The sequence below is a fragment of the Klebsiella sp. 1SOBk10mer genome (assembly GCF_046602535.1).
Lineage (GTDB): Bacteria > Pseudomonadota > Gammaproteobacteria > Enterobacterales > Enterobacteriaceae > Klebsiella > Klebsiella quasipneumoniae.
The window spans coordinates 1-57,671 of sequence record NZ_JBKIUP010000014.1 but is presented as its reverse complement, the minus strand read 5'-3'; the positions used below and the strand labels follow the sequence as shown (position 1 = coordinate 57,671).

At 59.8% G+C, this 57,671-nt stretch carries 39 protein-coding genes and 1 pseudogene (1 of these 40 running past the window's edge); 22 read left to right on the top strand and 18 right to left on the bottom strand.

Features of this window, described 5'->3' with window-relative positions:
• The 5 genes in view from bcsA (ACLH1I_RS23490) to ACLH1I_RS23470 are tightly spaced (at most 11 nt apart) and all read left to right on the top strand, a layout consistent with a single transcriptional unit that may run on beyond the window.
• A protein-coding gene (gene bcsA / locus ACLH1I_RS23490) for a UDP-forming cellulose synthase catalytic subunit (RefSeq protein ID WP_004204982.1) crosses the window boundary here: on the top strand, positions 1–669 show its end. 1,443 nt of this gene lie to the left of the window's left edge; the window shows 669 of its 2,112 coding nt (coding positions 1,444–2,112); its start codon lies off the left edge, out of view; its stop codon occupies positions 667–669.
• Positions 666–3,101: a cellulose biosynthesis cyclic di-GMP-binding regulatory protein BcsB gene (gene bcsB / locus ACLH1I_RS23485; protein WP_151629222.1), complete on the top strand. Its 2,436-nt coding sequence runs from the start codon at positions 666–668 to the stop codon at positions 3,099–3,101. Before bcsA (ACLH1I_RS23490) ends, bcsB (ACLH1I_RS23485) begins: the two co-directional genes overlap by 4 nt.
• Positions 3,098–7,150 carry a cellulose biosynthesis protein BcsC gene (locus ACLH1I_RS23480; RefSeq protein WP_043522509.1) on the top strand — a complete coding sequence of 1,351 codons (4,053 nt, stop codon included), beginning with the start codon at positions 3,098–3,100 and terminating at the stop codon, positions 7,148–7,150. Before bcsB (ACLH1I_RS23485) ends, ACLH1I_RS23480 begins: the two co-directional genes overlap by 4 nt.
• Positions 7,150–7,626 (top strand): cellulose biosynthesis protein BcsD, encoded by a 477-nt coding sequence (gene bcsD, locus ACLH1I_RS23475; protein WP_004204979.1) that lies wholly within the window; start codon positions 7,150–7,152, stop codon positions 7,624–7,626. The genes ACLH1I_RS23480 and bcsD overlap by 1 nt, the downstream gene beginning before the upstream one ends.
• A gap of 11 nt (positions 7,627–7,637) precedes the next feature.
• Entirely contained in the window at positions 7,638–8,639 is a 1,002-nt protein-coding gene (locus tag ACLH1I_RS23470) for a glycosyl hydrolase family 8 (RefSeq protein WP_004204978.1), read from the top strand.
• 105 nt (positions 8,640–8,744) lie between these two features.
• Here the strand turns inward: ACLH1I_RS23470 and bcsG are convergent, their stop codons facing one another.
• From bcsG to bcsE, 3 genes are read right to left on the bottom strand one after another with little or no spacing between them, the layout of a single operon-like run.
• Positions 8,745–10,421 carry a cellulose biosynthesis protein BcsG gene (gene bcsG / locus ACLH1I_RS23465; RefSeq protein WP_198080012.1) on the bottom strand — a complete coding sequence of 559 codons (1,677 nt, stop codon included), beginning with the start codon at positions 10,419–10,421 and terminating at the stop codon, positions 8,745–8,747.
• Positions 10,418–10,615, bottom strand: a complete 198-nt coding sequence (bcsF, locus tag ACLH1I_RS23460) for a cellulose biosynthesis protein BcsF (RefSeq protein ID WP_004204976.1) — start codon at positions 10,613–10,615, stop codon at positions 10,418–10,420. The genes bcsG and bcsF overlap by 4 nt, the downstream gene beginning before the upstream one ends.
• On the bottom strand, positions 10,615–12,168 hold the full coding sequence (gene bcsE / locus ACLH1I_RS23455; RefSeq protein ID WP_017900009.1) for a cellulose biosynthesis protein BcsE: 1,554 nt from the start codon (positions 12,166–12,168) through the stop codon (positions 10,615–10,617). Before bcsE ends, bcsF begins: the two co-directional genes overlap by 1 nt.
• A gap of 169 nt (positions 12,169–12,337) precedes the next feature.
• Between bcsE and bcsR the strand changes: the two genes are divergently transcribed.
• The 9 genes from bcsR to ACLH1I_RS23410 all read left to right on the top strand — a co-directional run bounded on the left by bcsR (position 12,338) and on the right by ACLH1I_RS23410 (position 28,238).
• Positions 12,338–12,526, top strand: coding sequence for a cellulose biosynthesis protein BcsR (gene bcsR / locus ACLH1I_RS23450; protein WP_002921513.1), 189 nt, complete (start codon positions 12,338–12,340; stop codon positions 12,524–12,526).
• A gap of 11 nt (positions 12,527–12,537) precedes the next feature.
• Positions 12,538–13,269 carry a cellulose biosynthesis protein BcsQ gene (bcsQ, locus tag ACLH1I_RS23445; protein ID WP_004204974.1) on the top strand — a complete coding sequence of 244 codons (732 nt, stop codon included), beginning with the start codon at positions 12,538–12,540 and terminating at the stop codon, positions 13,267–13,269.
• A complete protein-coding gene (bcsA, locus tag ACLH1I_RS23440) occupies positions 13,266–15,884 on the top strand; it encodes a UDP-forming cellulose synthase catalytic subunit (protein WP_004204973.1) in 2,619 nt (872 codons plus the stop codon). Before bcsQ ends, bcsA (ACLH1I_RS23440) begins: the two co-directional genes overlap by 4 nt.
• Before the next feature lie 10 nt (positions 15,885–15,894).
• Complete coding sequence (bcsB, locus tag ACLH1I_RS23435) at positions 15,895–18,240, top strand: cellulose biosynthesis cyclic di-GMP-binding regulatory protein BcsB (protein ID WP_198080014.1); 2,346 nt, start codon at positions 15,895–15,897, stop codon at positions 18,238–18,240.
• 3 nt (positions 18,241–18,243) lie between these two features.
• On the top strand, positions 18,244–19,353 hold the full coding sequence (bcsZ, locus tag ACLH1I_RS23430) for a cellulose synthase complex periplasmic endoglucanase BcsZ (RefSeq protein ID WP_064178573.1): 1,110 nt from the start codon (positions 18,244–18,246) through the stop codon (positions 19,351–19,353).
• Positions 19,335–22,814: a cellulose synthase complex outer membrane protein BcsC gene (gene bcsC / locus ACLH1I_RS23425; RefSeq protein WP_064183535.1), complete on the top strand. Its 3,480-nt coding sequence runs from the start codon at positions 19,335–19,337 to the stop codon at positions 22,812–22,814. The genes bcsZ and bcsC overlap by 19 nt, the downstream gene beginning before the upstream one ends.
• Before the next feature lie 243 nt (positions 22,815–23,057).
• Positions 23,058–25,064, top strand: coding sequence for a biofilm formation regulator HmsP (gene hmsP / locus ACLH1I_RS23420; protein ID WP_004204968.1), 2,007 nt, complete (start codon positions 23,058–23,060; stop codon positions 25,062–25,064).
• Between the two features lie 156 nt (positions 25,065–25,220).
• Positions 25,221–26,507 carry a dicarboxylate/amino acid:cation symporter gene (locus ACLH1I_RS23415; protein WP_004204966.1) on the top strand — a complete coding sequence of 429 codons (1,287 nt, stop codon included), beginning with the start codon at positions 25,221–25,223 and terminating at the stop codon, positions 26,505–26,507.
• 219 nt (positions 26,508–26,726) lie between these two features.
• The gene (locus ACLH1I_RS23410) at positions 26,727–28,238 is read left to right on the top strand and encodes a M16 family metallopeptidase (protein ID WP_004204964.1); all 1,512 of its coding nucleotides are present in this window, start codon (positions 26,727–26,729) and stop codon (positions 28,236–28,238) included.
• A gap of 54 nt (positions 28,239–28,292) precedes the next feature.
• Here the strand turns inward: ACLH1I_RS23410 and ACLH1I_RS23405 are convergent, their stop codons facing one another.
• Positions 28,293–29,222: a sugar kinase gene (locus ACLH1I_RS23405; RefSeq protein WP_004204963.1), complete on the bottom strand. Its 930-nt coding sequence runs from the start codon at positions 29,220–29,222 to the stop codon at positions 28,293–28,295.
• Between the two features lie 194 nt (positions 29,223–29,416).
• Between ACLH1I_RS23405 and ACLH1I_RS23400 the strand changes: the two genes are divergently transcribed.
• Positions 29,417–31,468 (top strand): AsmA family protein, encoded by a 2,052-nt coding sequence (locus tag ACLH1I_RS23400; RefSeq protein WP_151629226.1) that lies wholly within the window; start codon positions 29,417–29,419, stop codon positions 31,466–31,468.
• Between the two features lie 37 nt (positions 31,469–31,505).
• Here ACLH1I_RS23400 and ACLH1I_RS23395 read toward each other — a convergent pair whose 3' ends face one another.
• The 3 genes from ACLH1I_RS23395 to ACLH1I_RS23385 all read right to left on the bottom strand — a co-directional run bounded on the left by ACLH1I_RS23395 (position 31,506) and on the right by ACLH1I_RS23385 (position 35,137).
• Complete coding sequence (locus ACLH1I_RS23395) at positions 31,506–32,828, bottom strand: MFS transporter (protein WP_017900001.1); 1,323 nt, start codon at positions 32,826–32,828, stop codon at positions 31,506–31,508.
• 271 nt (positions 32,829–33,099) lie between these two features.
• The gene (gene yhjD, locus ACLH1I_RS23390; RefSeq protein ID WP_004204960.1) at positions 33,100–34,131 is read right to left on the bottom strand and encodes an inner membrane protein YhjD; all 1,032 of its coding nucleotides are present in this window, start codon (positions 34,129–34,131) and stop codon (positions 33,100–33,102) included.
• A gap of 106 nt (positions 34,132–34,237) precedes the next feature.
• Complete coding sequence (locus tag ACLH1I_RS23385) at positions 34,238–35,137, bottom strand: LysR family transcriptional regulator (protein ID WP_004204959.1); 900 nt, start codon at positions 35,135–35,137, stop codon at positions 34,238–34,240.
• 119 nt (positions 35,138–35,256) lie between these two features.
• Between ACLH1I_RS23385 and ACLH1I_RS23380 the strand changes: the two genes are divergently transcribed.
• Positions 35,257–36,015, top strand: coding sequence for an SDR family NAD(P)-dependent oxidoreductase (locus ACLH1I_RS23380; RefSeq protein WP_017900000.1), 759 nt, complete (start codon positions 35,257–35,259; stop codon positions 36,013–36,015).
• Positions 36,016–36,049: 34 nt separating this feature from the next.
• Here the strand turns inward: ACLH1I_RS23380 and ACLH1I_RS23375 are convergent, their stop codons facing one another.
• From ACLH1I_RS23375 to ACLH1I_RS23365, 3 genes are all read right to left on the bottom strand, one after another.
• Positions 36,050–36,583 carry a GNAT family N-acetyltransferase gene (locus tag ACLH1I_RS23375; RefSeq protein ID WP_017899999.1) on the bottom strand — a complete coding sequence of 178 codons (534 nt, stop codon included), beginning with the start codon at positions 36,581–36,583 and terminating at the stop codon, positions 36,050–36,052.
• A gap of 66 nt (positions 36,584–36,649) precedes the next feature.
• Positions 36,650–38,302: an alpha,alpha-trehalase gene (locus tag ACLH1I_RS23370; protein ID WP_017899998.1), complete on the bottom strand. Its 1,653-nt coding sequence runs from the start codon at positions 38,300–38,302 to the stop codon at positions 36,650–36,652.
• Between the two features lie 239 nt (positions 38,303–38,541).
• A complete protein-coding gene (locus ACLH1I_RS23365; RefSeq protein WP_032456705.1) occupies positions 38,542–39,690 on the bottom strand; it encodes an iron-containing alcohol dehydrogenase in 1,149 nt (382 codons plus the stop codon).
• Between the two features lie 126 nt (positions 39,691–39,816).
• Here ACLH1I_RS23365 and ACLH1I_RS23360 point away from each other — a divergent pair, with 126 nt between their 5' ends.
• Positions 39,817–40,440: a glutathione S-transferase family protein gene (locus ACLH1I_RS23360; protein WP_023319290.1), complete on the top strand. Its 624-nt coding sequence runs from the start codon at positions 39,817–39,819 to the stop codon at positions 40,438–40,440.
• Positions 40,441–40,493: 53 nt separating this feature from the next.
• Here ACLH1I_RS23360 and gorA read toward each other — a convergent pair whose 3' ends face one another.
• Together gorA and ACLH1I_RS23350 are read right to left on the bottom strand one after the other, a co-directional pair.
• Complete coding sequence (gorA, locus tag ACLH1I_RS23355) at positions 40,494–41,846, bottom strand: glutathione-disulfide reductase (RefSeq protein WP_023319289.1); 1,353 nt, start codon at positions 41,844–41,846, stop codon at positions 40,494–40,496.
• A 72-nt stretch (positions 41,847–41,918) separates the two neighbouring features.
• Entirely contained in the window at positions 41,919–42,761 is an 843-nt protein-coding gene (locus ACLH1I_RS23350; protein WP_004204945.1) for a 23S rRNA (adenine(2030)-N(6))-methyltransferase RlmJ, read from the bottom strand.
• A 193-nt stretch (positions 42,762–42,954) separates the two neighbouring features.
• On the opposite strand from ACLH1I_RS23350, the gene ACLH1I_RS23345 reads away from it, so the two are divergent.
• From ACLH1I_RS23345 to rsmJ, 3 genes are all read left to right on the top strand, one after another.
• Positions 42,955–44,226 carry an acid phosphatase gene (locus ACLH1I_RS23345; protein ID WP_198080015.1) on the top strand — a complete coding sequence of 424 codons (1,272 nt, stop codon included), beginning with the start codon at positions 42,955–42,957 and terminating at the stop codon, positions 44,224–44,226.
• A 182-nt stretch (positions 44,227–44,408) separates the two neighbouring features.
• Entirely contained in the window at positions 44,409–46,451 is a 2,043-nt protein-coding gene (prlC, locus tag ACLH1I_RS23340; protein WP_049116793.1) for an oligopeptidase A, read from the top strand.
• A 7-nt stretch (positions 46,452–46,458) separates the two neighbouring features.
• Positions 46,459–47,211 carry a 16S rRNA (guanine(1516)-N(2))-methyltransferase RsmJ gene (gene rsmJ / locus ACLH1I_RS23335; RefSeq protein WP_049116796.1) on the top strand — a complete coding sequence of 251 codons (753 nt, stop codon included), beginning with the start codon at positions 46,459–46,461 and terminating at the stop codon, positions 47,209–47,211.
• 145 nt (positions 47,212–47,356) lie between these two features.
• On the opposite strand, the gene dtpB is transcribed toward rsmJ, so the two are convergent.
• Positions 47,357–48,829, bottom strand: a complete 1,473-nt coding sequence (gene dtpB / locus ACLH1I_RS23330; protein WP_004204941.1) for a dipeptide/tripeptide permease DtpB — start codon at positions 48,827–48,829, stop codon at positions 47,357–47,359.
• Between the two features lie 255 nt (positions 48,830–49,084).
• Complete coding sequence (gene uspA / locus ACLH1I_RS23325; protein ID WP_004145166.1) at positions 49,085–49,522, bottom strand: universal stress protein UspA; 438 nt, start codon at positions 49,520–49,522, stop codon at positions 49,085–49,087.
• 382 nt (positions 49,523–49,904) lie between these two features.
• On the opposite strand from uspA, the gene uspB reads away from it, so the two are divergent.
• Entirely contained in the window at positions 49,905–50,240 is a 336-nt protein-coding gene (gene uspB / locus ACLH1I_RS23320) for a universal stress protein UspB (RefSeq protein WP_002921203.1), read from the top strand.
• Between the two features lie 58 nt (positions 50,241–50,298).
• Here the strand turns inward: uspB and pitA are convergent, their stop codons facing one another.
• Positions 50,299–51,795 (bottom strand): inorganic phosphate transporter PitA, encoded by a 1,497-nt coding sequence (pitA, locus tag ACLH1I_RS23315; RefSeq protein WP_004204940.1) that lies wholly within the window; start codon positions 51,793–51,795, stop codon positions 50,299–50,301.
• Positions 51,796–52,024: 229 nt separating this feature from the next.
• On the opposite strand from pitA, the gene ACLH1I_RS23310 reads away from it, so the two are divergent.
• Positions 52,025–53,218 carry an NAD(P)/FAD-dependent oxidoreductase gene (locus ACLH1I_RS23310; protein WP_151629230.1) on the top strand — a complete coding sequence of 398 codons (1,194 nt, stop codon included), beginning with the start codon at positions 52,025–52,027 and terminating at the stop codon, positions 53,216–53,218.
• Between the two features lie 31 nt (positions 53,219–53,249).
• Here ACLH1I_RS23310 and ACLH1I_RS23305 read toward each other — a convergent pair whose 3' ends face one another.
• From ACLH1I_RS23305 to ACLH1I_RS23295, 3 genes and pseudogenes are all read right to left on the bottom strand, one after another.
• Positions 53,250–55,133 carry a sigma-54-dependent Fis family transcriptional regulator gene (locus tag ACLH1I_RS23305; RefSeq protein WP_048325969.1) on the bottom strand — a complete coding sequence of 628 codons (1,884 nt, stop codon included), beginning with the start codon at positions 55,131–55,133 and terminating at the stop codon, positions 53,250–53,252.
• A gap of 141 nt (positions 55,134–55,274) precedes the next feature.
• Positions 55,275–56,438 (bottom strand): metallo-dependent hydrolase, encoded by a 1,164-nt coding sequence (locus ACLH1I_RS23300; protein ID WP_012540369.1) that lies wholly within the window; start codon positions 56,436–56,438, stop codon positions 55,275–55,277.
• A 12-nt stretch (positions 56,439–56,450) separates the two neighbouring features.
• Positions 56,451–57,560: pseudogene (locus ACLH1I_RS23295) on the bottom strand (DASS family sodium-coupled anion symporter); the annotation flags it as partial.
• Positions 57,561–57,671: the final 111 nt, after the last annotated feature.

The following is a 57,671-nucleotide window of genomic DNA, read 5'->3' as shown; positions in this document are numbered from 1 at the left end:
GTCGGCTACTTCGATTTCACCGTGGTGCGTCCGCACCTGGTGGTGGCCTGTCTGCTGGCGCTGGGGGTGATCGTCGGCATCGTCCGGGCGATTGGCCATGACTACTTTGGCTCGGACCCCAACGTTATCGCTCTGAACGTCGGGTGGGGGATCTACAGCCTGATCTTCCTGCTGGCGGCGATTGCCGTGGCGCGTGAAACGCGGCAGGTGCGGAAAACCATTCGTATCGATGTCGATATCCCGGTAGTGATCCATTACGCCAGCGGCATCGTGTCCCGCAGCCACACCGAGGATCTGTCGATGGGCGGTTGCCGCGTGGTGGCGCCGGATAAGCGCCATCTGGAGGATGATATCGAAGAGGTTGAGCTGATCCTGCAGTCCGGGGCTATCTCCATCCCGGCCCAGTTGGTCACCTCTGACGAGCGCTTCCTGCGCCTCAAGTTTGATGAAGATATTCCGCTTTCGCGCCGCCGTGAGCTGGTGCGCGTGGTGCTGGCCCGCGCGGATGCGTGGATTAATCCGCCGCGCCCGCAGGATAACCCGTTCCGCTCCTTCTTCACCATTTTACGCTGCGTGTTCGAACTGTTCTGGCTGACGTGGAAAACCCGTCGCAGCCAGCGCAATCGGGCAACAGTGGCGAAAACGGCGCAGGAGGATGGCACGTTATGAAGCGATTAACGACGCTGGCGCTGCTGGCAGGGATGCTCTCTGCGCCTGCGCTGCACAGTGAAGAACCGGGCTCCGGCGCCGCCGCGCCGCTGAGCTTTCCGCAGCTCAATGGCGCGGCGGACAGCGAGCCAGGCGACGAACCCCCGGCCGCCTCGCCGGAGGAGAGCGCCTCCCCGACAGCCCCCGCCACCGCCGGCGATGCGGCGGCGACGGCCCCTGCGCCGGATATGCCGGACTTGCCCCCGCCGGTGAGCGGGTCGGCCGCGCCGGAGGTCATTCCTGTCGCTCCGGTCTGGGGAGGCGATCTGAATCTGGCGCAGATGGGGATGCCGGACGGCATTATCCTCAGCGGCGGTCAGCGGCAGGGGGGCGTCAGCTTTACCCTGCCTTCCGATCAGGTGGTGATCCATTCGCAGCTTAGCCTTGCCGTTCGCGTATCGCCGGAAATGGTGAGTCGCAACGCCACCCTGCAGCTGATGCTCAACGGTCAACCGCTCGGCACCCTGCCGCTGGGGGCCGATGGCGAGGATGTCTCCCATTATCAACTGGATATCCCGCCCGCGCTGATGGTTTCCAGTAATAACCTGAGCGTGAAGATCAACGATGGCGATACCCTGCAGTGCCAGCGTGACATTCATGATTCGTCGCGGGTGACGGTGCTGCCCACGTCGCATTTCAGCTGGGAAAGCCAGCAGTTGAACATCAGCGACGATCTGAGCCACTTCCCGCGTCCATTCTTCGACAGCATGCAGATGACGCCGGCGGACATCGCCGTTTCCTATGGAGCGAAGCCGTCGGCCGACGTCTTCAGCGCCGCGGCGCTGGTCTCTTCCTGGCTGGGTATCCAGGCGGACTATCGCGGCATCGCCTTCAGCGCGCTGCGCGACCGCCTGCCGGAACGCCACGGTATCGTGATTGGCCACCCGGGCGAGCAGGTGGGCGGCATGACGTTGCCGGAAACCGATAAGCCACTGCTGCGCATCATCGCCAACCCCGCCAATCCAGCCTACAAGCTGCTGTTGATTGTCGGCAAAAACGATACCGCGCTGCGCATGGCCGCCTGGCGCCTGACCCGCGGCAACTTCGCGCCGCAAACCGCGACGCTGGATGTTGAACCACAGACCATCCCGGTTGGCAAAGCGTACGATGCGCCGCGCTGGATCCCCACCGATCGTCCAGTCAGACTCAGCGAACTGCTGCGTAAGGATCAAAGCCCGACCGTCAGCGGCGTCTGGCACGAACCTTTACGTATCGCCTTCCGCGCCGCGCCGGACCTCTATCTGTGGGATGGCGAGACGATCCCGCTGCAGGTTGGCTACCGCTTCCCGTCGGAGAGTTGGATCAATGAAGACAAGTCCCTGCTGAGCGTCACGCTCAACGGCACCTTCCTCAACAACCTGCCGATGAACAAGCAGGGGCCGCTGGAGAAAGTCTGGCGCTACCTCGGGGGCGATGCGCGCCAGGAGCGCTTTACCATCCCGCTGGCACCCTACCTGATCTATGGCGATAACCAGCTGTCGATGTACTTCAATGTGGTGCCGAAGGACGATGTTCCGTGCTCGGTTCTGCTGAATAACAATATCAAGAGCCGCATCACTGACGACTCATGGATTGATTTGAGCAAAACGCGACACTTCTCGCTGCTGCCAAACCTCTCCTATTTCGTCGGCGCCTCTTTCCCTTTCTCGCGGCTGGCGGACTATTCGCAAACGACGCTCCTGCTGCCGGCGGAACCGTCTGAGACCCAGGTGGCAACCCTGCTGAATCTGGCGGCGCGCTCCGGGAATGCGACCGGCACCGCGCTGGCGAATAACCGCGTCGTGCTTGGGATGCCCACCGGCGGCGGGGATTTGCAGTCGCTGCGCGAACGTGATGTGCTGGCGGTCACCGCTCTCGATCAGCAGGCCTTCAACCAGAGCCTGCTGGCCGACTCACCCTACCGCCCGGTGGATAATGTGCTGAGCGTCCGCGAGCCCGACCTGTGGCAAAAAGCGCAGCGCCGACTCACCGGCGACTGGACCTCCGCCAGCCTCGATGCCGATCGCTACTTCTCATCCAGCAGCGCCTGGCGCGGGTTTATCAGCTATCGTTCGCCGTGGAACCCCGCCCGCCTGGTGGTGGTGGCGATGGCCAGCAATGATGACCAGCTGGCGCGACTGAAAAACGATCTGGACTCACCGCGCATCAATGCCGGGATCCGTGGCGATACCGCGGTGATCACCAGCGATAACGGGGTGCGTAGTTTCCAGGTGAGTACGCCGTTCCCCAGCGGTCAGATGCCGTGGTACATGATGTCGGTCTGGTATGCCAGCCAGCACTCCGGTTTCCTCGCTCTGCTGGGGCTGATTGCCACCTCGATAATGGGACTGGCGCTGACCGCGATGTTTAAACGTCACGCCCGTAAGCGTCTGGGTTCGGGGGATAACCAATGAAAAGAAAGATAACGATAACGATGAAAAGCTCCCGGCGGCTCACCACATTCTGCCTCACCGGCGCCCTGGCTCTCGGCGCTTCTGGCGGCGCGCTGGCGGCGGGTAACGATGCGGCGCTGCAGGCGCTGTTCGCCCAGGCCAACTACTGGCATGAGAAATCCCATGACGAGCTGGCGATGGAGTCCCTGCAGAAGGTGCTCTCGGTGGATGCCAACAACACCCAGGCGCTGTATCTGATGGCGCTCTGGTCGCAGCAGGGCGGCGATATGCAGGCGGCGGCGCAGTGGCGCGCGCGGCTGGCGAAAGCGGCGCCGGACAGCCCGGGACTGCAGGATCTGGACAACGCCAAAAAAATGTCGCAGGTGCCGCAGGGCCAGCTCAGTCTGGCTCGCCAGCAGGCGCGCGGCGGCAATATCCCCGGCGCGCTGGCGACCTGGCGCAGCATGTTCAATGGCAATACGCCGCCTGCCGGGCTGGCGGCGGAATATTACCTGACCATGGCCAGCGACAAATCGCTCTATCCGCAGGCCATTAGCGAACTGCGGCAGTACGTGGCGCAGCATCCCCAGGAGAACGCCCCGCGGGTAGCGTTGGGCAAAGCGTTAACCTGGCGGGAAGATACCCGTCGGGAAGGGATCGCCCTGCTCGAGCCGATGGCCAGCGGCAATAAAGAGGCGGACAGCGGCTTGCGTCAGGCCTTGCTCTGGCTGGGGCCGCAGGCCGGGGATGAGCAGTATTACGACACCTGGATGCAGCGTCATCCGCAGGATAGCGAAGTTCAGAACTACTTTCGTGAACGGCGCAGCGGCCAGGCGCGCGGCCAGGGCTACGCCAATCTCAACAGCGGCAATACCGCTGCCGCGAAGCAGCAGTTTGAAGAGGTATTGCAGACCAACCCGCAGGATGCCGATGCGTTGGCGGGCATGGGCTATATCGCGCAGCGCAGCGGCGACTACCAGGCCGCATCGCAATATCTGAGCCGGGCGGCGGACCTCGGCGGCGACGCCTCGGCGACCCGCCGTCAGCAGGCGGCTGATGCCCTGTTCTACGGCCAGCTGGCGCAGGCTCAGCAGGCCTATAAGCAGGGCAATATCAGCCAGGCGCTGGCGCTCTCCGCGCCGCTTGCGCAGCAGAGCGGGGCGCGGGGCGCCTCGGCGAAGCTGTTTCGCGCCGATGTGCTGCGACATAACAAAGATTTACCCCAGGCCGAGCAAACGCTGCGCTCACTGTTAAACGACGACCCGCAGAATGCGGCGGCGCGGGAAAACCTCTACTACGTGCTGCGCGAGCAGAATAAATCCGCCGAGGCGCAGGCGATGCTGCAGACGCTGCCGCAGAGCCTACAGCAAAAACTGCAGCCGCGAGTGGTGGCCGGCATGCCAGGCGACGCCCTGCGTCGTCAGGCCCAGGCGCAGGTCAGCAGCGGTAACCCAGCCGGCGCAATAGCCACCCTGCGCGAAGGCGTTGCCCGCTATCCAGACGATCCCTGGCTGCGTCTCGATCTGGCCCGACTGCTGCAAAAATCGGGTAACGCCAGCGAGGCCTCTTCGCTGATGTCGGCGGCCTATCGCCCCGGCGCCAGCAATAGCGCGTTGTATGCCGCCGCGCTGTTCGCCAGCGAAAACGGCGCCTGGCAACAGGCGCAGACGCTGCTGGCGCGCATTCCCGGCGGCAGCCAGACCAGCGACATGCGCGATTTACGCCAGCGGGTGAACTACAACCTGCAGCTGGTGACCGCCGAAAACTACCTGGCGCAGGGCAATACCATCGCCGCCAGCAATACCCTGCGGGCGATGGCCTCTACGCCGCCGAAAGCCCCGGCGGACGCCGGCAAGCTGGCGCGGCTGCTGGCCGAGAGCGGCGACCTGACCACCGCGGTATCGCTGGTGCGCAACAATATCAGCGGCGGGGTGTCCGGCAACGCCGGGGATTACGCCGATCAGATCGCCGTCCTGAACCAGGCCGGGCTGACCGGCGAGGCGCAGAACCTGATCAGCAATCCGCAGCTGCAGGCCAGCAGTACGCCGACGCAGCTGGCGAGCATTCGCAATGGCTATGTGATCAACGAGGCCGACCGCCTGCGCGAGCAGGGCAATTATGCCGCGGCGTATGACAAGCTGATCCGCGCCATGCAAAGCGATCCGCAGAATACCGATCTGATGTTCGCCATGGCGCGGCTGTACCAGAGCGGCAAAATGAACAAAGAGGCCGGGGTGGTCTATGACTATCTGATGACGCGCGATACGCCGAACCAGGATGCGCGCGCCGGGGCCATTGACGTGGCGCTGTCGGCGGGGAACAACGATCGCGCGGAACAGCTGGCCGGCGGCTTGCGTCAGGATAACTCCCCGGATCGCCTGCTGCTGCTGGCGAGAGTGGCGGAGGCCCAGGGTCATCATCAGCAGGCGATGACCTACCTGCGCAGCGCTCGCGGCAAACTGCTGGGCATGCAAAGCACCAACAGCAGCGAAACGCCGACCGTCGGCGGGGTGCTGGCGGCGGATAACCCCTTCATCGGCGTGTCGCAAACGTCGGCGCCGACGCGGACGGCCTCCGCCTACGGGCAGTATATGCCGTGGCAGGTTGCCCAGTCGGCCGCCGCGCCCGGCTCCTCGCTGCCGGGGATCCAGCGCACCGATCTGCCGGTGGACACCGCCCAGACGCGGATGCTGCGTCAGGTGGACACCATGATGGAGTCGCTGCAGGAGAAAACCGGCAGCTGGCTGCAGGGGGGAATGGACGTGCGCGGACGCGACGGCGAATCGGGCACCAGCAAGCTGACGGAGCTCAGAACGCCGCTGACCTGGTCCTCCTCGCCGTTTGGCGACTCGCGCTTTGACTTTACCGTCACCCCGGTGTCGTTAAACGCCGGGACCGCCAGCGGCGACGCCTGGCGTCGCTACGGCGCCAACCCGCTGGCCAACGCGGTCTCCAATATGGTGAGTACCGCCACCAGCGAGCAGGCGGCGATCGCCTCGATGACCGAGGCGGAGCGGACGGCCTATTTTGCCAGCAATCCGGGGGCAGAGGCGTTAAGCGGCCTGGGCACCCTGAACGCGGCGGACTTCAATCCGACCACCAGCAGCGGGATGGAAAACCTGGCGAAGCTCGGGAGCTATGATTCGGGGCAGGTGGCCAGCTATCTTTCCTCGTCCAGCCGTAAGCCGAACGTTGACCAGACCAGCGGCTCGACCGATTCGCAGAAGGCCAACGGCGTCGAACTGGCGCTGGCGCTAAGCGGTGACGATTACCGGGTCGATATCGGCAGCACGCCGCTGGGCCAGGATCTGAATACCGTTGTCGGCGGGGTGAAATGGTCGCCCAAGCTGACCAACTATCTGTCGCTGATCCTCACCGGCGAACGCCGCTCGCTCACCGACAGCCTGCTTTCGTATGTCGGTCTGAAGGATGCCTATTCCGGTAAAACCTGGGGGCAGGTGACGAAAAACGGCGGCACCCTGCAGCTGAGTTATGACGACGGTGACGCGGGCTTCTACGTTGGCGGCGGCGGTTACAGCTACCTGGGGCAGAACGTCGCCAGCAACACCAGCATCAACGCCAATGCCGGGGTCTATCTGCGGCCCTATCATGACGAATACCGCCAGCTGCAGGCCGGGTTGAGCATGAGCTATATGGATTACTCCAAAAACCTCAGCTACTTCACCTATGGCCAGGGGGGCTACTTTAGTCCGCAAAACTACGTCAGCGTGTCGCTGCCGGTCAGTCTGACGGAAAAATATGATAACTGGACCATGAAGCTCGGCGGCTCGGTGGGCTACCAGTCTTACAGCCAGGATAAGAGCGCCTATTTCCCGACCAATTCGGAGTGGCAGCAGACCCTGGAGACGGCGGTGAGCAATGGGTTTGCCAAGGAAGCCTACTATTCTGCGACCTCGAAGAGCGGCATCGGCTATACCCTGCGCGCCGGGGCGGATTACAAGGTCAACAAACAGATGACGCTGGGGGGCCAGATTGGCTATGACACCTTCGGGGATTATAACGAAAGCACCGCCGGGCTCTATATTCGCTATATGTTAGGAGATCATTGATGATGACGGAGAACAATAACCCGGTGGTGATGACCTGGTTTCAGCAGCAGCAAACGCCTGCCGGATGGTTCGATCTGTTGATTATTATGGTCGAAGGTATGTTAAATAATGCCGGCGAGCTGGAAAGTCAGCCCTTCCTGCGTCAGATGGGCGCCTCGTTGGCGGAGACCCATCCGTTGCCGGCGTCGGAGACCGTAGGGGAGCTGGAGGCGAATATCAACCGGCTGCTGACCCATTTCCACTGGGGGGTGGTGACCATCGACGTCGGTGAGGATGGCCTGCGCTTGCGCCATCAGGCGTTGCCGGTCAGCCGCGACGATGCGGGGCGCGTGCGCTGGTGCAACGCGTTCTGTGCCATACTCGAGGGGTTATATTCTCGCTGGCTGCAGAGTCAGGGAGGCAGCGCTCACGTAATATTGCAGCGTGAGCGGGTGTTCTCTGTCTCTGACGTTCAGTTTCTTTACTACCATCCATAATGAGTGAATTTATGCCCCTGCGTGCTTTAGTGGCGGTGATAGTGACAACGGCAGTAATGCTGGTGCCCCGGGCGTGGGCGGATACGGCCTGGGAGCGTTATAAGGCCCGTTTTATGATGCCGGACGGCCGTATCATTGATACCGCCAATGGCAATGTGTCGCATACGGAAGGCCAGGGCTTCGCCATGCTCCTGGCGGTGGCGAATAACGATCGCCCGGCGTTCGACAAGCTGTGGCAGTGGACAGACAGCACCCTGCGCGACAAGTCTAACGGGCTGTTTTACTGGCGCTATAACCCGGTGGCGCCGGACCCGATCGCCGATAAAAACAACGCCACCGATGGCGATACCCTGATCGCCTGGGCGCTGCTGCGCGCGCAAAAGCAGTGGCAGGACAAGCGCTACGCCACGGCCTCCGATGCCATCACCGCCTCCCTGCTGAAATATACGGTGGTGACTTTCGCCGGTCGCCAGGTGATGCTCCCGGGCGTGAAGGGGTTTAACCGCAACGACCACCTGAACCTTAACCCCTCCTATTTCATCTTCCCGGCCTGGCGGGCCTTTGCGGAGCGGACGCACCTGACCGCCTGGCGGACATTGCAGAGTGACGGGCAGGCGCTGCTGGGGCAGATGGGCTGGGGGAAATCGCATCTGCCCAGCGACTGGGTGGCGCTGCGGGCGGATGGCAAGATGCTGCCGGCCAAAGAGTGGCCGCCGCGGATGAGTTTCGATGCGATCCGTATCCCGCTGTATATCTCGTGGGTCGATCCGCACAGCGCCTTGCTCGCACCGTGGAAAGCCTGGATGCAGAGTTACCCGCGCCTGCAAACTCCGGCGTGGATCAACGTTAGCACCAACGAGGTCGCCCCGTGGAATATGGCCGGCGGCCTGCTGGCGGTGCGTGATTTAACGCTTGGCGAACCGCTGGAAGCGCCGCAGATTGACGACAAGGATGATTATTACTCCGCCAGCCTCAAGCTGCTGGTCTGGCTGGCGAAACAGGATCAGCGCTAGCGCTGTGATGGCTTTGCAGGTTTCTCAGCCCGTATCCTGCGGGCTGAGAGAAAAGAGCAGGAACGTCTCACGATGTAAGGCCGCCAGAATAGGCGGCCTTGTCGCTTATTGCGGATAAGGCACCCAACTGCCGCCATTCAACTGGACATAAGGCTTGCCCTGATACTGGATAACGATGGCGTTGGCGTTTTCGGACACCGCCGCGCTCTGCGGCAGGTTGGCGACATACTGCTGCCAGTTGACGCTGTCTTCGCTGAACATTTTGCCGTCGAGGGCGCGCACCACCAGCTCCGACACCGCCAGGTAGCTGCTGGGCTGATCGATGATAATTGGCGCGCCTTCATGCGGCGCCTTCATGCCGAAGAATTTCACCGCCGTCGGGACGTTAGTGATCGACGGGCTCGGGATATCCCGCAGGCCAGACACCTGCATCTTATCGCCCTTCAGCGCGCCGCCGTGTTCCGGCACCACCACCACCATCACCTTACGCCCCGATTTTTCCAGTTCGGTGAAGAAGTTATCCAGGTCGTCAAACAGCTTCTGCGCCCGCACTTTGTAGTCCGCGGTTTTGCTTTGTCCCGGGAAGTGATTGCCGTCATGCAGCGGCAGGGTGTTATAGAACGTGGCGCTCCGCGGATTGCTGCTGGCCTCTTCGGTCTTCAGCCAGCGGTTGAGAACCGCGAGATCCTCATACACTGGCGAGCCATCAAATGCCTGCAGGCTGACCGGCAGACCTCTCTGGTCCATCAGCGGGCTCTGCATGCCGCCCAGCGAACGCAGCTCTTTTAGGAAGTCGCCGAACAGGCCGTTGTGGCCGAGCATCAACTGCTGGTTGAAGCCGAGTTTCGCCAGGTTTTCAAACAGGTAGCAATCGGCGCCGGATGGCTGATACAGGTTGGTATGCGACAGCTGGCCGCAGCTGGCGCGCAGCAGACGCACCGCCGCAGGTCCGCTGTAGGAGGTCGCTGAGTTAAAGTTTTTGAAGACGATATCGAAATGCTTCCACAGCGGGTGGTCCATCAGCCCGGCGGCTTCAATATCCGACCAGGAGAGCGAGCAGATATTGATCACCAGCAGGTCAAACGGCTGCGCATCCGCCGGCAGCTGGTCCGGAAACGGTGTCTTGCGCTTCTGCTCGGCGGCATAGAAACCGTTCAGCCAGTTGGTGAGGTTGGCCGAGGTCGGCGGTTCGGTCTGCGGCGGAATATCGCTGCTGGCCGGGCTGGACGCGGCGCCAGCGGCGGCGTTGGTCCCGACGTTGGCCGGCGCGGTGGCGGCGGCAGTGGTGGGCTGACCGGCAGGCCAAATGGTAAAGGCCGGCAGCAGCGGACTGACCGCCTGCCAGACGACCATCGCGGAGACAAACACGGTAACGCGCAGCCACTGGCTGATAAACAGCCACAGCACCAGTAAAACAAAGAAGGCGCCGACCATGCTCCAGTTGATAAAGCGGACAATCAGATCCCAGATATAGCTGGCGCTGAAGCCGGCGATTTGCGATCCCTGGCTAAAAATCGACTCTGGCCCGGGCAGCCAGGTATCGTGCCAGAACAGCGCGAATCCCAGCGGAATGGCGATCCAGTGGCGGATGCGGTGCAGCTTTTCGCGCGGGATCGGCACCAGCAGAAAGGCGAGAAACACCAGGTTAAGCATCGGGTGAAAATTGAGATACCCGGCCCACAGCAGGGCAAACTTGACCAGAAAGTAGAAGTTCCAGCCGCCAAGGCCGCGCCAGTACTGCCAGAGCGGAAGCGGTGCCGCGGTCGTTTTTTTATTTGTCATTTGTTCGCTTTGCCTTGCTTAACCGTTGTTCCCCGGCGTAATACCCCTGCCGGTTTCACGTAACGGGGTTTAAAGAACATCAGTCTTAACGTCGTGCGGATCCGGCGCTGATAGTGGCGCGTCAGGTAGCCCAGCGGAAAAAACAGCAGGGCGCAGAGCACCACCAGTTGCAGAATATCGGCGATAGACATCATCAGGCTTGCTCCTCACGGGTGGTTAACCGGTGTGGTTCGGGGTAGCGTCGCCAGTGGCGTCCATCATGGGTGGCGTTGATGGTCTCGTTTTTACCGACCGTGAGAGGCAGCGGCGTATTCCAGCGCGCCGGCTCGATGCCGCGCATGATCACAATTTCCGAGAGAATCTGTTTGTCTTCAAACCACACCATGCGGTTAGAAAAAATATCGCCGGTCGGCAGCGGGAAAATGTGGTTTAGCGCGGTATCGAGGTCATTGATCCGGCAAAACGACAAGAACAGCACCAGCCGGTTATTGCCGATGGTCATGATGTCGCCCATCCGGTTGGGTTTGCATAACGTCAGCGCCTGCTCAACGCGCAGCCCCGGCGCCGGGCGCAGGGCCACCATCACGCCTTTGCTGTCGGCCGGCAGCAGGGTATTGGTCATCACGTTGTGCACCGCTTCGCAAAAGGCGTCCCATTTCTGATAGCCGCGCAGTTTTAACGGCTGGCTCCAGGTCAGCAGGGTGGCAAAATCTTCCGGGATATGGCGGGAGAACTTTTGGTTCTGAACGCTTTCAATCAGCGTCAGGCAGCGGGAAAGCGACGCGCTGTTAGGGATCACCAGGCTGGCGCCGCTGCTCAGCAGCAGCCGCTCATCAGTCGCGCGCAGGCTGGGGGTTTGTTCGCGGACAATAATTTTCAGCGCCGTGCCGCGCTGACGGCGCAGGGTATGAATATAGCGGCCCAGCTGTTCAATTTGCGTATTTTGGGTAATGGAGAAGAGGATCGTCGCCGCTTGCGCGGTGCGCCCGGCGTTGAAGACCTCGTCGTTGGTGTCAAACAGGGTCCAGTATTCCGACAGCGGCGGGGCACCTTCCAGCACGCGCACATTGCTGAGGATCGCTTTTTCATCGCTGCGCGGCTGCACGCTGGTTTCAGCGTCCTGCGCTAATCGCCAGCCGGCGTCATCATGTTGCACCATCAGCTGCTGCTGGGCGCTGATGCCCTTATCGCTTCCCCACCAGGCAATATCAAAGATATGCCGGTCGCCCTGGTAACGAATACTTGCCAGTCCGGAAAGGGAGCGGTACTCACGTAATAAGGGAGTCAGCTGCCGATCAATATCCTGCGCGGAATTGATCGCTAAGAATGCGCAGCGATGATATTGCGCCCAGCGGCTGGTCTTTTCCACCCAGGCGCATAACTTTTCGTTATTTATATTTTGCCAGGCATTTTCAGCACATAGCAGAATAAATAAATAATTGCCAGGTTCGAGGGAGCAGACCAAGTCGCGATGTATTTCTTCCAGCGCCTCCGGACGATTCGGCAGGGTAAACAGTGCAATATTATCCGGGCCGTGAATGTGTTCTAATGAAATGATATCATTTGGTTTATTCCCCATCACCAGCGCGGCAACCTTGCTGTTTTTCGCCTGCGTGGCCAGCGTCTGATTAAATAGACTGACGGCATCGGCATAACGGTCAACGTTGAGCCACCATACCCCGCCGACCGGCATATGGCACACTTCATCCCATAATGATGAAATACCCAAAGTAAATACACTATCCACGGCATCCCTCGTGCGCCCTGATTCACACTGGATAAGTTTACTAGCGAAACTGACAGAGTAAACCTAACATTGAAATTAAAGGTCATCAGTTTTAGCATGTACACCTGCTTTTTAAGGATGCGCTGTATACGTCCTCTGGTTTAATAATAAATTTCGAACGGACAGAGATATGCCAGCAAAAGATCCTGCGGTACCCACGGACGCCACGCTGGGGTACACCTTTCAAAATGATTTTCTGGCGCTTAGCCGGGCATTTTCCCTGCCGGATATTGATTATCATGATATTTCCAGGCGCGAACAGCTGAACGCGGCGCTGAAGCGCTGGCCGCTGCTGGCAGAGTTTGCAGAGAAAAAATAAGGAAGCCGGAGATGGCTATTCTGGGATTACAGGGCGTGCGAGGGGGGACTGGCGTCACGTCCATTACGGCTGCACTCGCCTGGGCGCTGCAATTGCTCGGTGAAACGGTGCTTGCGATCGACGCCAGCCCGGATAATATGCTGCGTTTTTTCTTCAATACCGACATCCATCATCAGGACGGCTGGGCGCGGGCGCTGCTCGATGGCCGGGACTGGCGCGACGCGGGTCTGCGCTATACGCAGCATATCGATCTGCTGCCGTTTGGCCAGCTCAGCGCGGGCGAAAGAGAAAACGTCGACCAGCTGCAGCCCACCCTGGGGGCGATGACGGAGGCCGTACTGCAGCTGCAGGGGCAGTACCGCTGGCTACTGCTGGATCTGCCGGCGGGCTATTCGCCGTTGACCCGCGAGCTGCTGACGCTCTGCGACCGCTCGCTGGTGGTGGTCCATCCCGACGCCAACAGCCATATCCGTTTGCACCAGCAGCCCTTTCCGGCCAACAGCGATATTCTGATTAACGATCTGCGGGTCGGCAGCCAGCTGCAGGAAGATCTCTACCAGCTGTGGCTCGAGAGCCAGCCGCGCATCCTGCCGGTGACCATTCATCGCGACGAGGCGATGGCCGAGTGCCTGGCGGCGAAGCAGCCCCTTGGGGAGTATCGCCAGGACTCTCTGGCGGCGGAAGAGGTACTGACCCTGGCGAACTGGTGTCTGATCCACTATGCCGGCGGGAGGCCGGCATGATCCGCCTCAGCACGCTGCTGCTGGCCCCGCCGGTGGGGGAACGGCTGCGCGCGCGCTATGACGACTACCGGCAGCATGGCGCCTCATGGCTGTCGGCGTCGCTTGGCTGCCTGTGGGCATCGCTGGTCTGGGCGCTAATGCCGCTGGAGACGCCGCGATGGCAGGCGATTCTGGCGCACCATGACACCTATTTCCCCCATATTAATCCGCATCGGCCACGTCCGCTGGATCCGCTGCGCTACCTGCTGCAATCCCTGTGGTTACTGACAACGCGCGTGCCGGAGCCGGAGAAAAAGGTCAACTGGCGTTCGCTGGCGGCGCTGGAAGGTGTGCACGGTCGCTATACGCAGTGGCTGGAAAAATTGCCTGAGCAGGTCAACGCCCGCACCGGTCATCTGGATAAACAGAAAGAGCTGGCGCACCTCAATCCCAAACTGCGCCGGGCGATCCTTGGGGGGGTGACCTGCTGCTCGCTGGTGCTGGCGCTGATGTGTATTACGCAGCCTTTTAACCCGCTGTCGCAGTTTATCTTCCTGATGCTGCTGTGGGGCGTGGCGCTGCTGGTGCGGCGCATCCCCGGCCGCTTCTCGGCGCTGATGCTGATCGTGCTGTCGCTGACGGTCTCGTGCCGCTATATCTGGTGGCGCTATACCTCGACGCTGAACTGGAACGACCCGGTAAGCCTGGTGTGCGGGATTATTTTGCTGTTCGCTGAGACCTACGCCTGGGTGGTGCTGGTGCTGGGCTACTTCCAGGTGGTCTGGCCGTTGAACCGCCAACCGGTGCCGCTGCCGGAGGATATGGATCTGTGGCCGACGGTGGACATCTTCGTCCCCACCTACAACGAAGATCTCAACGTGGTGAAAAACACCATCTACGCCTCGCAGGGCATCGACTGGCCGAAGGACAAGCTGAACATCTGGATCCTCGACGACGGCGGACGGGAAGCGTTTCGCCAGTTTGCCAAAGATGTCGGGGTGCACTATATCGCCCGTACCAGCCATGAGCACGCCAAAGCCGGCAACATCAACAATGCGCTGAAATACGCCAAAGGGGAGTTCGTCTCGATCTTTGACTGCGACCATGTGCCGACGCGCTCGTTTCTGCAGATGACCATGGGCTGGTTCCTGAAAGAGAAAGAGCTAGCGATGATGCAGACCCCGCACCACTTCTTCTCGCCCGATCCCTTCGAGCGCAACCTTGGTCGTTTTCGCAAAACGCCGAACGAAGGGACGCTATTCTACGGCCTGGTGCAGGACGGGAACGATATGTGGGACGCCACCTTCTTCTGCGGCTCCTGCGCCGTGATTCGCCGTGGCCCGCTGGATGAGATCGGCGGAATCGCCGTCGAAACGGTGACCGAAGATGCCCACACCTCGCTGCGCCTGCACCGGCGGGGTTACACCTCCGCCTATATGCGTATTCCGCAGGCGGCGGGGCTGGCGACGGAGAGTTTATCCGCGCATATCGGCCAGCGCATCCGCTGGGCGCGCGGGATGGTGCAGATATTCCGCCTCGATAATCCGCTGTTTGGCAAAGGCCTGAAGCTGGTACAGCGCGTCTGCTACGCCAACGCCATGCTTCACTTTCTCTCCGGTATTCCGCGCCTCATCTTCCTCACGGCGCCGCTGGCCTTTTTGCTGCTCCATGCCTATATCATTTATGCGCCAGCGCTGATGATCGCGCTATTCGTGTTGCCGCATATGATCCACGCCAGCCTGACCAACTCGAAGATTCAGGGCAAATATCGCCATTCGTTCTGGAGTGAAATCTACGAGACGGTGCTCGCCTGGTATATCGCGCCGCCCACCTTTGTGGCGCTGATTAATCCGCATAAAGGCAAATTCAACGTCACCGCGAAGGGCGGACTGGTGGAAGAGGAGTATGTCGACTGGGTGATCTCCCGGCCCTATATCTACCTTGTGCTGCTCAACCTGGTCGGCGTCGCGGTGGGGATCTGGCGCTTTATGTACGGCCCGGAAAACGAAATTCTCACCGTCTGGGTGAGTATTGTCTGGGTGTTCTACAACCTGATTATTCTTGGCGGCGCGGTGGCGGTCTCGGTCGAAAGCAAGCAGGTCCGCCGGTCGCATCGTGTCGAAATGAGCATGCCGGCGGCAATTGCCCGCGAAGATGGCCATCTGTTCTCCTGCACCGTTCACGACTATTCCGACGGTGGGCTGGGGATCAAAATTCACGGCGACGCTCAGGTGTTGGAGGGGCAGAACGCCAGGCTGCTGCTCAAACGGGGACAGCAGGAGTATGCCTTCCCGGTGCGGGTCGCGCGGGTCAACGGCAGCGAAGTGGGATTGCAGCTGCTGCCGTTGACCAACCAGCAGCATATCGATTTTGTGCAGTGTACGTTTGCCCGCGCCGATACGTGGGCGCTTTGGCAGGATAGCTTCCCGGAAGACAAGCCGATGGAAAGCCTGCTGGATATCCTCAAGCTGGGGTTCCGTGGCTATCGTCACCTGGCGGAGTTTTCGCCGCCGTCGGTGAAGGTGGTTTTCCGCGCGCTCACCTCGCTGGTGGCATGGATAGTGTCGTTTGTACCCCGACGCCCTGAACGCGCCGCGCCGACGCTCTCCGCAGACCCGGCAATGGCTCAACAATGATGATAATGCGATGAAAAGAAAACTTTCCTGGATGTGTGCAGTAGCGGTGGGCATGTGCAGCTGGTATCCGCTGGCCTCTTACGCGGCGCCGGCCACCGTGGTGAATCCGGCCCCTGGCGTTCAGCCGCAGGCGGCCTCCCCGCTCGCGCCGGTGACGACAGGCGAGCCGACGGCAACCCTCGCCGAACCGACCGCTCCGGCGGTGGTCGCCGAGAACGTCCCGCAGCGGGAGGTGAAGCTGACCTTTGCCACCATCGCGCCGCCTCCGGGCAGCATTGTGCTGCGCGGCTCACGGCCTGACGCCTCGGTTGAATTCGGCATGCGTAGCGATGAGCTGGTCGCTAACGCGCTGCTCAATCTGGAATACACCCCGTCGCCCTCGCTGCTGCCCGTGCAGTCGCAGCTGAAAGTCTATCTCAACGATGAGCTGATGGGCGTCCTGCCCGTCACCAAAGAGCAGCTGGGGAAAAAGATCCGCGCGCAGCTGCCGATTGACCCGCTGTATATCACCGACTTCAACCGTATACGGCTGGAGTTTGTCGGCCACTACCGCGATGTCTGCGAAAACCCGGCCAGCAGCACGCTATGGCTGGACGTCGGGCGCGAAAGCTATCTGGATCTCACCTACCAGCCGCTGAAGGTGCATAACGATCTGTCGCACTTCCCGGTACCGTTCTACGATCCGCGCGACAACCGCCCGCTGACGCTGCCGATGATTTTCCCGGGCTCGCCGGCGGTGGCCCAGCAGCAGGCGGCGGCGATTATCGCTTCATGGTTCGGCAGCAAGGCCGGCTGGCGCGGCCAGCAGTTCCCGGTCTATTTCAACGAACTGCCGGATCGTAACGCCATTGTCTTCGCCACCAACGACAAGCGTCCGGATTTCCTGCGCGATCATCCGCCGGTCAACGCGCCGACCATCGAAATGATCGACAACCCGAACGATCCTTACGTCAAGCTGCTGGTTATTTTCGGCCGCGATGATAAAGACCTGCTGCTGGCGGCGAAGGGGATTGCCCAGGGCAATATTCTGTTCCGCGGCAGCAGCGTCACCGTGGACGGCATCAAAACCCTGCAGCCGCGGCAGCCATACGATGCGCCAAACTGGGTGCGCACCGACCGCTCGGTCACCTTTGCTGAGCTGAAAACCTATGAGCAACAGCTGCAGTCCAGCGGGCTGGTGCCGGATGCCATCACCGTGGCGCTTAACCTGCCGCCGGATCTCTATCTGCTGCGGGCCAACGGCATCGATATGGATCTGAAATACCGCTATACCATGCCGCCGGTGAAGGATAGCTCGCGGATGGATATCAGCCTTAACGACCAGTTCCTGCAGTCGTTCAGCCTTAACAGCTCGCAGGATGTGAACAAACTGATCCTGCGCCTGCCGGTGCTGCAGGGGCTGCTGGACGGCAAATCGGAGGTTACCATACCCGCGCTGCGTCTTGGGGCGGTGAACCAGCTGCGCTTTGACTTCCAGTACATGAACCCGATGCCCGGCGGCTCTATCGACAACTGTATTACCTTCCAGCCGGTGCAGAACCATGTGGTGATCGGCGACGATTCGACCATCGACTTCTCGAAGTATTATCACTTTATTGCTCTACCGGACCTGCGCGTCTTCGCCAATGCCGGCTTCCCTTACAGCCGTATGGCGGACCTCGCCGACACCATGGTGGTGGTGCCGAAGGCGCCGACCCAGGGCCAGGTGGCGACGCTGCTGCAGGCGCTGGGCGGCATCGGTTCGCAGACCGGCCTGGCGGCGATTAATCTGCAAATGACTGACGATGGCAACCAGATCAAGAATAAAGATGCGGATCTGCTGCTGATCGGCGCGATCCCCTCGTCCCTCAAGGACGATACCAAAATCAACCTGCTGGTCGAGGCGACCAAAAGCTGGGTGAAAATGCCGATGCGTCATTACGACCTGGCGAGCATTTATCCCGATGATGAGGCCCGCACGCCCAACACCCGCACCGACATCACTTCTTCCGGACCGATGGCGGCGGTGATTGGCTTCCAGTCGCCCTACAACGATCAGCGCAGCGTGGTGGCCCTGCTGGCCGACAGCCCACGCGGTAATGAACTGCTAACCAACGCCCTCAACGACAGTGGTAAGCGGGCGGCGATGTTTGGCTCGGTGGCGGTGATCCGCGAATCCGGCGTCAACAGCCTGCGGGTGGGCGATGTTTACTATGTCGGCCATCTGCCCTGGTTCGAGCGCATCTGGTTCGCGCTCTCTAACCACCCGATACTGCTGGCGATCTTCGCCGCGGTCAGTATCGTGCTGCTGGCGTGGGTGCTGTGGCGCATGCTGCGCATTATCAGCCGCCGCCGCCTTAGCCTGGATGATGAGTAAACGATGATGAAAGTACTTTGCGGCGCGGTGCTCTCCGCGCTGGTGCTGGCGGCGGGCCAGGCGAGCGCCGCCTGCCAGTGGCCCGCCTGGGAGCAGTTTAAGCAAGCCTACGTCAGCCCCGAGGGGCGGGTGATCGACCCCAGCGATGCGCGCAAAATTTCCACTTCCGAAGGACAGAGCTATGGCCTGTTCTTTGCCCTGGCGGCCAACGATCGCGCGGGGTTCGACAAGCTGCTGACCTGGACGCAGAACAACCTGGCGGAGGGCGACCTGCGGCAGCATCTGCCGGGCTGGCTGTGGGGGAAAAAGGACGACGAGCAGTGGACGCTGCTGGACAGCAATTCGGCATCCGACTCAGATCTGTGGATAGCCTGGGCGCTGCTGGAGGCGGGGCGCCTGTGGCAGCAGCCGCAGTACACCGAGACCGGGAAAGCGCTGCTGGCGCGGATTGTCGATGAAGAGACGGTGGCGGTGCCGGGCCTTGGCACGATGCTGCTGCCGGGAAAAGTCGGTTTTGCCGATGACAGCGGCTGGCGGTTTAACCCCAGCTATCTTCCACCGCAGCTGGCCACCTATTTTGTGCGTTTTGGCGCGCCGTGGCCTGCCCTGCGCGATACTAACCTGCGTCTGCTGCTGGAGACCGCACCGAAAGGCTTTGCCCCGGACTGGGTGCGCTATGAGAAAGGGAAAGGCTGGCAGCTGAAAACGGAGAAGCCGCCGATCGGCAGCTATGACGCGATTCGCGTCTACCTGTGGGTGGGCATGCTTCATGACGGCGATAAGCAGAAAGCGCGTCTGCTGGCCCGCTTTGCGCCGATGGCGGCGCAGACCACGGAGCAGGGGGTACCGCCGGAGAAAGTGAATATCGCCACCGGCAAAACCAGCGGCCAGGGGCCGGTGGGCTTTTCCGCGGTGATGCTGCCGTTTTTACAGAACGACGAGGCCCGGTCGGTGCAACGGCAGCGCGTCGCCGATAACTATCCCGGCGCGGATGCCTACTACAGCGCGGTCCTGACGCTGTTTGGCCAGGGTTGGGATCAACACCGTTTTCGTTTCACTGCGGGTGGCGAATTACAACCTGACTGGAACCAGGAATGCGCAAGCTCTCACTAAGTTTACTCACGCTGTCCCTCGGCGTTGCGCTGCTGCCGTTAGCGCAGGCGGCGACGACGCCCGCCCAGGAACATCTGCTGGAGCAGGTGCGCCTCGGCGAGGCCAGCAATCGTGAAGACCTGGTGCGCCAGTCGCTGTACCGTCTGGAGCTGATTGACCCCAACAACCCGGACCTGATTGCCGCGCGGATGCGCTATCTGCTGCGCCAGGGGGATGCCGCCGGGGCGCAAAAAGAGCTGGAGCGACTGACGAAGCTGGCGCCGGACTCCCCGGAGCTGAAGGCGTCGCGCAATGAGATGAAAAGCAACACCGGCGAGGGTCGTCAGGCGCTGCAGCAGGCGCGACTGCTGGGCGTGGCCGGGAAGGTCGATGAAGCCATCGCCGCCTACGAAAAGCTGTTCGGCGGCGTGCCGGATGATGTTGATGCCGCGATTGAATACTGGACGCTGGTGGCGCGCCTGCCGGCCCGTCATAGCGAAGGCGTCAGCCAGCTGAAAAAACTGAACGCCAGCGCGCCGGGCAACGTCAGCCTGCTGACGGCGCTGGCGAAGCAGATGTTTGCCGATAACAAACCGCAGGAAGGGTTCGCCTATCTGGCGGAAATGGCCCGCTCGGCCTCAGGACGCGGTATCGCCGCCGATATGTGGTACAGCGAGGTGAAAAGCATGCCGGTGAGCAAGGCCAGCGTGCAGGCGTTGCAGCAATTCCTGCTGCAGTTTCCTACCGGCTCGGTGGCGGCGAACGCCCGCGTCCTGCTCGACCAGCAGCAGGCGCAGCTGCAGGATCCGACGTTCCGCGCCCGCTCGGAAGGGCTGGCGGCGGTCAAATCCGGAAATACCTCGCAGGCGGTTGCGGATCTGCAGAAAGCCGTTCAGGCCGACAGCCGCGACAGCGATGCGGTGGGCGCCCTCGGCCAGGCCTATTCCCAGCGCGGCGACCGCGCGCGGGCGGTGGCCCAGCTCAATAAAGCGATCGCCATGGATCCCGACAGCCCGAATCGCGGCAAATGGGACAGCCTGCTGCAAACCAACCGCTACTGGCTGCTGATCAAGCAGGGGGATAACGCCCTGAAGGCCGGTCAGCTTGCGCAGGCGCAGAATTATTATGCCCAGGCGCAGCGGGTCGATCGGACCGACAGCTATGCCGTGCTGGGGCTGGGCGACGTCGCGGCGGCGCGCAAAGAGTCGGCGGCGGCGGAGCGCTATTATCAGCAGGCGTTGCGCCTGGATCGCGGCAATAACCTGGCGGTGCGCGGCCTGGCCAACCTCTATCGCGCTGAATCGCCCGAGAAAGCCAGCGCCTGGATCGCCGGCCTTCCTGCTGCCCAGCGGCGCAGTATTGATGATATCGAGCGCAGCCTGACCAACGACCGGCTGGAGAAACAGGCGCAGGCCCTGGAGAGCCAGGGCAACTGGGCGCAGGCGGCGGAAGTCCAGCGTCGGCGCCTGGCGCTCGATCCGGACAGCGTGTGGATCACCTATCGTCTGGCGCGGGATCTGGTCAGCGCCGGCGAACGCCAGCAAGCCGATGCGCTGATGCGGGCGATGGTCAACCGCCGGCCGCAGGATGCTGAACGGATATACGCCTCGGGGCTGTACCTGTCGGGGAACGACCAGGACGATCTGGCGCTGGCGCAAATCGCCACCCTGCCGCGCAGCGCGTGGACGGATAACATCCGTGAACTGGAGGCGCGTCTGCAAAGCGACCGGGTGCTGCGCCAGGCGAACCAATTGCGCGACAGCGGCGAGGAAGCGCAGGCGATCGCCCTCATCAAACAGCAGCCGGCCTCGGTACGCTATGACCTGACGCTGGCCGACTGGGCGCAGCAGCGCGGCGACAACCAGACGGCGATTGCCGACTATCAGCGGGTGCTGCGTCAGGAAGCCGACAACGGCGATGCGCGCCTCGGCCTTGCGGAAGTCTACCTGGCCGAGGGGGATAAACCGGCCGCCCGGGCGCAGGTCATGCAGCTGAAAGGCGCAGAAGCCGAATCCATGAATATGCAGCGGCGGGTCGCCCTGGCGCGAGCTGGCCTTGGCGATACCGCTGACGCCCAACGGATTTTTAACCAGATTGTGCCGCAGGCGAAGGCGCAGCCGCCCTCGATGGAGAGCGCGCTGGTGCTGCGCGATGCCGCGCGCTTTGCCACCCGGAACGGGGAGCCGCAGCAGGCGCTGACCCACTACCGGGAGGCGATGGTGGCCTCCGGCATCACCCCCGCGCAGCCGCAGGATAACGATACCTTTACCCGGCTGACGCGCAACGACAGCCGGGATGACTGGCTGAAGCGCGGGATCCGCAGCGATGCCGCCGACCTTTATCGCCAGCAGGATCTGAACGTCACCCTGGAACATGACTTCTGGGGATCCAGCGGCACCGGCGGCTATTCCGATCTGAAGGCGCATACCACCATGCTGCAGGTGGATGCCCCGCTAGCGGATGGCCGGATGTTCTTCCGCACCGACCTGGTCAATATGGATGCCGGCAGCTTTTCCACTCACAGCGACGGGAGCTACTCGCCCAGCTGGGGCACCTGCGGGGAGATCGCCTGCACCAGCGGCAGTAAAAATCAGACCGACAGCGGGGCCAGCGTGGCGGTCGGCTGGCAGAACGACACCTGGAGCGGGGATATCGGCACCACGCCGATGGGCTTCAATGTCGTCGATGTGGTCGGCGGCCTGAGCTACAGCAGCGACGTCGGGCCGGTGGGGTACACGGTCAACGTCCACCGGCGGCCCATCTCCAGCTCGCTGCTCTCCTTTGGCGGGCAGAAAGACAGCAACAGCCATACCGGCACCACCTGGGGCGGTGTTCGCGCCGACGGCGGCGGTGTGAGCCTCAGCTATGACCGGGGCGAAGCGCACGGGATCTGGTCCTCGCTGGGGGCCGACTCGCTGACCGGTAAAAACGTGGCGGATAACTGGCGCGTGCGCTGGATGACCGGCTACTACTACAAGGTGATTAACGAGAATAATCGTCGCGTTACCGTCGGCCTCAACAATATGATCTGGCACTACGACAAAGATCTCAGCGGCTACACCCTCGGCCAGGGCGGCTATTACAGCCCGCAGGAGTACCTCTCTTTCGCCGTGCCGGTGACCTGGCGTCAGCGCACGGAGAACTGGTCCTGGGAACTCGGCGGGTCGGTGTCATGGTCCCATTCGCGTACCCAAACGCAGGCCCGCTATCCGCTGCTTAACCTGATCCCGTCCGACTATCGGCAGCGCGCCAGCGAACTGACGGAGCAGGGCAGCAGCAGCCAGGGATTCGGTTACACCGCCAGAGCGCTGGTGGAGCGGCGGGTGACCAGCAACTGGTTCGTTGGCGCCGCGGTCGATATTCAGCAGGCGAAGGATTATACCCCGAGCCATGCGCTGCTTTACGTCCGCTACTCGGCGGCAGGCTGGCAGGGGGATCTGGATATGCCGCCCCAGCCGCTGGTGCCTTACGCCGACTGGTAGCAGAATAGGCTGAATTACGTCACAGAGCGCCACTCCACGGCGCGCTTCGCGTATACTCGTGAGGCGTTGCCCACCGTCGGCCGCCGGGGAGGTCTCTCCGGCGTCTGCGTCACCGCGCGGAAATATCCCGTCACTTCATCCCTCGCGGGCGTGGGCGAAGGATTTGAGTATATAATCAGCCTGAAACGACCGGGATTGAAGGATTGATACCGGGTATGCATTCAGTATCAGTGGAGAACACCGTTGCGCGTCAGCCGTTCACTTACAATCAAACAGATGGCGATGGTCGCGAGCGTGTCCATGGCCTTTGTATTGGTTTTTTGCACTATTTTGCTGTTTCACTTTGTGCAACAGAGTCGCTTTACCACGGCCACGCAGTTAGAAAGTATCGCGCGATCCGTTCGCGAACCGCTGTCGGCGGCTATTCTGAAAGCCGATATTCCGGAAGCGGAAGCTATTTTAAGCCGTATCCAGCCTGCTGGCATCGTCAGCCGGGCGGATGTGGTCTTGCCCAACCAGTTCCAGGCGTTACGGATGCGGTTTATCCCCGAGCGGTCGGTGCCGGTGACCATCACCCGGCTGTTTGAGCTGCCGGTGCAGATTTCGCTGCCCATTTATTCGCTGGAGCGGCCGGCCAACCCGCAGCCGCTGGCCTATCTGGTGCTGCAGGCCGATTCCTATCGCATGTATAAATTCGTCATGAGCGCCCTTGCCACGTTAGTGACTGCTTACTTACTTCTGGTGCTGATGTTGACGGTGGCGCTCACCTGGTGCATCAACCGGCTGATGGTTCGCCCTCTGCGGCGTATCGCCCGCGAGCTGAACGATCTCTCCCAGCAGGAGCGTCTTGGGCATCAGCTGACCCTCCCGCGCCTGCACCATGACGACGAGATCGGCATGCTGGTGCGCAGCTATAACCGCAACCAGCAGAGCCTGGTGCGCCAGCATGATGAGCTGTCCATCCAGTCGACCCGCTTCCCGGTCTCCGAGCTGCCGAATAAAGCCTTTTTGCTGGCGATGCTGGAGCAGACGGTGGCCCGCCCGCAGAGCGCCGCGCTGATCGTCGTCGCCTGTGAAACCCTGCAGGACGCCGCCGGCGTGCTCAAGGAGAGCCAGCGCGAAATGCTGCTCCTGACGCTGGTGGAGAAGCTGCGCGCCGCGATCCCGCCGCAGATGGTGCTGGCCCAGGTGAGCGGCTATGACTTCGCCATTCTCGCCGATGGCCTCGCCGAATCCTGGCAGGCGGTGACGTTAAGTAAGCAAGTGCTCACTATTATTAATGAACGTTTGCCGCTGCATGGTCTGCAGCTGCGACCCTACGCCAGCGTCGGGATCGCTATGTTCCACCCCGGCCTCAGCGCCGAACAGTTTTACCGGCGCGCGGTGTCAGCCGCCGTCACCGCAAGACGCAAAGGTAAAAACCAGATTGAGTTCTTCGATCCCGAGCAGATGGAAAAGGCTCAGCGTCGCTTGATGGAAGAGCACGATATAATGACCGCCCTCGACAACCAGCAGTTCGCTATCTGGCTGCAGCCGCAGGTGGCCTGCGCCAGCGGCGAGATCTGCGGCGCCGAGGTGCTGCTGCGTCAGCGGCAGGCGGATGGCAGCTGGTCGCTACCGCCGGCGCTGATTGAGCGCATTGAGTCCTGCGGGCTGATTATCCCGGTCGGCTACTGGGTGATGGAAGAGGCCTGCCGCCAGCTGGCGGCCTGGCAAAGCCAGGGGATTATGCTGCCGCTGTCGGTCAATGTTTCGCTGCTTCAGCTGCTGGAGCACGATCGCGGCGAGGAGATGCTGAAGCTGATCGCCCGCTACCGCATCGCGCCGGGTACCTTAATTCTCGAGGTGACGGAGAGCTGCCGGATGGACGATCCGCAGGACGTGATGGCGCGGTTGCGGCCTCTGCGCGAGGCCGGGGTACGCATTGCGCTGGATGATTTTGGCATGGGTTACGCCGGGTTGCACCAGCTGCAGCAGATGAAGGCCCTGCCGGTGGATATCCTGAAAATCGATAAGGTATTCATCGATATGCTGCCGGAGGATGTCAGCATGGTGCCGGCGATGATCCAGCTCGCGCGCGGCCTGTCGCTACGTATCGTGGCGGAAGGGGTGGAGAACGAGGCCCAGTTCCGCTGGTTGCAAGCCGCCGGCGTCGAGGTGCTCCAGGGCCATCTGTTCGGTTGCGCTTTACCGCAGGAGGCGTTCAGCGCGCGCTATCTCTCCCCGGTCCGGGAGGATGCAAATTTGTAAATGTTTTGTTGACTTGTGCGAGTCAGCTCAAAGATTTTAACAATTGCGTTGCACTTTCGGCGTTAGTTATTTCTGAAATGTTTCCAGGGTGTTATTTTTAAGCCACAGACGTCAAATATCCCTTCTTGCTCTGTGGTTATTCCCAAAGGACACCCTATGAAAACCTCTATCTTTAAAAGCCTCTATGTCCAGGTTCTGACGGCCATAGCGATCGGTATTCTGCTGGGCCATTTTTACCCGGAACTGGGCGCGCAAATGAAACCCTTCGGCGACGCCTTCGTTAAGCTGATTAAAATGGTGATTGCTCCGGTTATCTTCTGTACCGTCGTGACGGGGATCGCCGGGATGGAGAGCATGAAAGCCGTTGGCCGTACCGGGGCGGTAGCGCTACTCTATTTCGAAGTGGTCAGCACCATCGCGCTGATTATCGGTCTGATTATCGTCAACGTGGTGCAGCCGGGGGCCGGGATGAACGTCGACCCGTCGACGCTCGATGCGAAAGCGGTGGCGGTGTACGCTGAGCAGGCGAAAGACCAGGGGGTGGTGGCCTTTTTACTGGATGTGATCCCGGGCAGCGTCATTGGCGCCTTCGCCAGCGGCAACATCCTGCAGGTTCTGCTGTTCGCCGTTCTGTTTGGCTTTGCCCTGCATCGTCTGGGCAGCAAGGGCCAGCTGATTTTCAACGTCATTGAAAGTTTCTCGCAGGTCATCTTCGGCATCATCAATATGATCATGCGCCTGGCGCCGATCGGCGCCTTCGGGGCCATGGCCTTCACCATCGGTAAATATGGCGTCGGCACCCTGGTGCAGCTGGGGCAGCTGATCATCTGCTTCTATATCACCTGTATCCTGTTCGTGGTGCTGGTGCTGGGGAGCATCGCCCGGGCCACCGGCTTCAGCATCTTTAAATTTATCCGCTATATCCGTGAAGAGCTGCTGATCGTGCTGGGGACCTCCTCATCCGAATCGGCGCTGCCGCGCATGCTCGACAAGATGGAGAAGCTCGGCTGTCGTAAGTCGGTGGTGGGCCTGGTGATCCCGACCGGCTATTCGTTTAACCTCGACGGCACCTCTATCTATCTGACGATGGCGGCGGTGTTTATCGCCCAGGCGACCAACAGCCATATGGATATTTTCCATCAAATCACCCTGCTGGTGGTGCTGCTGCTCTCCTCGAAAGGGGCGGCGGGAGTGACCGGCAGCGGCTTCATCGTGCTGGCGGCGACCATCTCGGCGGTTGGGCATTTACCGGTCGCTGGCCTGGCGCTGATCCTCGGTATTGACCGCTTTATGTCCGAAGCCCGCGCTTTGACTAACCTGGTCGGTAACGGCGTCGCCACGGTGGTGGTGGCAAAATGGGTGAAAGAACTCGATGCCAAACAGATGGATGATGTGCTGAATAACCGTGTTCCCGCGAACAAAACGCACGAATTATCCTCTTAAATCCTCCTCTTAGGCCCGTACTCCCTTGCTGGAGTACGGGCTCCTGCGCATAATTAGAGGTCATTTCCGCCCTGCGGGAATGACACGAAATGATTATTTTACGTTGTCATGCGACATTTTCGTCTCCGTGTGGTCTAACCGACGTATTTCACTCTCACTTTTTTCGGCAGCCCGTCAGTGGGATGCTGTTGTAACCAGGAATGTTCATCAGGGGTTCACATGCAGGGCACAACAATTAAACTCTTAACGGGCGGTTTGCTGATGGTAGCGGCGGCCGGTTATGTGCAGGCAGAAGCGCTCCAGCCTGATCCGGCCTGGCAACAAGGGACCTTAGCGAATGGGTTGTCGTGGCAGGTGCTGGCCACGCCGCAGCGTCCCAGCGACCGTATCGAAGTCCGTCTGTCCGTGAATATTGGCTCGCTGAGCGAAAGCACTCAGCAGAGCGGTTTCAGCCGTTTTATTCCCCGTCTGGCGTTGACGCAAAGCGGCAGCCTGCCGACGATGCAGGCGCGCTCGCTGTGGCAGCAGAGTATTGACCCGAAGCGTCCTCTGCCGCCGGCCATCGTCTCCTACGATTACACGATGTTTAATCTCAGCCTGCCGAATAACCGCAACGATCTGCTGAAAGAGGCGCTGAGCTGGCTGGCGGACGCCAGCGGTAAACTGACCATTACGCCTGAATCGATCAATCACGCGCTGCAGGGCAGCGACATGGTGGCGACCTGGCCGCTGGATACCAAAGAGGGCTGGTGGCGCTATCGCCTGAAGGGCTCCACCATGCTGGGCCACGATCCCGCCGCGCCGCTGAAGCAGCCGATCGACGTGGCGCAGCTGAAAGACTTTTATCAAAAATGGTACACCCCTGACGCCATGACGCTGATCGTGGTGGGTAACGTCGACAGCCGCAGCGTCGCTGAGCAAATCAGCAAGACCTTTGGCGATCTGAAGGGTAAACGGGAAACGCCGGCGGCGGTGCCGACCTTATCGCCGCTGCCCACCGTGCCGGTCAGCATCATGACCAGCGCCGTGCGCCAGGACAAACTGTCCATCATGTGGGACGCCCCCTGGCAGCCGATCCGCGACTCCGCAGCGCTGCAGCGCTACTGGCGCGACGACCTCGCCCGCGAAGCGCTGTTCTGGCACGTGCAGCAGAGCCTGAGCAAAAATAACGTCAAGGATATTGGGCTTGGTTTCGACTGCCGGGTGCTCTATCAGCGCGCGCAGTGCGCCATCAACATCGAATCGCCGGGCGAGCGCCTGAATAACAATCTGAGCGTGGTTTCGCGCGAATTGGCGAAAGTGCGCGACAACGGCCTGCCGCAGGAGGAGTTTGACGCGCTTATCGCCCAGAAAAGCCTCGAGCTGCAGAAGCTGTTTGCCACCTATGCGCGCACCGATACCGACATTCTGATGAGCCAGCGCATGCGCTCCCTGCAAAATCAGGTGGTGGATATCGCGCCGGAGCAGTACCAGAAGCTGCGTCAGGAGTTCCTCAACTCCCTGACGGTGGACATGCTGAACCAGTACCTGCGTCAGCAACTCTCTCAGGATATGGCGCTGGTGTTACAGCAGCCGAAAGGCGAACCGGAATACAACATGAAGGAGCTGCAGGCCACGTGGGAAAAACTGATGGCGCCGAGTCCGGCGAGTCCGGCGGCCGCAGCGACCAGCGGCAGCGCCGATACGGTTGACGCCCACAGCGAGGCCAGCGACATCCCGTCGGGGCAGTAACCTGACGCCTCTCCGGCGCGTCAGCGGCGGCCGGAGAGCGCTTACAGGTGAGGATTATTGCGGCATCGCTTCCCGCGGGATGATCGCCCCGCGATACTGGATCACCGTGCTGGCGGTCAGATGTCCGCGTCTGGCGGCGGATTCAGCATCGCCGCCGGTCAGGCGAACGGCCAGATAGCCGGCGCTGAAGGAGTCGCCGGCGGCGGTGGTATCCACCACCTTCTCTTTGGCCAGCTTGACGGCCGGCACTTCCCGCAGCGGTTGCCCGCTAACCGAGACCAGGCAGGCATCCGCTCCGCGCTTCACCACCACCTCTTCCACGCCGGCGGCGTGGGTGCGAGCGATCACCTCGGCGACCGGTTTTTCGCCCCACAGCGCGTCTTCATCGTCGAGGGTCAGAAACGCGATATCGGTGCAGGCGAGCATCTCCTGATAAACCTGCTGCGTCTCCGCCTGGCTGGCCCACAGGCGCGGGCGATAGTTGTTGTCGAAGATCACCTTGCCGCCGTTGGCGCGGCACTCACGCAGCAGCGTGAACAACGTTGCACGACTGACCGGGCTGAGAATGGCGAGGCTGATACCACTCAGATAGAGATAGTCGAAAGTGGCCAGCTCTTCGCAAATCGCCGCTGCGCGATCGCTCTCCAGCCAGAATTTTGCCGCCGCCTCGTTGCGCCAGTAGTAGAAGGTGCGCTCGCCGGCGTCATCGGTTTCAATGTAATACAGCCCCGGCAGGCGGTCGGCCATCCGCTGGATAAGATCGATGTTGACGTTTTCCTGCTGCCAGCTGTCGAGCATCTGCTGGCTGAACGCATCGGTTCCCAGCGCGGTGACGTAGTGGACGCTCAGCGCGCTGGCATCTGTCTGCCGCGCGATATAGACCGAAGTGTTTAAGGTATCGCCGCCAAAGCCGCGGTTAACGGCCCCGTTCTTCTCTGACAGCTCAATCATGCATTCGCCAATGACGGCAATTTTTTTAGACATAGCCAGAACCTGCAATGGAATCGATATAAGCGCTAGTGTGCGCTGCGCTGTTTTGCTGGTCAATCATATTAAAACATCGTTCCATTATTTTTTTGACCTGACGCGCGTAATGTGACGAAAAGCGCATTTCCAGGAGAAACGCCGCTTTTTGACTATATTCAGGACTGACGTGATGCAAAAGGAGCGGAGTAGGGATGAGCAGAACCCGTAAAACGTTGGTAATCATCACAGGAACGATACTGTTGCTGATCGTTCTCTTCTTTATCGTGCTGGCCACCTTTGACTGGAACCGGCTGAAGCCGACGATCAATCAGAAAGTGTCTGCCGAGCTGAACCGCCCGTTCGCCATCCGCGGCGATCTCGGCGTGGTCTGGGAGCGTCAGCCGGAGGAGCGCGGCTGGCGCAGCTGGATCCCGTGGCCCCATGTGCACGCGGAGGATATCGTGCTGGGCAACCCGCCGGCCATTCCCCAGGTGACCATGATCCACCTGCCGCGGGTGGAGGCGACCCTCGCCCCGCTGGCGCTGCTGAGCAAAACGGTGTATCTGCCGTGGATCAAGCTGGAACGGCCCGACGTGCGGCTGATCCGCCTGGCGGAAGACAACAATAACTGGACCTTTCAGCTGGCTGGCGATCGGCGTGCCGCGGGGGACAGCGCCCCCTCCAGCTGGTCTTTCCGCCTCGATAATATTCTTTTCGACCGCGGGACTATCGCTATCGATGACAAGATCACCCGCAGCGATATCACCATCCTCGTCGATCCTCTAGGCAAACCGCTGCCGTTCAGCGAAGTCACCGGCACGAAGTATCGGCAGAGCGCGGCGAAACCAGGCGACTATGTCTTTGGTCTTTCGCTGAAGGGCCGCTACAAGGGGCAGCCGGTCACCGGCAACGGTAAAATCGGCGGCATGCTGGCCCTGCGCAGCGCAAGCACGCCTTTCCCGCTGCAGGGCGACTTCCGCTCCGGCAATACGCGGGTGGCGTTTAGCGGCACGGTCAGCGACCCGCTCAACGTCGGTGGCATTGACCTGCGGCTGAAATTCGCCGGCGATTCGCTGCGCGACCTCTACGACCTGGCCGGCGTGCTGCTGCCGGAGACGCCGTCGTTCTCCACCGACGGCCACTTGCGCGCCGACTTTAAGCAGAAAAACCGCATGCGCTTTGACTATCAGGATTTTAACGGCCGGATCGGCGATAGCGACATTCATGGCTCCCTGACCTATACCACTGGCAAACCGCGACCGAAGCTCAGCGGCGACATGGAGTCGAAGCAGCTGCGGCTGGCGGATCTCGGGCCGTTAATCGGCGTCGACTCCGGCAAAGGGACGAAGAAAAGCGCAGCGCGCCAGGCGGGCGACCGACCGCAGCCGGCGGGTAAAGTGTTGCCGGCGGACCGCTTTGAAACCGATAAATGGCAGGTGATGGATGCCGATGTGCGCTTTAAGGGCCGGAGAATCGAGCACGGCGGCACGCTGCCGATCAGCGATCTGGCGACCCACGTGATCCTGGAGGATGGCGACCTGCGCCTGCAGCCGGTGCGTTTTGGCCTGGCCAACGGGTCGATTGCCGGCAGCGTGCACCTGCAGGGCGATAAAAAGCCGCTGCAGGGTGAGGCTAATCTGCAGGCGCGGCGCCTGAAGCTGAAGGCGCTGATGCCGAACGTCGAGATGATGCAGAAAACCCTCGGCGAGATGAATGGCGACGTTCAGCTGCGCGGCAGCGGCAACTCGGTGGCGGCCCTGCTCGGCAACAGCAACGGCAACCTGAAGCTGCTGATGAACGACGGCCTGATCAGTCGCAACCTGATGGAAATTCTCGGCCTTAACGTTGGCAACTACCTGATCGGCCAGATTTTTGGCGATGAGGAGGTTCGGGTGAACTGCGCGGCGGCCAATATTGACGTGACCAACGGCGTCGCCCGGCCGCAGATTTTTGCCTTCGATACGGAAAACGCGCTGATCAATGTGACCGGGACCGCCAGCTTCGCCTCCGAGCAGCTGGACCTGACCATCGATCCGGAAAGCAAGGGCTTCCGGGTGATCACCCTGCGTTCCCCGCTGTATGTTCGCGGCACCTTTAAATCGCCGCAGGCGGGGGTGAAGGCCGGGCCGCTGATTGTCCGCGGCGCGGTAGCGGCGGCGCTGGCCACCCTGGTGACCCCGGCTGCCGCGCTGCTGGCGCTGGTTTCTCCGGCGGAGGGCGATAGCAACCAGTGCCGGACCATTTTGTCGCAGATGAAAAAGTAGGAGAGCGCCCTGACGCCAGCGGCGTCAGGGCGAAGGATCACAACGACTGGTGGCGGGTCTCGTGGGTCAGCAGCAGGGCGATCAGCGTCAGCGCCGCCATCGCCGCCAGATAGGTGCCGACCGCCGCGAGGCCATAGTTGCCCTGCAGCCAGGCGGCAATGTACGGCGCCACCGAGGCGCCGAGGATCGACGACACGTTATAGGAGAACGATGCCCCGGTGTAGCGCACTTCGGTCGGGAACAGCTCCGGCAGCAGCGCGCCCATCGGGCCAAAGGTCAGTCCCATCAGGCTTAAGCCCAGCAGCAGGAAGGCGAAGACCAGCAGCGGATTGCCGGAGCCCAGCAGCGGTTTAAAGGCGAACAGGGCGAACAAAATAATCATCGTGGTGATGATAATCATGCTCTTACGACGACCAAAGGCATCCGCCAGCAGGCCGGCGATCGGCACCATCACGCCAAAGCCAATCACTGCCATCATCAGCATCCACAGCACTTCGTTACGCGGCAGGCCCAGGCCATTCGGCGCCGCGCCGGTGCTGAAGGTCATCGAGTAGACGGTCATGATGTAGAACAGGGTATAGGTTGCCAGCATGATGAAGGTGCCCAGCACCGTCACGCGAACGTGTTTGGTCAACAGGGTACCCAGCGGGATTTTGACCTGTTTTTTTGCCGCCGCCACTTTGGCGAAGACCGGGGTCTCATGCAGCGAAACGCGAACATAAAGACCGATGATCACCAGCACCGCGGAGAAGATAAACGGCACACGCCAGCCCCATTCCATAAACTGCTGATCGGTTAACAGCCAGGAGAGCAGCAGGAAGGTGCCGTTGGCGAAGAAGAAGCCGATCGGCGCGCCCAGCTGCGGGAAGGAGCCGTACAGGGCGCGCTTGCGCGCCGGGGCGTTTTCCGTAGCCAGCAGCGCCGCGCCGCCCCACTCCCCTCCGAGGCCAAGTCCCTGACCGAAGCGCGCCAGCGCCAGCAGCATCGGCGCGACAATGCCAATGCTTTCATAGCCGGGCAGCAGGCCGATCACCACGGTGGAGATCCCCATGGTTAACAGCGAAGCCACCAGGGTAACCTTGCGGCCGACGCGATCGCCGAAGTGGCCAAACAGCGCGGAGCCGATTGGCCGGGCGACGAAGGCGATGGCGAAGGTGGCCAGCGATTGCAGGGTGGCCGCGGCGGCATCGCCCTGCGGGAAGAAGATATGCGGGAAGACGATGACCGCGGCAGTGGCATAAATGTAGAAGTCGAAAAACTCAATGGCGGTGCCAATGAGCGAGGCGACAACGACTTTATTGCGTGAGTTGACCGGGGCGGTTTCCTGCGTGTTTTCGAGTGTGGTGGCTGTGGCTTGCATAGATCTTTCTTATTTTTGCGCGAACGAAAAGCCATATAGCCACAGCCACAGGGACATTTCAATCTGTAACAAACGAAGAGAATGAGCAAAAAAGCGGCAAAAAGCGGATAATTTTTACGCCAGAAAAAATAGTTCTATGAAATGCTTCACACAATTAAAAGGATAGAGAATAAAACCAGTTTTTCGTTAAATAAAAGTTACGCGCTGGATTTATCTGCTGAAATCAAGCGCGAGGATGAATTTTGCCTCTTTTATTCATCCTCGCAATACGTCAGCGGTGGGTTTTGCCCGGCATCCGTCGGTCGTCTTTATACTCCGCGGTGGCGATCCACGCGGCGCAGAACAGCGTCAGGCGGGCAAAGAAATAGAAAAAGGCCATCAGCCCGAGCACCGATCCGAACGCCGCTCCGGAGGGGGATTTCACCAGCGCCGGCAGCGTCCAGGTCATGACGATTTTGATGATTTCAAAGCCAATCGCCGCGATAAGCGTGCCGCGAAACAGGGCCTTGCGCCGCGGACGATGGCGCGGCAGCCGCCAGAAGATCCAGAAAAAGAGCAGATAGTTGGCAAAAATAGAGATGGCGAGACCGATCAGCCGCCAGGCGGGTTTCAGCCATTCAATATTGTCCAGATACAGCGCGGAGATAATCAACTGCTGGGCGGAACCGGCGACAGAGGTGATCGACAGCGTAATAATCAGCGCCACCAGCAGACCGATCAGCGAGATAAGATCGCGGAAGTATTTTATCCAGATTTTCTCCTCGTCCTGCGGCCGGCGCTCCCAGACGTCGCGTGACTGAGCGCGGATCGCTTCGCGCAGGTTGCCCATCCAGTTAATACCGGAATAGAGCGCCACCAGCAGGCCGACCACACCGACGGCGGTGCGCTGCTGCACCGCGGTGTTGATGGTGTTTTTCAGCGTCGCCGCCAGCGTCGGGTCGCTGACGTTTTGCAGAATTTTGTCGAAAATGTCCTGCAGCAGGGTCGGATGCCAGGCCAGAACGAAGCCGGCGGCGGCAAATGAGACCATCAGGATCGGGATCATCGACAGGAACGAGAAATAGGTGATGGCCGCGCCGAACTGATTTCCCAGCCGGTCGTTGAAGCGCTCTGCGGCGCGTAGCAGGTGGGCGATCACCGGGTTGCGCTGCACTTTAGCCGCCGTTCCGGTGACGGTCTTCAGCGCCTGGCTGGCTTTTTGGCCGACGGCCGTGTCATTGAGGGCGTCGAGGGGGCTTTTGCTTTTCTCCGGCTGCGTGTCCGGTTCCTGTGGTGGGCGTCGATCGTCGTTTTCCGGCGTCATACGTAATTTCTTCCTTTTTTACCGCGAGATTCAGCAAAAAGTATACCTTAAATGCCGTATCCTGCAGGAACGCATCTGCCCGCCCCCCGTTCACCCTCCGCGCGGATCAATCGACGTAATCTTTCATCAGCCCGCCCAGCCACTCCATAAACAGATGCACGCGGCGGGAGAGATTGCGCCGGTGCGGGTAGATAAGCGAGACCGGCAGCGGCTCAGCGCGGTACTGGGGCAGGATCTCGATCAGTTCGCCGGCGCGTAACGCCTCGCGCACGCCGGTGCGCGGCACCTGAATAATTCCCAGCCCGGCGATACAGGCCGCCTGATAGGTTTCCGTGCTGTTGACCGTCAATATGCCGCCGCTTTTTACCCAGCGCACGGCGCCGTCGATCACCACCTCGAAGCCGGAAGGACGGACCCCGAGAGTGCTGGCGTAGTGGATCAGGGCATGATCCGCCAGATCCTCCAGGGATTGCGGGTAGCCAAAACGGGCCAGGTAGTCCGGACTGGCGCAGTTAATTTGCGTCAGCTTGCCCAGCGGGCGGGCGATAAGCCCGGAGTCTTTGAGCGCGCCGACGCGCACCACGCAGTCAAACCCCTCGCGGATCACGTCCACCAGCCGGTCGCTGCTGCTCAGCTCCAGTTCGATGCCCGGATACTGCTGCAAAAAAGTCGGCAGATGCGGGATAACCAGCTTTTTGGCAAAACCGACCGGCATATCCACCCGCAGCCGGCCGCTGATGCTCGCCGGATCGTGCTGGAACATCCCGTCCAGTTCGTCGAGGTTGCTCAGCAGATCCTTCGCCCGCTCGTAGTAGACCATCCCATCCTGGGTGAGCTGAACCCGACGGGTGGTACGGTGCAGGAGCCGCACGCCAAGATGGCTTTCCAGGGCCTGAATCTGCCGCGAGACGCTGCCTTTCGGCAGCGCCAGGGTCTCGGCGGCGCGGGAGAAGCTCTCCAGATCCGCTACGCGAATGAATAACTGCATTGCATGAATTTTATCCATGCCGATGGCCTATTGTTGTTGTGAATGAAACAGTAAAACGTAATGTAGCGTATTTATTGTTTTACTGGCAGTTAATAAGCTAGAACACAATCACAACGCAACCTGAAAGGGGTCTTCTGATGACACAACGTATCGCTTTAGTGACCGGCGGCAGCCGTGGCCTGGGTAAAAACGCCGCGTTGAAGCTGGCGGCGAAGGGAACCGACATTCTTCTGACCTATCACAGCAACCGCCAGGCGGCTCTCGATGTGGTGGCGGAGATTGAGCAAAAAGGGGTCAAGGCGGCAGCATTGGCGCTGAACGTCGGCGATTCCTCAACATTCGACGCCTTTGCCAGCGAGGTGGCGCAGGTGCTGGCGCAGAAGTGGGGACGCACTACCTTTGATTATTTACTGAACAACGCTGGGATCGGCCTCAACGTCCCCTTCGCCGAGACCAGTGAAGCGCAGTTTGACGAGCTGATGAACATCCAGTTCAAAGGGCCGTTTTTTCTGACCCAGCGGCTGCTGCCCCTCCTGCAGGACGGGGGGCGGATCCTTAATGTCTCCAGCGGCCTGGCGCGCTTTGCCCTGCCGGGCTATGCGGCCTACGCCGCGATGAAGGGGGCGATGGAGGTCCTGACCCGCTATCAGGCGAAAGAGCTGGGCGGACGGGGGATATCGGTGAACATCATCGCGCCGGGGGCCATTGAGACCGATTTTGGCGGCGGGGAGGTGCGTGATAACGCCGAGGTGAATCGGCATATCGCCGCCCAGACCGCGCTGGGGCGCGTCGGGCTACCGGATGATATCGGCGACGCCATCGCCGCCCTGCTCAGCGATGAGCTGGCGTGGATGAACGCGCAGCGTGTGGAAGTCTCGGGAGGGATGTTCCTCTGAACCCCGCTGTCATCAGACCGTGAGCGGCGGCGCGCTAGGGCGCATCGCCCTCCGCGCGCAGCCGACCGAACAGCCAGTCGTTGTGCCAGCGTCCGTTGAGCCAGTAGTTCTCCCGCAGCTCCCCCTCCAGCCGGAACCCGGCTTTGAGCAGTAACTGCTTAGACGCCTCGTTGCCGGCGGTGACGGTGGCGGTCAGGCGGCGGACGCCGCCGGTGGTGAAGGCGTAGTCGCACAGCGCGCGCAGCGATTCGTAGCCGTAGCCCCGGCCCTGCGCCGCCGGGGCGAAAAGAAAGCCGACCTCGGCTATGTCGCGCTGATGATGTAGGTAACCGGTGAGGCCGAGCGGGGTATGGGTCAGCCTGTCGCGCACCACCAGGCACAGCCAGTGTGCATCCCCGGGCGTCCACGGCGGCAGCCGCGAATCGAACGCCTCGCGGATGGCCGCCTGCGGCCGGGGGTCGGCCACATAGAGCATGACCTGCGGATCCTGCTGCAGGGAAAGAAAAAACGACCAGTCGTCCAGCTGCAGCGGTGAGCAGCGCAGGCGCGGCGTCAGAAGTTCAGGCATAAGCGTCATTCCGGGCAGGGCGAATCCCCTGAACATAGCAGGAGAAGGCCGCCGGGAACAGCCCGACTAGGTTGGCTCACCGTACAGGCCAATCAGCCGGCGCACCACGCCGTTGGTCCAGCCGAAGCCATCCTGCAGGGGATACTCCCCGCCGCCGCCCTCATGCGGCACGCCGGTGGCGATGTGGTATTTCTCAATCAGCTTGTGGTGCTGCTTGTAGAAGTGGTTGACCGTCTGCAGCCAGCTCCAGGCGATCTCATCTCCCAACGGATCCTGACCGTAGCGTTTAAATCCCTGCACCGCCATCCACTGCAGCGGCGCCCAGCCGTTGGGTTTATCCCACTGCTCGCCGCTTTCGTATTCGGTGGCCATGATCCCTCCGGGGGTGAGCAGGCGGGCCCGCACCGCATCGGCAAGGCGTTCCGCCTGTTCGTGGGTCGCCAGGCCGACGTAAAGGGTGACAATGCTGGCGGCGGAAAACAACGCTAGCTGTTCGCGGCGCCAGTCATAATCGCGAAAACAGCCGTTCTCATCGTCCCACAGGTAGCGGTTAACCGCCGCCCGCCGATCCTGAGCCTTCTGGCGGAAGGCTGCTTCCGTCTCGCGATCGCCCTTCAGCCCGGAGAGGTTGGCGATGGTCGTCTCCAGCTTGAAAAGGAAGGCGTTCAGGTCGATGGGGATAAACTGCGTGGTACGGATACTGGCCAGCCGCGTGATATCCCGCAGCCAGCGGCTGGAGTAGTCCCAGCCGGACGCGGCGCCCGCCCGCAGATCGCGGTAGACTTCATTGGCCGGCCGTCCCGAGTGGCGGGCGGTCTCCACGTCCTCGCGCCACGATTCATCCCGCGGCGTGTCCCGATCGTCCCAGTAGCGATTGAGCAGGGAGCCATCCGGCATGCGCACCACGTGCCGATACGCCTGATGCGGGATCAGCGACTCGGCGCCGTCCATCCAGAAGGCGTGCTCCATCTTCAGATGATCCAGATAGCGCTTCGCGCCGCGCACGCCGTCCTCTTCAAAAAGTTCGACCATCAGGGCGAACACCGGTGGCTGCGAGCGGCTGAGGTAGTAAGTGCGGTTGCCGTTCGGAATGTGACCGTAGGTTTCAATCAGCCAGGCGAAGTTATCGGCCATGCATTTCAGCAGATCTTCCCGGCCGCTCTCCGCCAGCCCCAGCATGGTGAAATAAGAGTCCCAGTAATAGGTTTCGCTAAAGCGGCCGCCGGGGACGATATAGGCCTGCGGCAGCGCCAGCAGCGACGACCAGGGGATATGATCCTGAGGCTCGCGGGTCAGCACCGGCCACAGCTTATCGATGTGCTCTTTCAGCGTCAGGTTAGGGTCGGAGGTGTAAACGTCGGTCTGGCTCTCCGGCAGCCAGAAGTTGTCCTCCACGAACTGCCGTAGATCGAAATCGGGCTGACGTTTGACCTTCCGGTAGTTCCGCAGGATGTCCAGCGGGTCGTGCTTCGGCGCGCAGTCGGGAAACGTTTTGCTGTCGGCAAAAATGCGTGATTTCTGCACGTTGGTAAACAGCTCAAGATAGCGATCCGCCGGGGTGAGGGCGTCAGACGCCGGAAGCCCCTCGATCACCTCAGGCTCCGGTTCAGCGTCAATCATCTCATCCAGCTTTAATTCGTACGGATCGGCTTCGTAGCAGGGATCGATGTCGATCCTTAACTCGTCGTCTTCAACGTGGCGTAATTTCTGGCTGAACATAGCGATACGGACCTCCGGATAGCGTGAGTTCGCGGCCGGGCGTACCCGGCCTTGTCTTTTAAGCGTAGACAGTCGCTTCGGTGAGTGTGAAGCAAACTGTGCGTTAGATCACGCTTTTCCGCCTGCAGGGGACGCCGTGATTTTTAAGTAAAGCCTTGATAAATCATTAATAAGTCCGCGCTTGGGCGAAGATAAAATTCGGAGCATTCATTATGCAACAAAATTTTATCCCGGGGCGCTCACTCCCACGCCGCCTCCAGCATCTCCAGCAGCTGTTCGCTGCTCAGGCTGACCGGATTGGCCTTCATGGATGAGGAGGTGCTGGCGGCCAGCGCCGCCGGCTCCAGCGCGTCGCGCGCCACGCCGAGGTCGCGTAGGGTGCCGAGACCGGCGCGAAGGCTCCATTCCCGCAGACTGTCCCAGACCCGATCCGCCGGAACCTCCAGCCCGTCGGCCAGCCAGCGGCGAACGTCGTTGAAGCGCTGGCGCAGGGCGGGGTCGTTTATCTGCGACTCATTCAGCGCCAGCCCAAACGGCAGCAGGCTGCCGCACAGGGCACCATGCGAGGCGCGGCTCAGGCCGCCCAGCGGGCCGGCGAGGCCATGGATCACCCCCAGCCCGGCGTTCGCCAGCGCCAGTCCGCCGCACAGGCTGACCCAGGCCATCTCGTCGCGGCTGGCCGGGCACTCTTTTTCCATCAGAACCTTCAGCGCGCGGATACCCCGCGGGATCGCCTGTTGACAGAGGGCGTCGGTGAAAGGGGTGGCCCGGCTGCAGAGCCACGGCTCTATCACCTGGGTCAGGGCGTCAAGGCCGGAGCTCAGGGTGATACTCCGCGGCGCGTTGTCGGTTAGCGCCGGGTCGACAATCGCCAGGTCAGGCAGCATCCGGTCGTCGCGCAGGCTCACCTTCCGCTGCTGTTCCGGAACGTTGATCACCGCATTTTTGGTAACCTCCGCGCCCGTCCCGGCGGTGGTGGGGATCGCCACGAACGGCAGGGGACTGGCTTCCAGCTGACGGCCCGTTCCCACCACCTCCAGATAGTCGATCACCGGGCCGGTGGCGGGCGCCAGCGCCGCAATCGCCTTACCGGCGTCAATCACCGCGCCGCCGCCGAGGCTGACCACCGCCCTGATCCCTTTCTCGCGCGCCAGCTGGACGCCCTGCTCAATATCGCTAAGCCAGGGTTCGCGACTTATCGCCAGCGTCGTGACCGCAAGCTGCAGCGCCTCCAGCTGCTGGCGGAGAAACGCCGCCCGCTGCGGGCTGGCACCATGCACCAGCAGAATGGGACCACCCTGCTGCGCCAGCCAGGGGGCGGCGCTCTGGGCCTGACCGCGGCCAAAACGAATATTGGCGGGCATCAAAACGGTAAAAGGGGTCAACATGTCGGGTTCCTTTTCGGCAAACAGGCTGGAATCAACTATACACATTATCCAGCGCTCTGCCTTGTTGCTGGCTGGCAATAGAGTAGAGTGAATGAACTGTCTTTTATGGCTGAGGAATCGCTGACGATGCTAACAATTCTGGGCAAACGCTCTTCAATCAATGTACGGAAAGTGCTGTGGACCTGCGAGGAGATCGGGCTGGCGTACCAGCAGGAGGATTACGGCAGCGGGTTTAAGCCCCTGGACACCCCTGAATTTCAGCGCCTGAATCCTAACAGCCTGGTGCCGGTGCTGCTGGACGATGACTTTGTGCTCTGGGAGTCGAACAGCATCTGCCGCTATCTGGCGCGGAAAGCGGAGCGCTGGGATCTGCTGCCCGCTGAGCCGCAGCCCGCCGCCGAGGTGGAGCACTGGATGGACTGGCAGGCGACCGAGTTCAATAATGCCTGGCGCCATGCCTTTATGGGGCTGGTGCGTAAAGATCCTCGCTTTCAGGATCCGGCGGCGATTAAAGAGAGCATTGCCACCTGGACCCACTGTGTGCGCATTGTCGAGGCGCAGTTGCAGCGTACCGGGGCGTGGATAGCCGGCGAGCGCTTCACCCTGGCCGATATCGTGCTGGGGCTGTCGGTGCATCGCTGGAAGATGACGCCCTTTGCGCATCCGGAAATGCCGGCCGTGGAGCGCTGGTATATGGCGCTCAATCAGCGCCCGGCGTTTATGCGCCATGGCAATAACGGCGTGGCCTGAGCATAAAAAAAGAAGCCCCTCAGGGCTTCTTTTTATCATCCGGCGCTCGCGTGTTAGCGCATGGTGACGAACTCTTCTGCCGCCGTCGGGTGAATAGCGACGGTATTGTCGAAGTCTTTTTTGGTAGCGCCCATCTTCAACGCCACCGCAAAGCCCTGCAGCATCTCATCCATTCCGAAACCGATGCCGTGGATGCCGACAATCTTCTCTTCCGGGCCAACGCACACCAGCTTCATGCGGCACGGCTGGCGGTGCGAGGTGACGGCGGTGTACATCGCGGTGAAGGAGGATTTGTAGACCTTCACCGCGTCGTCGCCATACTGCTCGCGCGCCTGCGGCTCGGTTAAGCCGACGGTGCCGATAGGCGGGTGGCTGAAGACCACGGTCGGAATATTGTTGTAGTCCAGATGCTCTTCCGGCTTGTTGTTAAACAAGCGTTCGGAGAGGCGACGGCCTGCGGCCACGGCCACCGGGGTCAGTTCGACGGCGCCAGTGTTATCGCCCACGGCGTAGATGCCCGGCACGCTGGTGTTCTGGAACTTATCGACGATGATGTAGCCTTTATCGTCGGTTTTCACGCCGGTAGCCGCCAGGTTGAAGTTATCGGTCGCCGGTTCGCGGCCAATCGCCCAGATCAGGCAGTCAACGGTCTGGCTGCGGCCATCTTCCAGCTCGAGGGTCAGGCTACCGTCGGCATGCTTCACCACCGCTTTCGGGATGGCGTTGGTATGCAGCTGCGGACCTTCGGCGTTCATCACTTCCACCAGCGTTTCGACGATCAGCGGATCGAAGCTGCGCAGCGGCGCGTGCTTACGCACGAACAGGTGGGTCTCAGCGCCGAGGCCGTTAATTACCCCCGCCAGTTCAACGGCGATGTAGCCCGCGCCGACCACCGCCACGCGCTTCGGCAGCGCCGGCAGTTCGAAGAAACCGTCGGAATCAATACCGTATTCCACGCCCGGAATGTTCGGGTGGCTCGGACGGCCGCCGGTGGCGATCAGGATATGATCGGCGGTAATGGTCTCGCCGTTCACTTCCACGGTGTGGGCATCGACAAAGCGCGCAAACCCTTTGATCACGTCGACGTTATTCTTACCCAGCACGTTGTCGTAGGAGGTATGAATGCGGTCGATATAGGCGCTGCGGCTGGCGACCAGCTTCTCCCAGTCGAAATGGTTGATGGTGGTATCGAAACCGTAGTCCGGGCCGTAAAGATGAATGGCTTCGCGGATCTGCGCCGCATGCCACATCACTTTTTTCGGCACGCAGCCGACGTTGACGCAGGTGCCGCCCAGCGCTTTGGCTTCAATCAGCGCGCACTTCTGGCCGTACATGGCCGCACGGTTAATCGAGGCGATACCGCCGCTACCGCCGCCGATGGCGAGGTAATCATAATGTTTGCTCATGCCCATATGTCCTTAATCGTTGATTGCCGCGATTGTAGCGCGAGGCGTAAAAGGTTCCACCGATGGTTGCGATTACTCCGGCACGATCCAGCTGACGGTCGTGTGACCGGTACCGGCCGGCACCAGCTTGCTGTGTAGCCACGGCAGCACATTGTTCATCTGCTGCTCCAGCTTCCACGGCGGGTTGATGACGATCATCCCGGAGGCGGTCATGCCGCGCTGGTCGCTGTCCGGACGCACCGCCAGCTCGATTTGCAGAATTTTGCGGATACCTGTGGCTTCTAAATCTTTGATCATGCGTTTTATTTGCGCGCGCAGCACCACCGGATACCACAGCGCGTAGGTGCCGGTGGCGAAGCGTTTATAGCCTTCGTTAATCCCGGTCACCACCGCCTGATAGTCGGTTTTAATTTCGTACGGCGGGTCGATCAGAATCAGACCGCGGCGCGAGACCGGCGGCAGCTTAGCTTTCAGCTGCTGGTAGCCATCGGCTTTATCGACGCGCGCGCGGCTGTCTTTCTGGAACTCGGCGCGCAGCAGCGGGAAGTCGCTCGGGTGCAGCTCGGTCATCTGCAGGCTGTCCTGCTCGCGGAGCAGCTGGCGGGCGATCAGCGGGGAGCCCGGGTAGTAGCGCAGCTGGCCGTTACGGTTGAAGTGTTCGACCACCGAAATATAGGGCTCAAGCTCTGCCGGCAGGTCGTCCTGCTGCCAGATCCGGGCGATGCCTTCGAGATACTCGCCGGTACGCTCGGCGTGCTCGCCGCTCAGCTGATAGCGGCCCGCGCCGGCGTGGGTGTCCAGGTAGAGAAACGGTTTTTCTTTCTCTTTCAGCGCTTCGATGATCAGGCTCTGAACGGTGTGTTTGAGGACGTCGGCGTGGTTGCCTGCGTGAAAGCTGTGGCGATAACTGAGCATGGATGCAGAGATTCCGGGAAATAAACAAGTTAACCGATAGTTTACCGCAGATCGGCCGAGATTACCGCTGCGCCGCCGCGCTGTTTCATTTCTGCCAAAAGCGTTGCAAAACATAACGCTGTCATAAAAGCGTCAAACGGCCGCGCTAGCGTCGGATACAGGCAAGGTAATTGTTTGAATAAAAGGAAAAATAATGAAAAATCAACTCTCGCTGCTGGCCGTGGCGCTGCTGCTGGCGCAACCGGTTCTGGCTAAAGACATCCCGCTGAACAGGGCGGCGGCCCTCGCCAATAGCGTGACGCCGGCTGCCTCCAGCCAGGCGTATGACGATCTTGAGCAACAGGCGCTGGCGCAGCTGCGCCACGCTCTGCAGGGGGATGCCGCCGCGCTGACACGCGATCGGCTGGTGCACGCGAAACAAAACAAAACCCAGGCCGATACCGCCTGGCTGAAGGCCAGCGGCTATGACTTCCAGACCCGGACCAATCAGCAGGCGGGCATTGCGCTGCTGTCGGCGTTCAGCAGCCTGCCGGAGACCGTCGTGCAGCAGAATCTGGCGACGGTCACCGCCATTAACCGCGACGCCGTACAGACCTCCCGCCGTCAGGCGCTGGCCGATGCGGAAGGGATTAGCTACCTCTACTTCCTCAGCGACGCGCTGGGGCCGCGGCTGGGCAACGCGTTTCTGACCGCCTATGACCAGGGCGCGCTAGGGAAAGCGGCGGCGCTGATCAAAGCCTCGGAGGTCAGCACCGGCGAGGCGAAAAAGCACTACAACAATCCGCGGCCGTTTCTGGTGCAGGGCAACACCATTCACCTGGTGCCGGACGACGTGGTGGTGAAGGATAACCAGCCCTATACCGCCGACGGCGGCTCGTTCCCCAGCGGTCACACCAACACTGGCTATACTGATGCGCTGCTGCTGGCGGCGATGATCCCGGAGCGCTACGACGCGCTGGTGGCGCGCGGCGCACGCTATGGCTATTCGCGCATCGTGCTGGGTGTCCACTATCCCCTGGATGTGATCGGCTCGCGGATGGTGGCCGAGCGCAACGTGGCCCATTATCTTAACGATCCGCGCTACCGGGTATTATTTAACGAAGCCCGCGATCAGCTGCGCGCCGCGCTGGCGAAAGCCTGCGGCACATCGCTTGCCGAGTGCGCGAAGAGCAGCGTGAAAGACGATCCCTGGCGCGATCCGGCGATGCGTGATTTCACTCGTTTCACCATGACCTACGACCTGCCGCGGCAGACGGGGCCGCAGCCGCGCCTGCAGGTGCCGGAGGGGGCGGAAGTGCTGCTGGAGGCTGCCCTGCCGCAGCTGTCTGCGGCCCAGTGCCGGGCGCTGATGGTCAATACCGCGCTGCCGGCGGGCTACCCGCTGTCCGGCGCCACCCCCGAGCAGCAGTTCTGGCAGCGGCTGAATCTGTCGGCGGCCTGGGAAATGGCGCAAAAAGGGCATTAATGCGGTTTCCGGCACGCTGCACCGCGTGCCGCGTTTTTCCGGCAACGGGCGGACTTATCGCAGCAATACCCAGGCTGACGCACCGCCCGTCATTGAAATTCCCCCAACTATCCCCCATTCTAGATCTCATGCATAAGCGCCGGACGCGCGCTTCACTCACCCTTTTCAACAGGACAGCGCATATGACCAATCCATTACTGACGCCTTTTTCCCTGCCGCCTTTTTCTGCGATCAAACCAGAGCACGTGGTCCCCGCGGTCACCAAAGCGCTGGAGGATTGCCGGGCCGCAGTGGAAAGCGCGGTGGCGCACGGCGCGCCGTATAGCTGGGAAAATCTTTGCCAGCCGCTGGCGGAAGTGGACGATGTGCTGGGACGCATCTTCTCGCCTGTCAGCCATCTCAATTCGGTAAAAAACAGCCCGGAACTGCGCGAGGCCTACGAACAGACGCTGCCGCTGCTCTCCGAGTACAGCACCTGGGTCGGCCAGCATGAAGGCCTGTATAAAGCCTACCGCGACCTGCGCGATGGCGATAACTACGCCACGCTGAATACCGCGCAGAAAAAAGCGGTTGATAACGCGCTGCGCGATTTCGAATTATCCGGTATTGGCCTGCCGCCGGAGGCACAGAAACGCTACGGTGAAATCGCCGCGCGCCTCTCTGAGCTGGGCAACCAGTACAGCAACAACGTTCTTGACGCCACCATGGGCTGGAACAAGCTGGTGACCGACGTCGCCGATCTGGCCGGTATGCCGGAAAGCGCGCTGGCCGCCGCTCAGGCGCAGGCCCAGGCCAAAGAGCAGGAAGGGTATCTGCTGACGCTGGATATCCCGAGCTACCTGCCGGTGATGACCTACTGCGACAATCAGGCGCTGCGCGAAGAGATGTACCGCGCCTATTCCACCCGCGCCTCCGATCAGGGGCCGAACGCCGGGAAATGGGATAACAGCCCGGTGATGGCGGAGATCCTCGCTCTGCGCCACGAGCTGGCGCAGCTGCTGGGCTTTGACAGCTACGCCTTTAAATCCCTCGCCACCAAAATGGCGGAGGATCCGCAGCAGGTGCTCGACTTCCTCACCGACCTGGCAAAACGCGCCCGTCCGCAGGGCGAAAAAGAGCTGGCCCAGCTGCGCGCTTTCGCTAAAGCCGAGTTCGGCGTCGAAGAGCTGCAGCCGTGGGACATCGCTTACTACAGCGAAAAACAGAAACAGCATCTCTACAGCATCAGCGATGAGCAGCTGCGCCCCTATTTCCCGGAAAACAAAGCCGTTAACGGTCTGTTCGAAGTGGTGAAGCGCATTTACGGTATTACCGCCAAAGAGCGTACCGATGTCGATGTGTGGCATCCGGAAGTGCGCTTCTTCGAGCTGTATGACGAACACAACGAGCTGCGCGGCAGCTTCTATCTCGACCTGTATGCCCGCGAGCACAAGCGCGGCGGCGCGTGGATGGACGACTGCGTCGGCCAGATGCGTAAGCTGGATGGCTCCCTGCAGAAACCGGTCGCCTACCTGACCTGTAACTTCAACCGTCCGGTCAACGGCAAACCGGCGCTGTTCACCCACGACGAAGTGATCACCCTGTTCCACGAGTTCGGCCACGGTCTGCACCACATGCTGACCCGCATCGATACCGCCGGGGTTTCCGGCATCAGCGGGGTGCCGTGGGACGCGGTCGAGCTGCCGAGCCAGTTTATGGAAAACTGGTGCTGGGAGCCGGAAGCGCTGGCCTTTATCTCCGGTCATTATGAAACCGGTGAACCGCTGCCGCAGGCGCTGCTGGAGAAAATGCTGGCGGCGAAAAACTACCAGGCGGCGATGTTTATTCTGCGCCAGCTGGAGTTCGGCCTGTTCGATTTCCGCCTGCATGCGGAGTACAAACCGGAGCAGGGAGCGAAAATCCTTGAGACCCTGGCCGAGATTAAAAAGCAGGTCGCCGTGGTGCCGGGGCCGACCTGGGGCCGCTTCCCGCACGCCTTCAGCCACATCTTCGCTGGCGGCTATGCGGCAGGTTACTACAGCTACCTGTGGGCCGACGTGCTGGCGGCAGACGCCTTCTCACGCTTCGAAGAAGAGGGGATTTTCAACCGTGAAACCGGTCAGTCGTTCCTCGACAATATCCTGAGCCGCGGCGGTTCCGAAGAGCCGATGGAGCTGTTCAAACGCTTCCGCGGGCGCGAGCCGCAGCTGGATGCGATGCTTGAGCATTACGGGATCAAAGGCTGATTGCTACGTGAAGATCTGCTTAATTGATGAAACGGGCGCCGGAGACGGCGCCTTATCTGTTTTAGCCGCCCGCTGGGGGCTGGAGCAGGATGACGATAACCTAATGGCGCTGGTGTTGACCGCTGAGCATCTGGAGCTGCGTAAGCGCGATGAGCCTAAGCTTGGCGGTATCTTCGTCAATTTCGTCGGCGGGGCGATGGCCCACCGGCGCAAGTTTGGCGGCGGCCGCGGTGAAGCGGTAGCCAAAGCGGTGGGCATTAAAGGCGATTATCTGCCGGATGTGGTTGACGCCACCGCCGGCCTGGGGCGCGATGCCTTCGTGCTGGCGTCGGTCGGCTGCCGCGTGCGGATGCTGGAGCGCAATCCGGTGGTCGCCGCGCTGCTCGACGATGGTCTGGCCCGCGGCTATGCCGATGCGGAAATCGGCGGCTGGCTGCAGGAGCGGCTGCAGCTGATCCACGCCTCCAGCCTGACGGCGCTGACCGATATCACCCCGCGTCCGCAGGTGGTCTACCTCGACCCGATGTTCCCGCATAAGCAGAAAAGCGCGCTGGTGAAGAAAGAGATGCGCGTTTTTCAGTCGCTGGTGGGGCCTGACTTAGACGCCGATGGCCTGCTGGCCCCGGCGCGCCAGCTGGCGACCAAACGGGTGGTGGTAAAGCGCCCGGATTACGCGCCGCCGCTGGCGGAAGTCGCCACGCCGAACGCGGTGGTGACCAAAGGGCATCGGTTTGATATTTACGCCGGCACGCCGGAGTAATATTACGCCGTGGTGGTATCTCCCGGATAGCGGCGCAACGCGCCTTATCCGGGCTACCGCATTGTAGCCCGGCTCAGCGTAGCGCAAGCCGGGAACCGTAATATTTGAACAAACGGCGCCAGTGCGGATCGGCCATCTTAAACGGTTACTCGGCGCTGGCCGGGGTATTAATCATCCGGTTCAGCCACGGCACCATCAGCGCCATCACCACCGTGACCCCCAGGGTCACCAGGCCAATTTTACTGAACACGCTGGTGTAAACCGGCAGCGTCTGCAGCGGGTCGGTGATATTTTCCGGCACCGCGGTGAAGGTCGCCACATAGCCGCCAAGCAGGAACGCGGCGGCCTGGGTCAGGAACCACATCCCCAGAATAAAGCCCATCAGATGCTGCGGCACCAGCGCGGCGACCATCGCCAGCCCCAGGGCGCTTATCAGCAGCTCGCCCAGGCTCTGGAACAGATAAACCAGCACAATAAACCACGGCGAGGTTAATCCCTGGGCGTCGGCGAACCACATCCCGGCGGCCGCGGCGGTCAGGAAGCCCAGCGCGCAGAGGAACATCCCGAGGGTAAATTTTACCGGCATGGTCAGGTCTTTACCCTTATGACCGAGATGGGTGTAAATCGCCGCCAGCACCGGGCTGGCCACCACCACCCAGAAGGGGTTCAGCGCCTGGAAGCTGACCGGATTGATGGTAAAACCCAGGATCTGATGATGGACGTTGTTGATGGCGAAGAAGTTCAGCGAGGTCGGCATCTGGGCGTAGAGAATGTAAAACAGCACCGCCTCGATCATCAGGATAAAGGCGACGAACATTTTGTTGCGCCCGGTTTTATCAAGGCGAAACGCCTCGCGGAAAAAGAACGCAATGACCACGACCGACAGGACAATCAGCACCAGGTTGGCGATCATCACGTTATGCATCAGCCAGGCGCAGAGAAAAATCATTACCACCGTACCGGCCAGCACCAGCGCCAGATTGCGCAGGCTGAGGGGGCGGTGATCGGGCTCGGAGCCAATATCTTTTACCATCCCGCGGCAGGCGAAGTAGACCAGCAGCGCGATAATCAGCCCCGCGCCGCACAGATTATAGGTCACCGCGTAGCCAAACTTTTCCGCGATCACCGGCGCCAGCGACAGCGACAGCAGCGAACCGATGTTTATCGACATATAAAACAGGGTAAACGCCCCGTCGAGACGGGCATCCTTCGGCGGATAGCATTTTGACAGCAGGCTCGCCGGGTTGGCTTTAAACAAACCGTTGCCGACGGCGATGGTGCCGAGGGCGATAAAGATCAGCTGCGGTTTCAGCAGCGACATCCCGGTCATAAAGTAGCCGATAGCCAGCACAACCGCGCCGAGCACCAGGGTACGTTTGGTCCCCAGCAGATGGTCGCCCACGTAGCCGCCGATCGAGATCAGCCCGTAAACCAGCGCCGCGAAGGCGCCGAAGGTGATAAAGGCCTGTTCCTGAGAGAAGCCCAACTGTTTAACAAAGAAGACCGCCAGGATCCCCTGAACGCCGTAATAGCCAAAACGTTCCCAGAGCTCCACAAAGAAGATCATGAAGAACGGACGAGGTTGCTGCAGCAAGCCCGTAGGTGCAGTTGTATTCATATTCCTTCGCCTTGTATTACTTTCCCAAAAAGTATGAACGCGTATGCCAGAACGCGCCGAAAATGTCTGATAACTCGCCATGCTGCGGTTATTGGCTTAATGAGTAGATTATTATATAGATGTTTTAGTGAATAACTGGCTGATCACACTAATTGAATAGCTTTTTTATGGATTTAAGCTCTGTTGTCTGGCGGGGCGGAAGCGAAAATAAAAACGCCCGCAGCGGCGGGCGTCTGGTATGACACAACGGGAGGGTTATTCGTCTTCTTCGTCGCGCAGCGGGACGATCAGCATGTCGACATGGACGGTGTTGATCAGCTGACGGGCAGAGGACATCAGCTTGCTCCAGAAGTCCTGATGATGGCCGCAGACCACCAGGTCCATATCGTATTTTTTAATCGCATCGACCAGCACCTGACCGAGGTCGCCGCTGCCGCTCAGGGTCTCGGTGATCGGGTAGCCGGCGTTGGTTGAGAGCTCGGTCAGCGCGTGATGGGTCTCTTCGGAGATGCGTTTTTGCATATCGCCGAGGTTCACGTCAATCAGCCCGGTGTAGAGGTCGGAGTAATTGACATCCACGTGGATCAGGGAGACTTTCGCGTTATAAGGGCGGGCCATAGAAACGGCTTTTTCAACCAGTACTTTACTCTCCGGGGACAGGTCTACTGCAATCAGAATATGTTTGTAAGCCATAGTGTTACTCCTTCCATAAGTTTGTCGATGACCATTGGACCTGACAGCTGGCGCTGCCGTTTCGCCCGCGTCCTGCGTGCTACATTCGCGGGAGGGTAGCCTTTAAGGACTTCATTGTAGAAGATATTTCTTACCTTATAGCGCCCCCCGCACTCCGTCAATGCACTGGGTTCACCTAAAAGCTAAACAAATTTATCCGTCTTACGTATTGATAACGAATAACCTTGTGGTAAAAAAATTAATGGATCTCCTACACTATTTAATGAGCCGGTCGGAAAAATAAATGTGATCGGAATCGCACTCTTTACGGTATTGTCGTCGGTTATTTGGGGAGCGGTAGCCGCGGAGGATTTCTCCGTGGGCGGGTCGCCGGGGAGGAGGTATGATCAGCACTATTGCGCTGTTTTGGGCCCTGTGTGTCGTTTGTGTGGTGAATATGGCACGCTACTTCTCATCGTTGCGTGCATTATTGGTTGTGCTACGTGGTTGCGATCCCTTGCTCTATCAGTACGTCGATGGCGGCGGCTTTTTTACCTCGCACGGGCAGCCCAGCAAACAGATGCGGCTGGTCTGGTATATCTATGCCCAGCGCTACCGTGACCATCATGACGATGAATTTATTCGTCGCTGCGAACGTGTTCGTCGCCAGTTTATTCTGACCAGCGCCCTGTGCGGCCTGGTGGTGGTGAGCCTGATTGCGCTGATGATCTGGCACTAACGATATTTCCAGAATAAAAAAAGGGCCAGCAAGCTGGCCCGTTTTGAACGAATAACGCTTAAATCAGCTTCAGGGAGAGCCAGTAAAGGACGCCTGAAAGGATAATCGCTGCCGGCAGGGTCAGTACCCAGGCCATCAGAATGCTGGTTACCGTCTTTTTCTGCAGACCACCGCCATCCACCAGCATCGTCCCCGCTACCGAGGAGGAGAGCACGTGGGTGGTGGAAACTGGCATCCCGGTGTAGCTCGCCAGACCGATTGAGACCGCTGCGGTCATCTGCGCCGACATCCCCTGGGCGTAGGTCATACCCTTCTTACCGATCTTCTCACCGATGGTGGTCGCCACGCGGCGCCAGCCGATCATGGTACCAATACCCAGCGCCAGCGCGACCGCCATGATAATCCAGATTGGCGCGTACTCGATGGTGCTCAGCATATCGGTTTTCAGTTTCTTCAGCAGACGCTGGTCGTCAGCGCTCACGTCCGGCAGTTTCGCCACTTTGTCGGTAGTGTCTGAGATGCAGAGCATGATGCGACGCAGCTGGCCGCGCTGTTCCGGTTTTAGCGACTCGTAGTTCTCAACGCCGGTCAGCATGGTCTTCACGCGGTCAAGGGCGTTGATGGTGTTCGCCGGATGGCAATGAAACTCGCCGTTGGCCGCGGTATTGGTGTCCGGAGAGGGAACCAGCTGGTCAACGCCGGTGGCTTTCTTCAGCAGGTCAGGGCGCTGCTGGAAGAAGGTTTCCACGTTGTTGACCGCATCGCGGGTACGGGTGATTTCGTAACCGGAGGCGTTCATATTCACCACGAAGCCCGCCGGGGCGACGCCGATCAGGACCAGCATCACCAGACCAATGCCTTTCTGTCCATCGTTAGCGCCGTGAGAGAACGACACGCCGATAGCGGACAGGATCAGGGCGATACGGGTCCAGAACGGCGGCTTTTTCTTGCCGTCTTTCTTTTCACGCTCCGCCGGAGTCAGGTGGATACGCGCCCGTTTTTTGGTGCCGCTCCAGTAGCGGCGCAGCAGGAAAATCAGGCCGCCCGCAATCACCAGACCAACGATAGGCGAGATGATAAGCGAACCAAAAATGCCGATGACTTTCGGGATATTCAACGCATCAACCACGGAGGTGCCTGTCATCAGCGCATTGGTTAAACCAATACCGATGATGGCGCCAATCAGGGTATGAGAACTGGATGCCGGAAGACCGAAGTACCAGGTCCCGAGGTTCCAGATGATCGCCGCCAGCAGCATAGAGAACACCATGGCGAGGCCATGCGCGGAACCCATGTTAAGCAGCAGATCGGTCGGCAGCATATGCACGATGGCATAGGCTACGCTGAGACCGCCCAGCAGAACGCCGAAGAAGTTGAAGAGCGCCGCCATCGCCACAGCGAGCTGTGAGCGCATAGCGCGAGTGTAGATAACCGTAGCCACCGCGTTTGCGGTATCATGGAAACCGTTAATCGCTTCGTAAAACAGTACAAAAGCTAAAGCAAGCAATAATAATAGTCCGGTATGTAAATCCAGACCGGCAAATAAATGTAGCATAGGACGTTACGCCATTTTGAGGACATGAACGCGGCGCATTATCAGTGACTTTAGCGGCGCGGGCAAAGTGAAATATAGACTTTTTTTGATTTTCTTCCTGTTTAGGTTTTACCCTGTTGGGAGTAATCCTATATCTTTCAATGATGTATCTAATGCGGGATTTTTCCCGCTGGTGTGACCAGAGTGAAATATTTACAAAACCCGACAATTGGGGAACGAGGAATGCGGTGTGGAAAGGTTTGATGCCATTGTCGTTGGCGCCGGAGCGGCGGGAATGTTTTGCGCAGCGCAGGCGGGGCAGCTCGGCTGTCGCGTCCTGCTGCTCGACAACGGCAAAAAGCCGGGGCGAAAAATTCTGATGTCCGGCGGCGGCCGCTGCAACTTTACCAATATGTATGTCGAGCCGGCGGCCTATTTGAGCCAAAACCCGCATTTTTGCAAATCTGCCCTGGCGCGCTACACCCAGTGGGACTTTATCGAGCTGGTCGGCAAATATGGCATCGCCTGGCATGAGAAAACCCTCGGTCAGCTGTTTTGCGATGATTCGGCGGAACAGATTGTCACTCTGTTGCTGGCGGAATGCGAAATGGGCGGCGTGCAGATCCGCCTGCGCAGCGAAATTCTCAGCGTGGAGCGCGACGAGCAAGGCTATCGGCTTCAGGTGAACGGCGAAACGCTGGCGACCAAAAAGCTGGTGATCGCCTCCGGCGGCTTGTCGATGCCGGGCCTCGGCGCCTCGCCGTTTGGCTATAAAATCGCCGAACAGTTCGGCCTGAAGGTGCTGCCGACCCGTGCGGGTCTGGTGCCGTTTACCCTGCACAAGCCGCTGCTTGAGCAGCTCCAGGTTCTCTCCGGCGTCTCGGTGCCGTCGACCATCACCGCCGAGAACGGCACCCTGTTCCGCGAAAATCTGCTGTTCACCCATCGCGGCCTTTCCGGACCGGCGGTGCTGCAAATTTCCAGCTACTGGCAGCCCGGCGAGTTCGTCACCGTGAATCTGCTGCCAGACTGCAATCTTGAGGAATTCCTTAACGAGCAGCGCGGCGCGCATCCCAACCAGAGCCTGAAAAACACCCTCGCGATGCAGTTGCCGAAGCGGCTGGTGGAGTGTCTGCAGCAACTGGGGCAAATTCCTGATGTCACGCTGAAGCAGCTGAACGTTCGAGATCAGCAAGCGCTGGTGGAGACGCTGACCGCCTGGCGCGTGCAGCCGAACGGCACCGAAGGCTACCGGACGGCGGAAGTGACCCTCGGCGGCGTGGACACCAATGAGCTCTCGTCGCGTACCATGGAGGCGCGTAAGGCGCCGGGTCTCTACTTTATCGGCGAAGTGATGGACGTCACCGGCTGGCTCGGCGGCTATAACTTCCAGTGGGCGTGGTCAAGCGCCTGGGCCTGCGCGCAGGCGCTGGTGGAAGGGTAACGGCGGTTTTATTCCGGCGGACAGGTTCGGTTTATCCGCTGATGTTATGTTGCTTCAGTTTACGCCACAGGGTGGTAGGACTGATGCCGAGGATGGCCGAGGCTTTGGTTCTGTCGCCATCCGTTTTTTCAATCACGCTCGCGATCAGCTGTTTCTCCTGTTTTTTTAGCAGATCGCTCTCATCCGCGACCACCGCGAGGTCAGTCACAAGAGACACGCCCTGGTGACAGGGCGATGAGAGGTGACTGATCTGCTGCAATACCGCTTTATCCACCGTATCACCCTCCAGCAAGACGATGAGGCGATAAATGACCGCCTGCAGCTCACGGATATTGCCTGGCCAGTCATAGTTCTGTAAGCAGTTCACGGCATCCGGGGTAAAGGTGAGGTGCTTGTTCTGTTGCTGCAGAAGATGGTGAATCAGCACCATAATATCTTCAGGTCTTTCGCGTAATGGCGGGAGCTGCAGTTCAAGGATATTGATTCGGTAATAGAGATCCTGGCGGAACTCCCCGCTGGCGATGAGCTGCCCCAGATCTTTATTGCTGGCGGTGATCAGGCGAAAATCGGCTGAGAGCAGGCTGTCGCCACCAAGACGGGAAAATTGCTTCTCCTGCAATACGCGCAGTAGCTTCACCTGGACCGACAGCGGGGCCTCACTGATCTCATCGATAAATACCGTTCCGTTAGTGGCCATTTCAAAGACCCCGGGTTTGCCTCCCTTCCGCGCATTGGTAAATGCGCCTTCGGCATAACCGAAAAGTTCACTTTCCAGCAGGCTCTCCGGAATAGCCGCGCAGTTGATGGCGATAAAAGGACCATGGCTGCGGGCGCTGACGTGATGAATACTCTGAGCAAACAGTTCCTTCCCCGTGCCGGTATCCCCTAAGAGATGGACCGGAAGATCATGCTGAGCGCACAGCCTGGCTTTTTGTATCACCTGATGCATGATCGGCGATTGCGTAATAATATTGTCAAAAGAATAGCTGGTGGCATAGCCGCGTAATTTACTTTTTTTACTGTTAGTCTGCTGCCAGAGTGTGCTTTCCTGGCTTAAGCCAGTGATAATGGCATAGGTGTTTTGGCGATTGGAAAAATGACGGACTGAGATACAAACAAGTGTGCCATTAATTTCAATAGTTTGCTCTTTGATGTTGGACTCATTAATCATGCTGGCATAGATATCTTTAAAAGCTTCTTTTTTAAAGATTTTGTCACCCACCTGACATTGAAATAAGGTCATGCCGATAGCATTGATATTAATGATTTCACCCAGTTGATCAACACACATAATGCCTTCGCGTGATTGATTCAATGCCGCATGGCTCATGACTAACTTTAAATTTTCCCGATTAATATATTTTAGTAAGCCATGAGCTTCATTAATGGCTTGTTCAATGGAATTATTGTCGGCGTCGCCTTCAATAACGTTGAGATTGTATTTCTTGGCCATTTCGGCGACAGTCAAACCACCAATGACCATATGATAACCATTTTCTGACAGATTTTTTATAACATTTTCAATGTCATGGTGATTGTAGACCTGGCAGATTTTAAACTCGTCGTTGGTCATGCTTTGGTAATGCCGCAGCGCCCGGCAAAACTGAGGGAAACCAATGGCGGCAATTTTCTGTGATTTATTCTTGGCTTCCTGCAGGATGCGGTATACGCCATGAAAATCATGGGCAATTTCGATAACCGGAATAGGGATGTTATTGCGAAGCAGGGCCGCAGTGCCGCCCCGGCTAATAATGATTCTGGTGCCGGACTGGATCATTTCATTAGCTTTGTTGAGAACGTCAGAATAACGAAATTCATAGACGGGGATTTCCAGTTTACGCTCAATAAGAACATTCATTATCCGTTGGGTAATGGTGCTGGAAACTGAGAAGATGACAATTTCATTATTCTTCATGCATTATTCACTTATCGGCTCAGGATTGGCTAAAATCATTATAATTTTAAGGCGCAGATAAATAATGACGAAGGTCATAGAAGAGGGGTTTTATCATACCAGCCATACGCCTGGAAAGGCGTATGGCTGGTGGCTTGCGAATTAGAAACGCAGACGGCGATAAACAATCTGTCCGTTACAGATAGTGGCGCAGTTATCGAGGTAGCAATCACCCTCCAGGGTTTTTCCCCGGGTATCTTCAAAGGTGATCTTATCTTTGCGTAATTTCACAATGGAAATATCGGCAATAGCGTTTGCCGCCAGGGTACCAATCTGCCCCTGCATTTTCATCAGGCGAGCCGGCGTGGCGGTCACGGCGCGGATAACGTCAAAGAACGGCATGCCCATATTGAGATATTTCGACATCACATGCAGCAGGCTATAGACCTTATCAGTACGCAAGCTATTGCGCAGGGTTAAATCGGTACTGATGATATCAGGGTAGAATCCCTGCTCCATCGCCGATTGCGCCACCTTGAAATCAAAGTGGGCGACACCGTTTGAACAATCGAAGATCACCCCCCTGGACTGTGCTTCTTTGATGGCGGCATACACCTGCCCTTGTTCGTTGAGAATAGAATGACCGGTACCGTGGAAACAGTGTGCATAGATGTCACCCTCTTCAAAATAGCGGATCAGTTCATCGGCGCACAACAGGGAGTCGGTGACATGCACGCAAATCGAGGTTTCCAGTTTGCGTGCGAGGGCGACCGTGGCTAACAGCGGATCGCTGGCATACTGTTTGCCTCGGGCGATATCCTGGCTATAGCGTAATTTCAAACCCAGGATGTTGTCTCTATTGTCATTCAGCGTCTGGGCAATTTTTTCCTCGTTGTAATTGGCCGGATTGGTATTTTCAAGGTAGCCGGTGGGCCCGCCACCGAGGGTGGAGAGGCCAACATTGACCACGTTTAAATAGCTCTTAATTTTCACCATCGCCGGATGGATCACGCTATTACGAAATAGCGAATAGTTGACCCATCCGCTGCTCCCGGCATCGACCATGCTGGTGACGCCGTTTGGTAAACAGACGATATCAGGGTTAACGCTAATCGCCGTTCCGCCATGGAAAACATGGCCATGAAAATCGATGAGGCCGGGAAGAATGATACAGCCCGACGCATCAATAACGGTTTCAGCCTGCAGGTCGCTATGATGAGAAATATCAACGATGCGGTTACCCTTAATACCAATATCGGCGTTGATATAAGTACGGTTTTCAATATCGGCGATCTGGCCGTTTTTAATGACTATATCCAGTTTCATTTTATGCTCCTGTCAGATGCCGATAAGCTTCCAGTAAGGAATACCGATAAAGAAGAAGATTAACACGTTCACCACAACCATAATGGTGCCGAGCATCCAGAAGGTTTTCTGTGGCACGTAGCCGCTGGAGAACGTAAATACACCAGCCCCATTGCCATAGTGGGTCAATAAAGCGCCATAGCCTGCGGAGAAGGCCAGGGAGAGCGCGACGTACATCGGATGTGCCTGCGTGGTCATACCCAGGGTAAAAAGTACCGGATAGAAAGAGACCACAAAGGCGCTGTTTGAGACGAAGAAATAGCGGACCGCAAGGCTGATAAACACCAGCACGGCAATCGCGCTGATTTCACTCAAATGCGAGAGATCGAGATAATTTTTAATCACGTCGACCAGGTAAACATAGAAGCCCCCTTTTGACAGCGCCACCGCGCAACCGTAGAAGGCGCCGTACCAGACAAAGGTCTGCCAGGCTGATTTTTCGCTGACCACGTCATTCCAGCTCAGGACGCCGAAAAGCAGCAGACAGGCGAGGAAGGCGAGCCCTACCGGAATAAAGGCAATACCGGTGATAGACCCGGTCATCCAGCCTAACACGCCGAGAATAAAGAACACGATCAACAGCTTCTCTTCGCGTTTGACCGGGCCTAATTCATTGAGGCCTTTTTCCGCAATTTCGTTCACGTTCTCAATAACTTTGAGTTCCGGGGCATAGATTTTATACAGGATCCAGGGCGCCAGAATGAGCACCAGTCCCGCCGGGACAACGGCGGCTTTAAACCAGGTCATCCACTCAAGATTGACCTTCATAATTTCATTGGCTAATGAAACGGTGATCGAGTTGGTGGCCATCCCGGTCAGGAACAGGCTGGAGGTCCCCATCGAGACGACGTACATCAGGATAGTCAGATAGGCACCGATTTTGCGGCTACCGTCGTCGGGCTTCGAGCCAAGCGCTTCGGCGATATTCCTGAAAATGGGGTAGGTGATCCCTCCCGAACGCGACATGTTTGAACCGGTCGCCGGGGCCAGTACGGTATCGGTGACCATCATCAGATAGCCGAGCGTCAGGGTATTTTTGCCGTAGCGTTTGAGTAACAGATAAGCAATGCGTTTACCTAACCCGGGCTTTGTTGAATAAATCAGATTTCGGGTAAGTCTCCCCCGTAGCGGGTTGTGTTTTCAGGCAATACGCACGCTTTCAGGCATACCTGCTTTCGTCATTTTGTTCAGCGC

Excerpts from the sequence above, each read along its gene's own strand:
- bcsB (WP_151629222.1), top strand. The coding sequence starts at position 666 with ATGAAGCGATTAACGACGCTGGCGCTGCTGGCAGGGATGCTCTCTGCG.
- ACLH1I_RS23480 (WP_043522509.1), top strand. The coding sequence starts at position 3,098 with ATGAAAAGAAAGATAACGATAACGATGAAAAGCTCCCGGCGGCTCACC.
- bcsD (WP_004204979.1), top strand. The coding sequence starts at position 7,150 with ATGATGACGGAGAACAATAACCCGGTGGTGATGACCTGGTTTCAGCAG.
- ACLH1I_RS23470 (WP_004204978.1), top strand. The coding sequence starts at position 7,638 with ATGCCCCTGCGTGCTTTAGTGGCGGTGATAGTGACAACGGCAGTAATG.
- bcsG (WP_198080012.1), bottom strand. The coding sequence starts at position 10,421 with ATGACAAATAAAAAAACGACCGCGGCACCGCTTCCGCTCTGGCAGTAC.
- bcsF (WP_004204976.1), bottom strand. The coding sequence starts at position 10,615 with ATGATGTCTATCGCCGATATTCTGCAACTGGTGGTGCTCTGCGCCCTG.
- bcsR (WP_002921513.1), top strand. The coding sequence starts at position 12,338 with ATGCCAGCAAAAGATCCTGCGGTACCCACGGACGCCACGCTGGGGTAC.
- bcsQ (WP_004204974.1), top strand. The coding sequence starts at position 12,538 with ATGGCTATTCTGGGATTACAGGGCGTGCGAGGGGGGACTGGCGTCACG.
- bcsA (WP_004204973.1), top strand. The coding sequence starts at position 13,266 with ATGATCCGCCTCAGCACGCTGCTGCTGGCCCCGCCGGTGGGGGAACGG.
- bcsB (WP_198080014.1), top strand. The coding sequence starts at position 15,895 with ATGAAAAGAAAACTTTCCTGGATGTGTGCAGTAGCGGTGGGCATGTGC.
- bcsZ (WP_064178573.1), top strand. The coding sequence starts at position 18,244 with ATGATGAAAGTACTTTGCGGCGCGGTGCTCTCCGCGCTGGTGCTGGCG.
- bcsC (WP_064183535.1), top strand. The coding sequence starts at position 19,335 with ATGCGCAAGCTCTCACTAAGTTTACTCACGCTGTCCCTCGGCGTTGCG.
- ACLH1I_RS23415 (WP_004204966.1), top strand. The coding sequence starts at position 25,221 with ATGAAAACCTCTATCTTTAAAAGCCTCTATGTCCAGGTTCTGACGGCC.
- ACLH1I_RS23410 (WP_004204964.1), top strand. The coding sequence starts at position 26,727 with ATGCAGGGCACAACAATTAAACTCTTAACGGGCGGTTTGCTGATGGTA.
- ACLH1I_RS23405 (WP_004204963.1), bottom strand. The coding sequence starts at position 29,222 with ATGTCTAAAAAAATTGCCGTCATTGGCGAATGCATGATTGAGCTGTCA.
- ACLH1I_RS23400 (WP_151629226.1), top strand. The coding sequence starts at position 29,417 with ATGAGCAGAACCCGTAAAACGTTGGTAATCATCACAGGAACGATACTG.
- ACLH1I_RS23395 (WP_017900001.1), bottom strand. The coding sequence starts at position 32,828 with ATGCAAGCCACAGCCACCACACTCGAAAACACGCAGGAAACCGCCCCG.
- yhjD (WP_004204960.1), bottom strand. The coding sequence starts at position 34,131 with ATGACGCCGGAAAACGACGATCGACGCCCACCACAGGAACCGGACACG.
- ACLH1I_RS23385 (WP_004204959.1), bottom strand. The coding sequence starts at position 35,137 with ATGGATAAAATTCATGCAATGCAGTTATTCATTCGCGTAGCGGATCTG.
- ACLH1I_RS23380 (WP_017900000.1), top strand. The coding sequence starts at position 35,257 with ATGACACAACGTATCGCTTTAGTGACCGGCGGCAGCCGTGGCCTGGGT.
- ACLH1I_RS23375 (WP_017899999.1), bottom strand. The coding sequence starts at position 36,583 with ATGCCTGAACTTCTGACGCCGCGCCTGCGCTGCTCACCGCTGCAGCTG.
- ACLH1I_RS23370 (WP_017899998.1), bottom strand. The coding sequence starts at position 38,302 with ATGTTCAGCCAGAAATTACGCCACGTTGAAGACGACGAGTTAAGGATC.
- ACLH1I_RS23365 (WP_032456705.1), bottom strand. The coding sequence starts at position 39,690 with ATGTTGACCCCTTTTACCGTTTTGATGCCCGCCAATATTCGTTTTGGC.
- ACLH1I_RS23360 (WP_023319290.1), top strand. The coding sequence starts at position 39,817 with ATGCTAACAATTCTGGGCAAACGCTCTTCAATCAATGTACGGAAAGTG.
- gorA (WP_023319289.1), bottom strand. The coding sequence starts at position 41,846 with ATGAGCAAACATTATGATTACCTCGCCATCGGCGGCGGTAGCGGCGGT.
- ACLH1I_RS23350 (WP_004204945.1), bottom strand. The coding sequence starts at position 42,761 with ATGCTCAGTTATCGCCACAGCTTTCACGCAGGCAACCACGCCGACGTC.
- ACLH1I_RS23345 (WP_198080015.1), top strand. The coding sequence starts at position 42,955 with ATGAAAAATCAACTCTCGCTGCTGGCCGTGGCGCTGCTGCTGGCGCAA.
- prlC (WP_049116793.1), top strand. The coding sequence starts at position 44,409 with ATGACCAATCCATTACTGACGCCTTTTTCCCTGCCGCCTTTTTCTGCG.
- dtpB (WP_004204941.1), bottom strand. The coding sequence starts at position 48,829 with ATGAATACAACTGCACCTACGGGCTTGCTGCAGCAACCTCGTCCGTTC.
- uspA (WP_004145166.1), bottom strand. The coding sequence starts at position 49,522 with ATGGCTTACAAACATATTCTGATTGCAGTAGACCTGTCCCCGGAGAGT.
- uspB (WP_002921203.1), top strand. The coding sequence starts at position 49,905 with ATGATCAGCACTATTGCGCTGTTTTGGGCCCTGTGTGTCGTTTGTGTG.
- pitA (WP_004204940.1), bottom strand. The coding sequence starts at position 51,795 with ATGCTACATTTATTTGCCGGTCTGGATTTACATACCGGACTATTATTA.
- ACLH1I_RS23305 (WP_048325969.1), bottom strand. The coding sequence starts at position 55,133 with ATGAAGAATAATGAAATTGTCATCTTCTCAGTTTCCAGCACCATTACC.
- ACLH1I_RS23300 (WP_012540369.1), bottom strand. The coding sequence starts at position 56,438 with ATGAAACTGGATATAGTCATTAAAAACGGCCAGATCGCCGATATTGAA.